Origin of the sequence: Arthrobacter sp. NQ7 (assembly GCF_029581595.2) — a bacterium.
GTDB classification, from domain to species: domain Bacteria; phylum Actinomycetota; class Actinomycetes; order Actinomycetales; family Micrococcaceae; genus Arthrobacter; species Arthrobacter phenanthrenivorans_B.
This window is the reverse complement of sequence record NZ_JARFXU020000017.1, coordinates 58,835-101,138: the sequence shown is the minus strand read 5'-3', so window position 1 is coordinate 101,138 and position 42,304 is coordinate 58,835. Positions and strand designations below refer to the sequence as shown.

33 protein-coding genes and 1 pseudogene are annotated in these 42,304 nt (G+C 65.4%); 18 read left to right on the top strand and 16 right to left on the bottom strand.

Annotated elements, in window-relative coordinates:
* The 12 genes from PUN71_RS16705 to PUN71_RS16650 form a co-directional block, all read left to right on the top strand.
* A partial coding sequence (locus tag PUN71_RS16705) for a Gfo/Idh/MocA family protein (protein WP_277799327.1) occupies positions 1-756 on the top strand: 756 nt, incomplete at its 5' end.
* Positions 757-758: 2 nt separating this feature from the next.
* Complete coding sequence (locus PUN71_RS16700; RefSeq protein WP_277799326.1) at positions 759-1,775, top strand: LacI family DNA-binding transcriptional regulator; 1,017 nt, start codon at positions 759-761, stop codon at positions 1,773-1,775.
* Between the two features lie 78 nt (positions 1,776-1,853).
* Positions 1,854-2,786 (top strand): NAD(P)-dependent oxidoreductase, encoded by a 933-nt coding sequence (locus tag PUN71_RS16695; RefSeq protein WP_277799325.1) that lies wholly within the window; start codon positions 1,854-1,856, stop codon positions 2,784-2,786.
* On the top strand, positions 2,783-3,835 hold the full coding sequence (locus PUN71_RS16690; protein ID WP_277799324.1) for a Gfo/Idh/MocA family protein: 1,053 nt from the start codon (positions 2,783-2,785) through the stop codon (positions 3,833-3,835). The genes PUN71_RS16695 and PUN71_RS16690 overlap by 4 nt, the downstream gene beginning before the upstream one ends.
* Entirely contained in the window at positions 3,825-4,838 is a 1,014-nt protein-coding gene (gene iolG, locus PUN71_RS16685; protein ID WP_277799323.1) for an inositol 2-dehydrogenase, read from the top strand. The genes PUN71_RS16690 and iolG overlap by 11 nt, the downstream gene beginning before the upstream one ends.
* 2 nt (positions 4,839-4,840) lie before the next feature.
* A complete protein-coding gene (locus PUN71_RS16680) occupies positions 4,841-5,626 on the top strand; it encodes an SDR family oxidoreductase (RefSeq protein ID WP_277799322.1) in 786 nt (261 codons plus the stop codon).
* Complete coding sequence (locus PUN71_RS16675; protein ID WP_277799321.1) at positions 5,623-6,510, top strand: sugar phosphate isomerase/epimerase family protein; 888 nt, start codon at positions 5,623-5,625, stop codon at positions 6,508-6,510. The genes PUN71_RS16680 and PUN71_RS16675 overlap by 4 nt, the downstream gene beginning before the upstream one ends.
* Positions 6,507-7,535, top strand: a complete 1,029-nt coding sequence (locus PUN71_RS16670) for a Gfo/Idh/MocA family protein (protein WP_277799320.1) — start codon at positions 6,507-6,509, stop codon at positions 7,533-7,535. Before PUN71_RS16675 ends, PUN71_RS16670 begins: the two co-directional genes overlap by 4 nt.
* 2 nt (positions 7,536-7,537) lie before the next feature.
* Positions 7,538-9,031 (top strand): CoA-acylating methylmalonate-semialdehyde dehydrogenase, encoded by a 1,494-nt coding sequence (locus PUN71_RS16665; protein WP_277799319.1) that lies wholly within the window; start codon positions 7,538-7,540, stop codon positions 9,029-9,031.
* A 409-nt stretch (positions 9,032-9,440) separates the two neighbouring features.
* A complete protein-coding gene (ppsA, locus tag PUN71_RS16660; protein WP_277799318.1) occupies positions 9,441-11,828 on the top strand; it encodes a phosphoenolpyruvate synthase in 2,388 nt (795 codons plus the stop codon).
* A gap of 83 nt (positions 11,829-11,911) precedes the next feature.
* A complete protein-coding gene (locus PUN71_RS16655; protein WP_277799317.1) occupies positions 11,912-12,109 on the top strand; it encodes a hypothetical protein in 198 nt (65 codons plus the stop codon).
* A gap of 59 nt (positions 12,110-12,168) precedes the next feature.
* Positions 12,169-12,573 carry a tautomerase family protein gene (locus PUN71_RS16650; protein ID WP_277799316.1) on the top strand — a complete coding sequence of 135 codons (405 nt, stop codon included), beginning with the start codon at positions 12,169-12,171 and terminating at the stop codon, positions 12,571-12,573.
* 917 nt (positions 12,574-13,490) lie between these two features.
* Here the strand turns inward: PUN71_RS16650 and PUN71_RS16645 are convergent.
* Both PUN71_RS16645 and PUN71_RS16640 read right to left on the bottom strand, forming a co-directional pair.
* The gene (locus tag PUN71_RS16645; RefSeq protein WP_277799315.1) at positions 13,491-14,099 is read right to left on the bottom strand and encodes a TetR/AcrR family transcriptional regulator; all 609 of its coding nucleotides are present in this window, start codon (positions 14,097-14,099) and stop codon (positions 13,491-13,493) included.
* Positions 14,099-14,565 (bottom strand): annotated as a pseudogene (locus PUN71_RS16640) (nuclear transport factor 2 family protein). The gene PUN71_RS16645 and the pseudogene PUN71_RS16640 overlap by 1 nt, the downstream one beginning before the upstream one ends.
* A gap of 152 nt (positions 14,566-14,717) precedes the next feature.
* On the opposite strand from PUN71_RS16640, the gene metH reads away from it, so the two are divergent.
* Entirely contained in the window at positions 14,718-18,359 is a 3,642-nt protein-coding gene (metH, locus tag PUN71_RS16635) for a methionine synthase (protein WP_277799314.1), read from the top strand.
* Here the strand turns inward: metH and PUN71_RS16630 are convergent.
* The 6 genes from PUN71_RS16630 to PUN71_RS16605 all read right to left on the bottom strand — a co-directional run bounded on the left by PUN71_RS16630 (position 18,349) and on the right by PUN71_RS16605 (position 27,601).
* Entirely contained in the window at positions 18,349-21,228 is a 2,880-nt protein-coding gene (locus PUN71_RS16630) for an ATP-binding cassette domain-containing protein (RefSeq protein WP_277799313.1), read from the bottom strand. The two genes, metH and PUN71_RS16630, sit on opposite strands and share 11 nt — an antisense overlap.
* On the bottom strand, positions 21,225-21,791 hold the full coding sequence (locus PUN71_RS16625) for a hypothetical protein (protein ID WP_277799312.1): 567 nt from the start codon (positions 21,789-21,791) through the stop codon (positions 21,225-21,227). Before PUN71_RS16625 ends, PUN71_RS16630 begins: the two co-directional genes overlap by 4 nt.
* 180 nt (positions 21,792-21,971) lie before the next feature.
* Positions 21,972-23,534, bottom strand: a complete 1,563-nt coding sequence (locus PUN71_RS16620; protein ID WP_277799330.1) for an APC family permease — start codon at positions 23,532-23,534, stop codon at positions 21,972-21,974.
* 147 nt (positions 23,535-23,681) lie between these two features.
* Positions 23,682-25,337 carry a GMC family oxidoreductase gene (locus PUN71_RS16615; protein ID WP_277799311.1) on the bottom strand — a complete coding sequence of 552 codons (1,656 nt, stop codon included), beginning with the start codon at positions 25,335-25,337 and terminating at the stop codon, positions 23,682-23,684.
* Positions 25,338-26,876, bottom strand: coding sequence for an aldehyde dehydrogenase family protein (locus tag PUN71_RS16610; RefSeq protein ID WP_277799310.1), 1,539 nt, complete (start codon positions 26,874-26,876; stop codon positions 25,338-25,340).
* Between the two features lie 116 nt (positions 26,877-26,992).
* Entirely contained in the window at positions 26,993-27,601 is a 609-nt protein-coding gene (locus PUN71_RS16605; protein ID WP_277799309.1) for a TetR/AcrR family transcriptional regulator, read from the bottom strand.
* 146 nt (positions 27,602-27,747) lie between these two features.
* On the opposite strand from PUN71_RS16605, the gene PUN71_RS16600 reads away from it, so the two are divergent.
* The gene (locus PUN71_RS16600) at positions 27,748-27,936 is read left to right on the top strand and encodes a hypothetical protein (protein WP_277799308.1); all 189 of its coding nucleotides are present in this window, start codon (positions 27,748-27,750) and stop codon (positions 27,934-27,936) included.
* Between the two features lie 73 nt (positions 27,937-28,009).
* Here PUN71_RS16600 and PUN71_RS16595 read toward each other — a convergent pair whose 3' ends face one another.
* A complete protein-coding gene (locus PUN71_RS16595; RefSeq protein ID WP_277799307.1) occupies positions 28,010-28,987 on the bottom strand; it encodes an ABC transporter substrate-binding protein in 978 nt (325 codons plus the stop codon).
* 312 nt (positions 28,988-29,299) lie between these two features.
* On the opposite strand from PUN71_RS16595, the gene PUN71_RS16590 reads away from it, so the two are divergent.
* On the top strand, positions 29,300-31,345 hold the full coding sequence (locus tag PUN71_RS16590) for a PxKF domain-containing protein (RefSeq protein WP_277799306.1): 2,046 nt from the start codon (positions 29,300-29,302) through the stop codon (positions 31,343-31,345).
* Between the two features lie 96 nt (positions 31,346-31,441).
* Here PUN71_RS16590 and PUN71_RS16585 read toward each other — a convergent pair whose 3' ends face one another.
* Together PUN71_RS16585 and PUN71_RS16580 are read right to left on the bottom strand one after the other, a co-directional pair.
* Entirely contained in the window at positions 31,442-32,140 is a 699-nt protein-coding gene (locus PUN71_RS16585) for a type 1 glutamine amidotransferase domain-containing protein (RefSeq protein ID WP_277799305.1), read from the bottom strand.
* Between the two features lie 37 nt (positions 32,141-32,177).
* Positions 32,178-33,050 carry an aldo/keto reductase gene (locus PUN71_RS16580; RefSeq protein WP_277799304.1) on the bottom strand — a complete coding sequence of 291 codons (873 nt, stop codon included), beginning with the start codon at positions 33,048-33,050 and terminating at the stop codon, positions 32,178-32,180.
* Between the two features lie 138 nt (positions 33,051-33,188).
* Here PUN71_RS16580 and PUN71_RS16575 point away from each other — a divergent pair, with 138 nt between their 5' ends.
* Positions 33,189-34,181, top strand: a complete 993-nt coding sequence (locus tag PUN71_RS16575) for an LLM class flavin-dependent oxidoreductase (RefSeq protein WP_277799303.1) — start codon at positions 33,189-33,191, stop codon at positions 34,179-34,181.
* A 2-nt stretch (positions 34,182-34,183) separates the two neighbouring features.
* Positions 34,184-35,647: an MFS transporter gene (locus PUN71_RS16570; RefSeq protein WP_277799302.1), complete on the top strand. Its 1,464-nt coding sequence runs from the start codon at positions 34,184-34,186 to the stop codon at positions 35,645-35,647.
* Positions 35,648-35,711: 64 nt separating this feature from the next.
* Here the strand turns inward: PUN71_RS16570 and PUN71_RS16565 are convergent, their stop codons facing one another.
* The 5 genes from PUN71_RS16565 to PUN71_RS16545 form a co-directional block, all read right to left on the bottom strand.
* The gene (locus PUN71_RS16565) at positions 35,712-36,812 is read right to left on the bottom strand and encodes a D-TA family PLP-dependent enzyme (protein WP_277799301.1); all 1,101 of its coding nucleotides are present in this window, start codon (positions 36,810-36,812) and stop codon (positions 35,712-35,714) included.
* A 27-nt stretch (positions 36,813-36,839) separates the two neighbouring features.
* A complete protein-coding gene (locus PUN71_RS16560; protein ID WP_277799300.1) occupies positions 36,840-37,973 on the bottom strand; it encodes an FAD-dependent oxidoreductase in 1,134 nt (377 codons plus the stop codon).
* Between the two features lie 58 nt (positions 37,974-38,031).
* Entirely contained in the window at positions 38,032-38,958 is a 927-nt protein-coding gene (locus PUN71_RS16555) for an AEC family transporter (RefSeq protein WP_277799299.1), read from the bottom strand.
* A 69-nt stretch (positions 38,959-39,027) separates the two neighbouring features.
* Complete coding sequence (gene panD, locus PUN71_RS16550; RefSeq protein ID WP_205622296.1) at positions 39,028-39,453, bottom strand: aspartate 1-decarboxylase; 426 nt, start codon at positions 39,451-39,453, stop codon at positions 39,028-39,030.
* 162 nt (positions 39,454-39,615) lie between these two features.
* On the bottom strand, positions 39,616-40,530 hold the full coding sequence (locus PUN71_RS16545; RefSeq protein WP_043455026.1) for a LysR substrate-binding domain-containing protein: 915 nt from the start codon (positions 40,528-40,530) through the stop codon (positions 39,616-39,618).
* 156 nt (positions 40,531-40,686) lie between these two features.
* On the opposite strand from PUN71_RS16545, the gene PUN71_RS16540 reads away from it, so the two are divergent.
* A complete protein-coding gene (locus PUN71_RS16540) occupies positions 40,687-42,150 on the top strand; it encodes an amino acid permease (RefSeq protein ID WP_277799298.1) in 1,464 nt (487 codons plus the stop codon).
* Positions 42,151-42,304: the final 154 nt, after the last annotated feature.

Genomic DNA, 42,304 nt, shown 5'->3' with positions numbered 1-42,304 from the left:
GGGCGACTGGGCCGGATCACCAACGTCCGGGCCGTATTTTTCTCGGGCTACGCCTCCGAGCCCAACGGTGCGCTTTCATGGCGCTTCAACCGCAAACTCGCCGGCACGGGTGTCCTCGCGGATTTGTTCAGCCACGCAACGGACTTGTGCCAGTATGTAGTTGGACCGATCGCCGAGGTCACCGCGTTGACCAGCACGGTCTACACCCAGCGGCCCAAGCTGGCGATGGGCTCGGCCACACACTTCGCAGTGATCGAAAACGGAGAAATGGGAGAGGTTGAGAATGAGGACTACGCCGCAGCGCTGGTCCGTTTCGGCCCCTCAGCCCGCGGCGCAGGAGCTGTCGGCACCATCGAATCCTCGCGGGTCGCTGTGGGTCCTGAGTGCGGTTACCAGATCGAGGTCTATGGCACCGAAGGTTCCCTCAAGTGGGACTTCGAACGCATGAACGAGCTCAAGGTATGCCTGGGCCGCAGCAACGACGAACAGGGCTACACGACCGTCAACGCCAGCCCCCGCTACGGCGACTACGCGCACTTCCAGCCGGGTCCGGGCAACAGCATGGGTTTTGACGACCTCAAGGTGATCGAGGCCAAGAAGTTCCTGGTTGCCGTTACCGGCGGTGTCCAGGAGAACTCGAACATCCACGACGCGGCGTCTGCGGCAGCGATTGTCAGCGCTGCCGAAGCCTCCGCACAGTCCGGGCAGTGGCAGAAACTCGAAGATATCACCGGCACGACCGCGGCACGGGTGTAGTCATGACAACCGCATCCGACCGGCGGCCAACGATCAGGGACGTGGCCGAACGTGCCGGCGTATCCAAGTCCCTGGTCTCACTCGTGCTACGGGATTCCCCCCGAGTCAGCGCTGAACGCCGTCAGCGGGTGCTGGAAGTCGTGGAAGAGATGGGCTTTGAGCTCAACCTGGCCGCGCGTTCACTGGCCACGCGAAGCAGCGGAACCATCGGTGTGCTGGTCAGCGACCTGCACAACCCCTGGGCTTTCGATGTTGTCGACGCCGCCCGGCCGGTCCTGGAAGACGCCGGTCACACCGTACTGTTCAGTGCGGTGACGGCGTCGGCGGGTGGGGTTGATCTGTCCATCCTCCAGGCGTTCCGCGACCTGCGGGTCGCGGGGCTCCTGGTGATCGGGACCGTTCCGGACAAGTCACCGTTCAGCCGCGTCGTGGCAGGGGAATCCGTCGTGTTCGCCGGCGGCGGCCCGGACTACATCGATACCGCCGATGTAGTCCGCAGTGATGACGCCCAAGGTATCTTCATGGTTGTCGAACACCTGGTGGAACAGGGCCACGAGCGCATCGCCCACCTGGGCGGCCTGGGCGGATCCGTCGGTGAAGCCCGTGCCGAGGGTTACAGGGCGGCCATGGAAGCCCACGGTCTGGGACGCAACATCCAGATTGTCGGGGCCGACTTTTCCCAGGAATCTGGATACGTGGCCGCCCAACGGGCCCTCGGGGACTCGGGCCGGACACGCCCCACAGCCCTGGCCTGCATCAACGACCTTGCAGCTCTGGGCGCCATGACCGCAGCAGACGAGCGCGGCATTGAGATTGCGGTCACCGGTTACGACAACATCTCCATCGGGTCCATGCCCAGACTGGGCCTGACAACGGTGGATCCGAACAGCTCCACCATCGGCGTAGCGGGTGCCAAGACCCTGCTCCAGCGCATTCACGGGCAGGACGACGACGGTTTCGTGCACCAGCCAATCGCACCGGAACTGGTCATACGCAAGTCCAGCTTGCTCGGCCTCTGACAAAACCACACTAAAAGTACTTCACCCGCATGCCCCAACGGCAGAGCGGAGTGCACCCCCACATCTTCAAGGATGACGATGGCTCTCACAATCACACCCCAAACAATCGTTGCCCTCGGCAGCGTCGAGACCGGACTGGTCGAACCTCTCCTGGCCCCGCACCAGCAGATGATTCACAACCCCACAGAGGACGACCTCGCCCGCGCCGACGCCGCAATCGTCCGGGCCGCCTACCGCGTGGACAAGGAACTCCTGGACCGCATGCCGGCCCTGAAGGTCATCGCCCGTACTGGGGTCGGCACCGACCTCGTTGATGTTGCTGAGGCCAGCCGCAGGAAGATTCCCGTGGTCATCACCCCCGGCAGCAACACCGCCTCCGTAGCCGAAGGCGTGTTCGCCCACCTTCTGGCCCTGGTCAAGCGGCTCTCCACGCTGAAGGCCTTGGTCAAGGACCACGCCTGGGAGAGCCGGTCCTCCATCCCCGTGGGAGACCTTGACGGATTCACCCTGGGCATCATCGGCTATGGCCGGATTGGACGGCGGGTAGCGCACATCGCAGAGGCCTTCGACCTGAACGTCCTGGCTTTCGACCCTTACGCTGAAGTCCCAACCGGCATCCGCTGTGAAACCGTGGAAGAACTGCTCGGCAAGAGCGACTTCGTCACTCTCCACGTTCCGCTGACGCCCGAAAACCAGAACCTTATCGACGCCAAGCGCATCGCTCTGATGCGGCAGGGATCAATCCTGGTTAACTGCAGCCGCGGGGGTCTGGTGGACCTGGACGCGGCGCACGACGCCCTGCTCTCGGGGCAACTGGGCGGGCTTGGCCTTGACGTCTTCGACCCGGAACCGCCGACCCACCATGCCGTCTTTGACCAGGAAAACGTCGTCCTGACCCCGCACCTGATGGGCTTCACCCGCCAGGGCATGGTCAACACGGTCCGCGACGCCGCCAGGGGCGCTCTCGAGGTGCTGGCCGGACGCACCCCCGCGGCGGTGGCAGCGCCATGACCGTCCGCATCGGCATCATCGGAGCCGGAGTCATGGGCGCGGACCACGCACGGACCCTGCACGAAAGTGTCTCCGGAGCGACGGTCACGGCAATCGCTGACCCGCTCATCGAACGAGCGCAGGCGGTCGCGGCAGCAACCGGGGCCACGTGCTTCGGTTCGGCAGAGGAGCTGATCGCATCCTCCTTCGTCGACGCCGTTCTGATCGCCTCGCACGACAGCGCCCACGCAGACCAGGTCATCAGCTGCCTCGAACACCGCAAGCCGGTCCTGTGCGAAAAGCCCCTGGCACCGTCGATTGATGAATGCCAGGGCCTGGTAGACCGTCAACGGGCCCTGGGCCGGACCGTCCCACTGATCTCCGTCGGCTTCATGCGCCGTTTCCACCCCGCCTATCAAGACCTCAAAGCCCGCGTCGAGGAAGGCACCATCGGCCAGCCCTTGATGATCCTCAGCTCCCACCGGAATGTTCGGTCCTACCCGGCTGCGACGTCAGCGTCGACTATCACCAACTCGGCGATCCATGAGATTGACATCACCGCTTGGCTGCTCGATTCCGCCATCGAATCTGTCAGCTGGCACGCCCCCAAAAGCACCACCCAGGACCCGGGCAAACAGGACCCCCAGATCCTCCACCTGCGCACAACTGACGGTGCCCTGACCGTCGTGGACGTCTTCCTCAACGCCAGGTACGGGTATGACGTGCGGTGTGAAGTCGTGGGGGAGTGGGGCACAGCAGAACTTGCCCGCCCCCAGCAGACGGTCATCAATGGACAAATGACCGCATCGACCCAGTATGCCGATGACTGGCGGCCTGTCTTCGCAGAGGCCTACCGGCGCCAGTCACAGGCATGGGTCGATTCGCTTATCGCTGGCCGCCGGTCGCCTCTGGCGACCGCGGAAGACGCACTCCAGGCGATCCGCGTAGCCGAGGCACTCGTTGCTTCCATGGAAAGCGGCGGCGCCATCATCTCCATCAACCAAAACCACACGGCAGCCGCCATGTCTGCCGCTGAACACAAGGAAAGGACCGTCACCAATGTGCGCTGACCGGCCACTCAAGGTTGCACTGTTCGGATCCGGCCGTATCGGACAGGTCCACGCCCGCAATATCGCAGCTCACCCCGACCTGGAGCTCGCCTGGATCGCTGACCCTTTCATTGAAGGGGCGAAGAAACTGGCTGCCGGCACTGGTGCCAAGGCCGTGCAAACAGCCGACGAGGTCTTCGAAAACAGCGACCTGGACCTGGTGATCATCGGATCACCGACTCCCACCCACGTGGACCTGATTACCAGGGCCATGGAAAATGGCGTCGCTGCCCTGTGCGAAAAGCCCATCGATCTGGACATCGACCGGGTCCTTGCCTGCCGCGACAAGATCGCCGGCACTTCAGTTCCGTTGATGCTGGGCTTCAACCGGAGGTTCGATCCGAACTTCGCTTCCATTCGCGCCCGCGTTGAAGGCGGAGAGATCGGTCGGTTGGAGCAGCTGACCATCATCAGCCGCGACCCGGCTCCGGCACCGGTGGATTACATCAAGAGCTCCGGCGGCATCTTCCGGGACATGAGCATTCACGACCTGGACATGGCCCGGTTCTTTGTCCCGGACATCATCGAAGTATCCGCCACCGGAGCCAACGTCTTCTGCGACTACATTGAAGAAGCAGGGGACTTCGACTCGGTCGTTATCAGCCTGCGCGGCGCCGGCGGCGAATTGATCACCATCACCAACTCCCGGCACAGCGCCTATGGATACGACCAGCGGCTGGAGGCCTTCGGCAGCGAGGGGCTGCTGAGCGCTGGCAACGTTGCCCCCACCACCGTGCGCAAGTACACCGCGGCAGGCACCGAAGAATCGGACGCCTACCTGCCGTTCTTCCTCGAACGCTACGTCGATGCCTACCGCAACGAACTGGACAGCCTCGTCCAGGCGGTCCGCGGCGGAACCAGCTGCAGCCCGAACTTTGATGACGGCCTGCAGGCCCTCGTCCTGGCCAATGCGGCCGAAGAATCTGCACGGTCGGGACGTGCCGTAAAGGTAGGGGAGCAGTAGTTATGAACGCTCCTCTGCTTGAAAACAAAGTCGTCCTAATCAGCGGCGGCACCCAGGGCCTGGGAGCAGGCATTGCCCGGCGGGCTGCTGCAGAAGGCGCAGCAGGAATCACCGTGACCGGTCGCAATGCCGAGGCCGGCGAAAAGATCGCAGCGGAACTGGGGGAATCCGGAACCCCGGCCCGCTTCATCAGGACCGACTTGGCGGACGTCGAACAGGCCAGGGCTTCCGTGCTGGAAACCATCTCCGCATTCGGAAGAATCGACTGCGCCGTTAACGCCGCAGGTCTGACCACCCGCGGAACCATGCTCGACACGACGCCAGAGTTGTTCGACGCCCACATTGCGATCAACCTCAAGTCGCCGTTCTTCATCATGTCAGAAACCATCAAGCACCTGCGTGAACGGGGTGCGCCGGGGAACATCGTCAACGTCATCTCGATTGCAGAACTGGGCGGACAGCCGTACCTGGCACCCTATGTAGCGGCAAAGGCCGGGCTGGCCGGCGCAACACGCAACGCCGCCCACGCCCACCGCTGGGACAAGATCCGGATCAACGGCCTGGACATCGGATGGACCGCCACCGACGGTGAAGCCGAAACGCAGCGGAAGTTTCACGGTGCAGGCGAGTACTGGCTGGAGAAAGCCAACGCGTCCGTGCCCATGGGCAAGCTCGGTCAGGTCGACGAGATTGCCGAGTTTGTAGTTTTCCTCCTCTCCGACAGGAGCGGAGTAGTCACCGGCTCAGTCATCGACTGGGACCAAAACGTACTTGGAGGATCAGATTGAGCATCATCACCAGCCGCCTTGCCGCCGCCCCGATCTCCTGGGGTGTGTGCGAAGTCCCCGGATGGGGCTACCAGCTGGACGCCGACAAAGTACTGTCCGAAATGACGGCGCTGGGCATCACTGCCACCGAATTCGGTCCCGCCGGCTTCCTTCCCGAGCAGCCGGCCGAGCGTGCAGAAGTTCTTAAGCGGCACAACCTTCAGGCGATCGGCGGCTTCTTCCCGATCCTGCTGCACGATCCCGCCAAGGACCCCCTCGCAGCAGTGTCAGCCGAACTTGACGCTTACGAGGCTGCGGGAGCAACCGTCATGGTGCTGGCAGCAGAGACTGGAGTCGACGGCTACGACCAGCGGCACGAACTCGACGCTGAAGGATGGGAACTGTTCGGACGCAACCTGGACGTCATCGTTAAGGCCGCAGCGGACAAAGGCATCCAGGCCGTCGTCCACCCCCACGTCGGCACCATGATCGAGACAACATCCGATGTCAATCGGGTCCTGAACGACACCCAGGCAAACCTCTGCCTCGACACCGGCCACCTCCTGATCGGCGGGACAGACCCTGGCCAGCTCGTCCGGGACTACGCAGCACGCGTCGGCCATACCCACCTCAAGGACGTCCGCAAGGCCGTCGCCAGCCGTGTCCAGGCAGGGGAAATCTCCTACACCGATGCGGTGAAGACCGGCATGTACGTTCCCCTGGGGCAGGGCGATGTCGGCATCGACAACATCGTCAAGAGCCTCCTCGACGGCGGTTACGCCGGCTGGTTCACCATGGAGCAGGACACTATCCTCGAAACCGAACCCGCCGGGGACGGGCCGGTGGCCGATGTCCGCCAGTCGGTGGCGTTCCTGCGGGCGCTGGAAGCGGAGCTCACGCCATGAGCGCTGTCCGCTGGGGCATACTCACCACCGCAAGGATCGCCCAGGACAGGTTCCTGCCTGCCATGCGGAAGGCCCGCAACGCAGATGCATCAGCCATCAGCAGCCACAACGGCAAGGCGGCCGAGGTCGCTGAGCGGTTTGGCATACCAGCCGCGTACACCTCCCATGAGGAGCTGCTCGCCGACCCCAATATCGAGGCTGTCTACCTACCCTTCCCCAACGGGCTGCATGCCGAATGGATCATCGCCGCTGCCGAAGCAGGCAAGGATGTCCTCTGCGAAAAGCCCCTGGTCGGAAGCCTGGAGGATTACACCCGCGCCGTCGATGCATGTGAGCGGAACAATGTCACGCTGATGGAAGCGTTCATGTACCGGTTCCACCCCCAGCACCAAAAGGTCCGCGAGTTCATTGATGCGGGGCGCATCGGGCAGATCGTATCCCTGCACGCACGGTTCCACTTCGTCATGAACCGCACCCCTGGTGAGGTCCGCCTCCAAACGGGGCTTGAAGGCGGAGCCATCAACGACGTCGGATGCTACGCCATCGACATCATGAACATGGTCATGGGTCGGGCCCCCAGCACCGTCTACGCCAAGGGAGCCAGCCCGGCAGATCCCGTGGAAACCACCGTCGCGGGCATCCTCGACTACGACGGCGTCATCGGCACCTTTGACTGCGGCTTCGAGGGGCCCCGCACGCACACCCTGCAGATCATTGGAACCGAGGGCCACATCACGTTGGACCGTGCCTTTGACCCCGACCCGGGCGAAACGGCACGTGTCACTATCTCATTCCGCGACGGACGCTCGGAAATCTTCGACATCGTCGAAGACCAGTTCAAGGTCGAAATCGAAAGATTCAGCACCTGGGTGCGGAATTCCGGCCACGACGTAGTCCACCGCGAACTCACCGAACAAAACCTTGCCGTCAGGCTGGCTGCGCACGAATCACTCGCCTCCGGCCTGCCCGCCCTCGTCCGGGCAGTACAGCCCATCGAACACCACCGTTTACTACAGGAGCAGTAACAATGACCGTCATTAACCACTTCATCCGCGGGCAAGAGGCCGCCGGCACCGGCACCGCGACCAAGCCCGTCTACAACCCGGCTACCGGCGCCATCAGCGCTGAACTCCGTCTCGCCAGCCGCGAAGACCTGGACGCCACCGTCGCCATCGCCAAAGAAGCCGCGGCCACCTGGGGGGACATCTCCCTGGCTAAGCGCACGGCCGTCCTGTTCAAATTCCGTGAACTTGTTGCCGCCCACGTCGACGAACTCGCGCAACTGATCACCGCCGAGCATGGCAAGGTCCTCTCCGACGCCAAGGGCGAGATCGGCCGTGGCCTGGAAGTCATCGAATACGCCTGCGGCATCCCCACCCTGCTCAAGGGCGATTACTCGGACCAGGTCTCGACCGGCATCGACGTTTTCTCCTTCCGCGAACCGATCGGCGTCGTGGCCGGGATCACGCCGTTCAACTTCCCCGTCATGGTGCCGCTGTGGATGGCACCGATGGCCATCGCCACCGGCAACGCGTTCATCCTCAAGCCCTCCCACCGGGTGCCGTCCGCAGCCATGCTGCTCGCCGACCTCTTCAAGCAGGCCGGCCTGCCCGACGGCGTCTTCCAGGTGCTGCATGGCGACCGCGAAGTAGTCTCCGGTCTGCTCACCCACCCCGACATTGATGGAATCTCGTTCGTCGGCTCCACCCCGGTCGCCAAGCACATCAACGAAGTCGCAACTGCACACGGCAAGCGTGTCCAGGCCCTCGGCGGGGCAAAGAACCACGCCATCGTGATGCCTGATGCCGACCTCGACAACGCCGCCGACCACCTCGCCGCCGCAGCCTTCGGTTCCGCCGGACAGCGCTGCATGGCGATCTCCGTGGCCGTCGCCGTCGGCGACGCCGCCGACCTGCTCGTCAAGAAGGTTGAAGAGCGGGCACTCGACGTGCGGGTCAAGAACGGCACCGAACCTGATGCCGACATGGGACCCGTCATCAGCTCCGAGTCCAAGAACTTCATCGTCAAGACGATCACCGAAGCAGAGCAGGCAGGCGCTGCAATGGTCGTCGACGGCCGCGACCTTGTCGTGCCCGGTCATGAAGAAGGCTTCTGGGTCGGCCCCACCGTGCTTGACCACGTCAAGACCGAAATGAGCGCCTACCAGGAGGAAATCTTCGGACCGGTGCTCGTTGTTGTCCGCGTTCAGGACCTGGAAGAGGGCATCAAGCTGATCAATGCCAACCCCTACGGCAACGGAACTGCGATCTTCACCTCCTCGGGTGCCGCGGCCCGCAAGTTCCAGCGGTCGGTAGACGTTGGCATGATCGGCATCAACGTGCCCCTGCCCGTCCCGGTCGCCTACTACTCGTTCGGCGGGTGGAAAGCATCGCTGTTCGGTGACAAGCACATCTATGGACCCGAAGGTGTCTCCTTCTACACCCGCGGCAAGGTCATCACCTCCCGCTGGCCCGAAGCGAGCCACGCCTCCGGCGCCTCCTACAACTTCCCCTCCAACTAGGCACAACTGAGGTCGGCCGGGCCCGCTAAGGGGGCCTGGTCGACCTCCGTTTTTACGGCGACCATGTACAAGCTGACAACCGGTTTCCTACAGCGCCGGTCTCCCGAGGCTTTGAGAGGGACCGTTCCCGGCACCATGAAATCGTCTCTCATGCACCGGAAGGTATACACAAAGTGGTCGTGCAGAGTCACGTTGGACCGTTCCATTGACTAATGGAGCGGCCTCGGCTTACTGTTGGACCGTTCCACTGGAGGCGTCAGGTGATCGGGCTCGCCAAACACCCCCGCCACAGGGACTCCTCGACGAGAGGCCTTTCGCACGGGGATGTTGTCGGAACACCAAGGAACAAGGCCTGTAGCTACAGGCACCAGAGAGATTAGGGCCTACACCCCTGCAAGGGAGCAGAACTATGACGAATGAGATCCTGTGGTTTTCAGAGATCACCCTCAACGACCTCGACAGCGTCGGCGGCAAGAACGCATCGCTGGGAGAGATGGTGAATAACCTCGCGTCCTCTGGCGTCTGTGTTCCCGACGGCTTTGCAACGACCGCCGACGCTTACCGGAGGTTTCTCAAAGGCTCCGGGCTGGAGAAACGTATAGCGGACCGCCTTGCAGGCCTGGACGTTGAAGAGGTGACGGCGTTGGCGGCAGCAGGAAAAGCAATCCGCCAAATGATCTGTGAGACACCGTTCCCGGCGGACCTGGAAAACGCCATACGTGGCGCCTACGATTCCCTTCTCGAGAAGCACGCCGCCTACGAGGGCTTGTCATGGGCTGTCCGTTCCAGCGCGACAGCCGAAGACCTTCCCGACGCCTCGTTCGCCGGGCAGCAGGAAACCTTCCTGAACGTCAGTGGCATCGAGAACATTCTTAAGGCCATCAAGGATGTCTTCGCATCCCTGTTCAATGACCGTGCCATCGCATACCGCGTGCACCACCAGTTCCAACACGCAGAGGTCGCCATCTCCGCCGGCGTTCAGCGAATGGTGCGTTCCGATGTGGGAGCCTCAGGCGTCATGTTCACCATGGACACCGAGACCGGCTTCAGTGACGCTGTGCTCATCACGTCCTCTTACGGCCTGGGCGAAGCAGTGGTCCAAGGTGCAGTGAACCCGGATGAGTTCTACGTTTACAAGCCTGCACTGCGCGCCAGGCGGCCCGCCATTCTCAAGCGCGGACTGGGGGAGAAGGCGCTAAAGATGGTGTATACCGACCAGTCCAACGACGGCCAAACCATCAACCTGGCACCCGTCTGTTCCGAGCAGCAAAACCGATTCAGCATCAGCGATGCTGACGTTGAACGCCTTGCCGTCTTTGCCATGGCAATTGAGACCCACTACGGAAGGCCCATGGACATCGAATGGGGCAAGGACGGCATCGATGGGCAGCTCTACATCCTGCAGGCCCGGCCAGAGACGGTGGAATCCCGAAAGTCTTCAGGACGTTTGAGCCGATACCGCCTCAACGAGTCCGGACCTGTCCTCTGCGAGGGTCGCGCCATCGGGCAGAGAATCGGTTCGGGCCCTGTCCGCATACTCAAGACGCTCGATCAAATGGAGCAGTTCAAACCGGGTGAGGTACTAGTCGCCGACATGACGGACCCCGACTGGGAACCGATCATGAAACGCGCCAGCGCGATCGTGACCAACCGAGGCGGACGCACCTGCCATGCAGCGATCATCGCCCGAGAACTCGGAATACCCGCCGTCGTTGGCACAGGCGACGCCACCACAGCGCTGCAGGACGGCGTGGACGTCACTGTTTCCTGCGCGCAGGGAGAAGCCGGCTTCATCTACCAGGGCCTGCTCGAATTCGCAGTGGAAGAAACCGAGCTGACCCGGATGCCTGAGCTCCCGGTCAAGGTGATGATGAATGTCGGAACACCTGAACAGGCATTCAGTTTTGCTGCGCTACCTAACCACGGGGTCGGTCTTGCCCGTCTTGAGTTCATCATCAACCGCCAAATCGGTATCCACCCGAAGGCCCTGCTCAGCGTTGAAGAGCAGCCTGAATCTGTCCAACGGGAAATCCTCAAGCGCACGAGTGCCTACGACACCCCCAAAGACTTCTACGTTAAGCGCCTTGCAGAGGGTATAGCGACAATTGCCGCAGCCTTTGCCCCAGCTCCCGTCATCGTGCGCATGTCAGACTTCAAGTCCAACGAGTACGCCAACCTGATTGGTGGACCCGCCTTCGAGCCGCACGAGGAAAACCCCATGCTTGGCTTCCGAGGAGCCTCCAGGTACCTCGCGCCCTCTTTCCGGGACTGCTTCGACCTCGAATGCGAAGCCCTGAAGTACGTCCGCGACGAAATGGGCCTAAGGAACGTCAAGCTGATGGTGCCGTTTGTTCGTACCCTGACCGAAGCAGAAGGCGTCATCGGGCTGCTTGTCGAGAATGGACTGCGGCGCGGGGAAAACGGACTGGAAATCATCATGATGTGCGAACTGCCAGCCAATGCACTTCTGGCCCATGACTTCCTGGACCACTTTGACGGGTTCTCCATCGGCTCCAACGACATGACGCAACTGACGCTCGGACTGGACCGCGATTCAGCAATCATCGCCGGCAGCTTTGACGAACGCGATGACGCGGTGAAGCGCTTGCTGACGATGGCCATAACCGCGTGCAAGGAACGCGGCAAGTACGTGGGGATCTGCGGTCAGGGGCCCAGCGACCACAGCGACTTCGCTGAATGGCTCGTCTCCGAGGGCATCGACTCCGTATCCCTGAACCCGGACACTGTCGTGGATACCTGGATCCGGTTGGCGCAAAGCATTCCTGCTTCGGCATAGCCATCCCCGTTCCTGGGCCCTCAGAGACAGCCTTTCCCATCTTCTTCCGCCCGGATAACCACTCACCTCAGAGGAGAGCCGGAATGAGCCACGATTTACCCAACGCCATCACCCAGAAAATCTGGGACCCCACTTCAGTCGAACAAACCCTTAATGCTTTGGTTCAACAGATTTCCGCCCAAGCTGGGGTTCGGAAATCTGATGTTCGGGTCACCCTCAGCGGACCCCGAACCTTCACCATCTTCCACAAGGAGCCCGAGCAAGGAACCGGAAACAGCTGAGCGAAAAGAGGCGTAAAGCCTTAGCCAAAGGTCAGTTCAAGACATGAAAGTGAGACGACATGCCCCTTGTTCGAATCGACGTCAATGAAGGACGCACGAAGGAGGAATTGCAGAACCTAAGCAAAGGCATCCATGATGCCGTCCTGGACGAATACGGCATTCCCGAACGCGATTACTTCCACATCCTTACCGAACATCCAGCAGGCCAGATCTTTGCCCAGGATGCGGGGCTGGGCTTCGAACGTACAAGCGATGTCGTCATGATCCAGATATTCACACAGGGTGGACGAAGTCGAGAAGCTAAACAAGCACTTTTTGCTGCTGTAGCCGCGAAGCTAGGCCAACTCGGCGTCGGCGGCGAAAACGTCTTCATCGGATACGTCGAAAACACCCCGGAAGACTGGTCCTTCGGGTTCGGCCGCGCACAGTATGTAACAGGGGAACTCGACGTACCCAAAAAATAACCTCTCACGAAGCAGCAGATCCGATAGCCGTTCAGTACCCACAACCTGCGAAGGGCACAGGGCACCCGTTTGAATCGGCCAAAAAATACACCCAGCACCCTGACCACCACGACACCCCAAGGCATAAATTGTCTACCAACGTGCTCGGCGCAGACTTTGTGGTGACAACACCCCAAGAACGCGATTATGAACTTTCCAGAGCCCTTACAACTGCAAGATTTAAGGCAGACATGAGCAGGACGCTCGGCGTTCTGGTCACCAGGCACGACTTCTCGCGATTCTCGGTCTCACTCACGTCCCCGGTTCCATACGGCGCCATTCACGAACGCGATTATGCAAGGCGGCAGCCCGAACTTTAGCGACGCTTCCCCCGGGACGGAAGGGCCGATAATGAAGATTCTGTCGAGCTGGGGGAGTGGGCCAGACGCCTTCGGTCTACAGCTACCAAGCTGCATTTCTGTGCGCCGACAATTGGTCGCACATGCGCCCGCGGCTCTCATTGGGGGCGCGGTCCCGGTCTGGCGCAGTATGATCGCGGCGATCTCGTCTCAGGTGAATAGACAGCAGATTCCAGGGAGCTCGGTGTGAAGATGGTGCAGCCAGGGTGTCTCACGCCTGATGCCGCAAGCGCAGACAGAACGTTTCGGAAGACCGCGAAGTGAAAGTTGGACTACTTTAGACACGCGATCGCACCTCTGATCGCGAGTCGTGGGCTCCATTCCGCGGGTAATTTGTATCAAATCGAACATATGCACTGATATCCGCACTTTAACTTTGCAGGAGCAAACCCGGCCCTAGCGCCGGCTACCTGAATAGCGGACACGATTCAACGGCCAAACCACCAACGATGCATTAGCCGCTGCATTTTGGTCGTGTAGGTTCCTTGTCACTGTGCTTCTCGAACATAGCAATGCTAGCTACCAGCCGGCGGCTGATAACTGACGAAGGAACGTTGGCACGTACCCCAGCGCCGCGAGCAACCGCTCATTCACGCGGGCCACAATCCCTGAGAACACGGCATCGTCGTCGAGGGCTCGCGTCATAATCAGTCCGCCTTGGATCGCTGCCACGGCGTCCACGGCAAGGCCTGCGGCATCGGGCTTGGCAACCCCGCCCCGCTCCAGCGTTTCTGCGAGGACGCCCACCCAGTCGGCGAAGTATGCGTGGACCTCCGCGGCGAAGGTTTCCTGTTCTTCCCCCAGGGTCATCGCGGCGAACAGGCAGACCCGCTCCCGGGAAGCGAAGTACTCCTCCACAACGCGGGACATTGCCGTCACCGCTTGGGCGGGATCCGCGGCCGTGCGAAGCGGTTCGAATACCTGCCCGTCGAACCACGCCCGCACCTGCATCAGGACCGCGCGTGCCATGTCCGCTTTCCCGTCGGGGAAGAAGTGGTAAAGGCTGCCCCGCCCAATACCGGTCTCCTGTTGGATCACGGACAGTGAGCCGCTTTCGAAGCCCCGCCGGCGGAAGACGCCGGCGAGGGCAAGGACTGCGTCTGAGCGGTCAAGAACAGTCCGGGGCATCAGAGTCCGAGTTCGGTCAGGCCCGGGTGGTCCGACGGGCGCGCGCCGGGGGCGTCCCAGAAGAACTTGCGCTCGGACTCATCAATCGGGACGTCGTTGATGCTCGCGTGGCGGTGGGTCATGAGCCCATTATCGTCGAAGCGCCTGTTCTCATTCCCGTATGCGCGGAACCACTGGCCGGCGGCATCGTGGTACTCGTACGCGAAGCGCACCGCGATCACGTCCCCCGTGTAGCCCAGAGCTCCTTGATCAGGCGGTAATCCAGTTCCCGCTCCCATTTGCCGCTGAGAAATTCCATGATCGCGGGGCGGCCCGAGAGGAACACTGCGCGGTTGCGCCACCAGCTGTCCTCGCTGTAGGCGAGGGAAATGCGTTCAGGGTCGCGCGTGTTCCAGCCATCTTCGGCACTGCGCACCTTGAGGATGGCGGAGGCTTCATCGAACGGAGGAAGGGGCGGTCGTGTCATGGAAGGGTCCTTTCAATGAAAGAGTGTACCGATCGGTTAACTCTGTACTTAAAAGTACAGAATTCTGATGGCGCCCGTCAACACCTTCCGCCTCAGCCGTAGCATCCGGACATACAGCGCAATGCAGGCGCCCCCGCCCGTAACCTGTTTAAATGCCTCGTTTCGCACTGGACATCGAGTCCGTCCCCCGTCCTGCCCGTTCGCAGGAACTCCTGGACGCCGTGAACCACCGGGTGGTCATCGCCGACGGCGCCATGGGCACCATGCTCCAGGGCCGGGACCTTCAGCTGGACACGGACTTCCAGAACCTCGAGGGCTGCAACGAGATCCTCAACGACACCCGCCCGGACGTCATCGCGGACATCCATGACGCCTACTTCGCCACCGGCATCGACGCGGTGGAGACCAACACCTTCGGCGCCAACTGGTCCAACCTCTCCGACTACGGCATCGACGACCGCATCGAAGAACTGGCAAGAAAAGGCGCCAAGATCGCCCGCGAACGCGCCGAAGCGGCAGAAGCAACAGACGGCCGGATGCGCTGGGTCCTCGGCTCCATGGGCCCGGGCACCAAGCTCCCCAGCCTGGGCCACACCAGCTACGACTACCTCAAGCAGACTTTCGCCCTGCAGGCCGAGGGCCTCATCGACGGCGGCGCGGACGCGTTCCTTATCGAAACCAGCCAGGACCTCCTGCAGACCAAGGCTGCGGTCAACGGCTGCAAGCAGGCCATCGTCTCCAAGGGCGTCCGGCTCCCCATCTTCGTTGAGGTGACGGTCGAGACCACCGGCACCATGCTCATGGGCTCCGAAATCGGCGCCGCGCTCACCGCGCTGGAACCACTCGGCGTCGACGCCATCGGCCTGAACTGCGCCACCGGCCCGGACGAGATGAGCGAGCACCTGCGCCACCTCTCCAAGCAGTCCTCCGTCGCCATCGCCTGCATGCCCAACGCCGGCCTGCCCGTCCTCGGCGCCAACGGCGCGCACTACCCGCTCTCACCCGCGGAACTCGCCACGGCGCACGAACAGTTCGTCCGCGAATTCGGACTGGGCCTGGTGGGCGGCTGCTGCGGTACGACGCCGGAACACATGGCCGCCGTCGTCGAACGTCTTGCCCCCTTCCGCAGCAAAGCCGTGCCCACCAACACCGGAAAGCCGGCAAGAATCCCGGAAGAGCGCGAAGCCGGCGTCGCCTCCCTGTACCAGCACGTGAACTTCGACCAGGAATCCGCCTACCTGGCCATCGGCGAACGCACCAACGCCAACGGCTCCAAAGCCTTCCGCCAGGCCATGCTGGAGGAGCGCTGGGACGACTGCGTGGACATCGCCCGTGACCAGATCCGCGTCGGCGCCCACCTGCTGGACGTCTGCGTCGACTACGTGGGCCGCGACGGCGTCGCCGACATCAAGGAGGTGGTGAGCCGCTTCGCCTCCGCCTCCACCCTCCCGCTGGTCATCGACTCCACCGAACCGCCCGTCCTGCAGGCCGGCCTGGAACTCATCGGCGGCCGCCCGGTGGTCAACTCCGTCAACTACGAGGACGGCGACGGCCCCAACAGCCGCTTCGCCCGCATCATGCCGCTGGTCAAGGAACACGGCACCGCCGTGATCGCCCTGACCATTAACGAAGAGGGCCAGGCCCGCACCACCGAAGGCAAGGTCGCCATCGCCTGCCGCCTGGTGGACGCCCTGGTGGGCGAATGGGGCATGCGCGTCGAGGACATCATCGTCGACTGCCTCACCTTCCCCGTCGCCACCGGCCAGGAGGAAACCCGCCGCGACGGCATCGAAACCATCGAGGCCATCCGCCAGATCACCACGAAATACCCGGGCATCAACACCACGCTCGGCGTCTCCAACGTCTCCTTCGGCCTGAACCCGGCCGCGCGCATCGTGCTCAACTCCGTGTTCCTGCACGAGGCCGTACAGGCGGGTCTGACCAGCGGCATCATCGATGCCGCCAAGATCGTACCGCTCGCCTCCCTCCCGGAGGACCAGCGCAAGGTGGCCCTGGACCTGGTCTGGGACCGCCGCGAATACGACGCCGACGGCAATACCACCTACGACCCCCTCGCCAGCATGCTGGACATGTTCGCCGGCGTCGACACCGCAGCCCTGAAGGACCAGCGCGCCGCCGAACTCGCCGCCCTGCCCACGGGCGCACGCCTGGAACGCCGCATCATCGACGGCGAAGGCAAGGGCCTCGAGGAGGACCTGGACCTGGCCCGCAGCGAGGGCATGGCCCCGCTCGGCATCATCAACGACCACCTGCTCGAGGGCATGAAGGTGGTGGGCGAACGGTTCGGCGCCGGCGAAATGCAGCTGCCGTTCGTGCTGCAGTCCGCCGAGGTGATGAAAAACGCCGTCGCCCTGCTCGAGCCGCACATGGAAAAGTCGGACTCCTCCGGCAAGGGCACCATGGTGATCGCCACGGTCCGCGGCGACGTGCACGACATCGGCAAGAACCTGGTGGACATCATCCTCACCAACAACGGCTACAAAGTGGTGAACATCGGCATCAAGCAGGGCATCGCCGAGATCATCGCCGCCGCTGAGGAACACAACGCGGACGTGATCGGCATGTCCGGGCTGCTGGTGAAGTCCACCGTGGTCATGAAGGAAAACCTCGCCGAGCTGCAGTCCCGCGGTCTGGCCAAGAAGTGGCCGGTCATCCTGGGCGGCGCAGCCCTGACCCGTGCCTACGTGGAGCAGGACCTGGCGGAGCAGTTCGACGGCGTGGTCCGCTACGCCAAGGACGCCTTCGAGGGACTCTCCCTCATGGAGCCGCTGGTGCGCGTGGCCCGCGGCGAATCACCGGACGACGTCGGCCTGCCGCCGCTGAAGAAGCGCATCCACAAGGGCGGTGCAAAGTTCACGATCACCGAGCCGGAGGCCATGCCCGGCCGGTCCGACGTCGCCACCGACAACCCCGTGCCCGTGCCGCCGTTCTGGGGCACCCGGATCGTCCGCGGCGTCTCGCTCCACGACTACTCCGCGTTCCTCGATGAGCGCGCCACCTTCATGGGCCAGTGGGGCCTCAAGCCCGGCCGCGGCGAGGACGGCGCCTCCTACGAGGAACTCGTGGAACGCGAAGGCCGCCCGCGCCTGCGCTACTGGCTGGACCGCATCCTCGGCGAAGGCATGCTGGACGCCTCCGTGGCGTACGGCTACTTCCCGGTGGTCTCCGAGGGCGAACAGGTGGTGGTGCTGCACCACGGCGAGGATTTCGACGGCGTCCTGGGCCAGGCGGGCCTGCTCGCCCCGGACGGTGGTTCAGGCGGACCGATCGGCGCCGACCGCCTGCGGTTCGATTTCCCGCGCCAGCGGCGTGACCGTCACCTGTGCCTGGCTGACTTCGTGAAGTCCCGCGGGTCCGGGCAGATCGACGTGCTCCCCGTGCAGCTGGTCACCGCCGGCTCCAAGATCGAGGAATTCACCTCCAAGATGTTCGCGGCCAACCAGTACCGCGACTACTACGAGCTCAACGGCCTGGTCATGCAGCTCACCGAGGCCCTGGCCGAGTTCTGGCACGCCCGGGTCCGCAAGGAGCTGGGCTTCGCGTCCGAGGAGCCCAAGGACACGGCAGGGTACTTCAAGCTCGACTACCGCGGTGCCCGGTTCTCGCTGGGCTACCCCGCGTGCCCGGACATGGAGGACCGCCGCAAGGTGACCGAGCTGCTGAAGCCGGAGCGCATGGGCGTGATCCTGAGCGACGAGCTGATGCTGCACCCCGAACAGTCCACGGACGCGTTCGTGTTCCACCACCCGGAGGCGAAGTACTTCAAGGTGTGAGCTGGCGCCGCTTCTTCGACGGGGAGGGGGCCGCGGTTGGGCGGGCCTTCGCGGCCTGCCCGCCGGGCCCTGCAACGCCCCCGGACACCGGCTTCACCCGCCGCAGCGAAACAAGGACCGCCCGGCCCACCACGGCGATGCCGATCACCGTGGTGACGGCGCGCAGGGTGTCCCAGCCCGCCGTCGACGTCAGCAGCGAGTACAGCAGGAAGCTGCTGAGGTTGGTGGCCAGCGGCGCGCCCGGAACGTAGGAGATGCCGGTGCCGCCGCCCACCGCGAAGGGCCAGAACCACAGGTTCAGCAGCAGCCCGAACACGTACGACGACACCACCCCGTACGCCGCCAGCATCCACAGTTCCGCTTTGCCGCGCACCCTGCGGGGGAGCAGCCCTGCCCCCGCACCTACCCACGCGCAGGCGAAGATCTGGAACGGTGTCCACGGCCCGATCCCGCCCCACAGCGCGCTGGACACGGCGATGGTGGCCGCGCCCAGCAGCAGGCCAAACCGGGCACCGAACGCGCGGCCGGCAAGGATCAGCAAGATGAACACTGCTTCCACGCCGCCGACGCCGGTGCTCGCCACCCGCACGGCGGACCCGACGGCCGCCAGCACTCCGAGCAGCGCCACGGTATGTGCGGAGCGGACGGACCCGTCCAGCGAAAGCACGACGGCGACCGCGGCCACGGGGGCGATGGCCAGGGCAATGTAGGGGGTTGCGGCGGCAGCGTCCTGGGGGAGTGCCGCGGCGAGCAGGGGCCAGCAAAAGGCAGCGAGGGCCAGCAGGTTGGCAGCCGCCAGCACTGTGAGTTCGACGGCCCGCGGCATCCGCAGGCGGCGGTGCGGCCGTTTCGCAGCGGGACGATCAGGCAGTGGGTCGGACCAGGCGGCGAGTGGTTGTGCCGCGGAAAGGGCGGGTTCTACCGGGTCGACTGCCGCGGATGAGGGCGCAACGCCGTCCCGCATCGGCAGGATCCGGGCACCCAGGCCGTGGGCGAAGTCGAGGTCGTGGGTGGCGACCAGGACGGCCGTGCCGTCCTCCGCCGCCGCGCGCAGTGCCGACGAGACGGCCGCCCGGGCCGCAGGATCCAGCCCGCGGGTGGGCTCATCGATCAGGAGGACCGGCGGCGTGTCCATGGTCTGCAGGGCGATGGCAAGGATCCGGCGCTCGCCGGCGGACAGGTCCCTGGGGTGTTCGCCGCCGTGGGGCATCCCGGCATCTCCGCGCAGGAGGGCCAGGCGTGCTGCGGCGGAACCGGGCTCGATCCGTCCGCGCCTAACCCGTGCCAGGCGCCGCTCGGCCGCGCGGAGCTCTCCGGCGACGGTGTCCCTGGTGAAGAGGTCGTCGGAGGCGTCCGGCACCAAGGCCACCCGGCCGCCGTCGGCCGTCTTTCCGCTGCCCGTCTTTGCGCTGCCAACCTTGCTGCCGCCCGCTTCACCGCCAGTCCCCTCGCCCAGGGCCAGCGCCACCAGCAGCGACGACTTACCGGCCCCGTTCGGCCCCACCAGCGCCACGATCTCGCCCCGGCGCAGGGCCAGGGAAGCCTCGCGGACCACCGGCGTGCCGCCGCGGTGCACCGAAAGGTTCGCGGCCGCCAGCACAGGCTCGGCGTCCGCGGACGCCCGCGCAGGACTGTCATACGAAGGAGCAGGCGCGGCCGGTGCCTCGCCGCGCACCAGGGCATCGCCCTCGAGGGTCCACCAGGAATCGGCCACGGGAACCAGCGCCGCCGCCCGGTGTTCCGCCACGATCACGCAGACATCCGCCTGGTGGGCCAGGGCGTCGAGCACGCCGATGACGCGGGCCCGTGCGGTGGCGTCCAGGTCGGCCAGCGGCTCGTCCACCAGGAGGAGCCTGGGGTGGTCCACGACGGCGGCGGCGATGGCCACGAGCGTGGCCTCACCGGCGGAGAGGGTGCTGACGTTCCGGTCCAGCAGCGCGGTGATGCCGGTGCGTTCGGCAACCTCCTGCACCCGTACCTTTGCATCGGCGAAGTGAATCCCGCGCAGCTCAAGGGCCAGGGCGATGTCGTCCCCGACCCGGGTGGTGGCGAACGCGGCCCGGGGGTTCTGGAGGACTACGCCCACTACACTGGCCGTTTCACGCGGGGGAGCGGACGCACGGTCCAGCCCGCCCACCCGCACCGTCCCGGAAAGATTTCCGCCGTCAACATGGGACAGCAGGCCGGCGATGCCGCGCAGGATGGTGGACTTGCCGGAGCCGGTGGGCCCGGTGATGACCGTGATGGAGCCGCCGGACGGCGCAAACTTGTCCACCTTGATGCAGGCGTCGCCAATCCGGAACTGTGCGTCGCGCACCCCAAGCGGCAGGCCGCCGTCGTTCCCCTTCTGCTGTGCTGCCCGGCTCCCAAAGCCGCGCAACTCCAGGGCCGCGGCAACCCGGGAGGCATGCTCGAGGGTGCGCTCCAGAACGGGAACCAGGGCGCGGGGGCCAAAGCGTTCACCCCGGAGCCGGAACGCCAGGCGGACGGACGCGACGGCATCGGAGAGTGCCGGCAGCGCCGCCCAAGCCACCACCAGCATCCGGGCCACGCCCTGCAGCGGGCCGCCGCGGGCCAGCCGGACGAAGCCGCGGGACACATCCACCCAGGCGTTAAGCAGCCCGAAGCCGAGGATGGTCGCGGCGATGGGCAGGGCGGACAGCACGGCCGCCCCCAGTCCGGGTCCGGTGACCGGCCCCAGGAACACCACGTGCGCGTAGGGGGCGGGGAGCCGCAGCGGCGGCAGGTCGAGCAGGAGGGGGCTGCCGGTGCCCGCGCCGTTGAAGAGGACGCGGTAGATGACCCGCGCCGCAACGAACACAGCGGCGAGGACTGCCGCTGCGCGCAACGGCGCGGGCCGGAAGGTCATGCCGCGGGGGCTGCCGGCTCGTTGTCCACGGTGTAGAGCAGTTCAAGGCTCTCACCGGGGCTGAGCTTGAGGCTGTCCAGGCCTTCCTGCGCGTAGGCCCACGTGCCGGCGGCGGGCTTCACCCAGAGGGCCCAATAAGAGACCGTGTTTTTGTCATCGCACGCTTCGCGGGTCGTGCCGCCCTTGTGCTTGATGTCGAAGTCCGCGGCGGGCACGCCATTGACGCGGCACGCGAAGCCCGTGGGGTATTTGGCAGTGCCCTCGGTCTTGATCTTGGCTTCCTCCAGCACCTTGGACGCCACGGTGGGTCCGTCCACGGACACGCAGGCGGAGGTATCGGCAGCGGACTGCTTCAGGGCGCCCGAATCGACGATGACCTTCACACCCGCGCACGGACCGGCGGCGGTGGAAGAGGCGCTGGCCGAAGCTGATGCGGAGGAGGCAGAGCCGGAGGCAGCGGGGCTGGACTGGGTGGCGGCCGGGCTGGAACAGCCGGCGAGGGCAAGCAGGAGAACGGCGGCGAGGGGGCCCGCGGCGGCGGGACGGATCTTAGTCAAAGTCACCTGTCAAGGGTAGGGCGCTGGCGCTCCGGATCCGCCAGGGCTTTCCTTGTATGACGCCGGAGCTCAACATGGCTGGCCCCGGGACGCAGAAAAGGCCGACGTCGGCACTCGCGTGAGTGCCGACGTCGGCCCGTTCCTTTGAAATGCGCTGCTGCAGCGGACCCTGCTGCAGCAGCAGCCCTATTGCACCTGCACGTCCACCAGCTGGTGATCCCCCGGAGCCTCAGCCGTGGCACGCGAGGACGGGTGGGCGGCCACGGCGGCGGCATGCTCGGCCAGCACACCGGTCTGGTGGCGGATCTTCAGCCGGTACAGCAGCGCCCCGCCGGCGGTGACGGCGGCAACGAACAGGACGCCGCCCCACTGCAGGTACCACTCGAACGGCGGCACCGAGTTGTAGATCTCCGGCCGGGGCCAGATCAGGTTTACCGTCATGGCCCCGCCCCACACCACGGCAAGGATGTTCACCGGGAGGCCCCACTTGCCCATCGAGAACCCGGGCTCGGAACCGTCGTCCGCCAGCGGCCACTTCTTCAGGAAGCGTTTGCGCAGCAGCGGGACCGTGACCAGGAGGTAGGACAGGTAGATCAGCACGATGCTGATGCTGGACAGGATGGTGAAGATGGCCGGCTGCATCACGTTGACCAGCAGCGGGATGACGGCCATGATGCCGATGACGATCGCCGCCACGGTGGGGGTCCGGCGCACCGGGTCCACCTTGCCCAGCTGGCGGCTGAACGGCAGGTTGTTGTCGCGGGCCATGGCGAACATCATCCGGATCGCTGCCGCGTGGACCGCCAGGGTGCAGACCACCACGGCCACCACGATGCAGGCCAGGAAGGCCTTGCCGAAGGGCCCGCCCAGGACGGAGAGCACGATATGCTGCAGCCCGCCGTCGGCAGCCCCCACCTGGGGATCGCTCAGGTCCGGGGCCGCCAGGATGCCGAACAGCAGGATCAACCCGCCCAGCAGGAACGATGCCGTGACGGCGCGCAGGATAGCCTTGGGCGCGGTGCGCTTGGGGTCCTTGGTCTCCTCGCCCAGCGAGCTGGCTGTATCGAACCCGTACATGACGTAGCCGGAGGCCATGGCGCCGATGAGGAATACGCCAAAGAAACCAAGATCGTTGCCCTCGCCGAAGCCGTTGGTCTGGAAGAAGACCTCCGGGCCGCGCACCACGTGCCAGCCGAGGGCGAGGATCAGCAGCACGGCCGCGATCAGCTCCACGAAGACCCCGATGCTGTTGATCCGGGTCATCAGCTTCACGCCGAACGCGTTGATCAGGGTGGAGATGGTGATCATGATCGTGGCCAGCACCACGCCGTTCATGGCGAAGTCGTAGGGGCCGGTGCCGTCACCGACGAACTGGAAGCCGGACCAGAGCTGCGGCAGGGTGATCTGCAGGGCCAGCGCCACCGAGCCCAGCGCCATGATGGAGGAGAGCAGCAGCAGCCAGCCGGCCAGCCAGGACGAGGTTCCGGAGGCCAGCCGCTTGGCCCAGTTGTAGACGGAGCCGGCGACGGGGTAGCGTCCGGCCAATTCGGCGAAACAGAGGGCCACCATCAGCTGGCCGACGAACACGATGGGCCAGGACCAGGCGTACGCCGGGCCGGCCATGGAAAAACCGAAGTAGAACAGTTGAAAAACACCGGTGAGGATGGAGATGTAGCTGACACCCGCGGCGAAGCTGGCAAACTTGCCGATGCTTCGGTCGAGGGTCTGGGTGTAGCCGAATTCGTCCATGCCGCTTGAATCAATACTCTTGCTGGGTTCCAATATGGACTCCTGGGTCAGAAAGCACGATGGGACCGGCCGCCCTGGGGTGCGGCGCAATAACGCTTGCGGAGGGCCGTCGCTGTTGGGGAATGCGGCCCCCTCAAAACCTGCCGCTTAGGCGAGGGACGTGGTGAGCTCCTTTTCTTCCCGGGCGTCTGCGGCGGTGTGGCCCGCGCCGGTGTGGTCTGCCCTGATGAGGTCGGCGCAGCGCTCGCCGATCATCATGACGGTGATGTTGGGGTTGACGGTAACGTGCTCGGGCATGACGGACGCATCGGCCACCCGGAGGCCGGTGACGCCCTTGACCCGGAGCTCCGGATCCAGCGGCGACATGTCGTCGTCGTACGCTCCCATCCGGACGGTGCCTACCGGGTGGTAGACGGTGTTGTGGGTCTTGCGGATGTAGTCCTGCAGTTCCTCATCCGTCTGCGCCTCGATGCCGGGCGAGAGTTCGCGGCCGGTCCATTCCGCCACGGCGGGCTGTGCGGCGATTTCGCGGGCCTTGCGGATGCCGGCCACCATGACGCGCATGTCGTGGCCCTCGGGATCGGTGAAGTAGCGCGGGTCCACCATGGGCTTGTCGCGGAAGTCGCGGCTGCGCAGCCTTACGGTCCCGCGGGAGCGGGCGTGGGTGACGTTGGGGGTGAGGCTGAAGCCGTTTTCGGTGGTGGGGTAGCCGTGCCGCAGGGTGTTCATGTCGAACGGGACGGAACCATAGTGCATCATCAGGTCGGGGCGGTCCAGGCCGTCCTCGGTGGGGGTGAAGATGCCGATTTCCCACCACTGCGTTGAGGTCTGCACCATGGGCTGTTTGGCCTCGAACTGCACCACGCCTTCGGGGTGGTCCTGCAGGTGTTCGCCGACGCCGGGGGAGTCCACCAGGACTTCGATGCCGTGCTGGGCCAGGTGTGCGGCCGGGCCGATCCCGGAGAGCATGAGCAGCTTGGGGGAGTCGATGGCGCCGGTGGACACAATGACTTCCCGGTGCGCGGTGAGCCGGTGGGTGCGGCCGAATGCCGAGTCCACCACGTCCACTCCGGTGCAGCGCTTGTCCGCGTCGAACACCAGCTGGCGGGCGCGTAGCCCGGTCAGCAGGGTGAAGTTGGGGCGGTCCACGATGGGGTGGATGTAGGAGACGGAGCTGGAGGCGCGGGTGCCGTCCGCCCGGCGGTTGATCTGGAAGAAGTTGGCGCCGTTGACCACCGTGGTTCCGGTGTTGAACTTCGCCCGGGGGATGCCTGCCTGTTCACAGGCGTCCAAAAGGGCGACGCCGGCAGGATCCGCCGGGGGCACGTTCATCAGGTGCACGGGGCCGGAGTCGCCGTGGTGCGGTGCGTCCGGGCCGGCGTCCTCGTTGGTTTCCAGCCGCTTGTACAGCGGCCAGGCCGCATCGGCGTTCCAGCCGGCGGCGCCGTACTTGGACTCCCACTCGTCCAGGTCCTCGCGCGGGGCCCAGAAGGCGATGCAGGAGTTGTGGCTGGAACAGCCGCCCATGACCTTGGCGCGGGCGTGGCGCATGAAGGAGTTGCCGTTCTCCTGCGGTTCGATGGGGTAGTCCCAGTCGTAGCCGGATTCCAGCAGTTCCATCCAGCGGTCCAGCTGCAGGATCTCGGGGATATTGCGGTCGTCCGGGCCGGCCTCGACCAGGGCCACGGTGACGTCCGGGTCCTCGCTCAGCCGGGCGGCGACGGCGGCTCCGGCCGACCCGCCGCCAATGACGAGGTAATCGAAGGAGCGCTCGCTGAGCTGCTCGATGTTGTCGACGTGCATCTAGTTCTCCTTGCCGTGGTCAGCGAACCAGCCGGTGACCTGGGGGCTGGTGTTCTGGTAGATGTGCTTGGCTTCCTGGTATTCGGCCAGGCCGGTGGGGCCCAGCTCGCGGCCGACGCCGGACTGGCCGAAGCCGCCCCACTCGGCCTGGGGAAGGTAGGGGTGGTAGTCGTTGATCCAGATGGTGCCGTGCCGCAGCCGGGATGCCACGCGCTGGGCCTTGCCGGCGTCCTGGGTCCAGACGGCGCCGGCGAGCCCGTAGATGGTGTCGTTGGCGGTGGCCACGGCCTCGTCCTCGGTGCGGAACGTTTCCACGGTGACCACGGGGCCGAATGCCTCGTCAACCACCACGGACATGCCCCGCTGCACGCGGTCCAGAATGGTCGGCTGGTAGTAGAACCCGGCGTCGTACTTCTCTCCGGATGGTGCCGCGCCGCCCGTGCGCAGCCGGGCGCCTTCCTCGATGCCGCGCTGGACGTACGCGTGGACCTTGTCCCGGTGCGCGGCGGAGATCAGCGGGCCGGTTTCGGCGGCGTCCTCGAACGGTCCGCCGATGCGGATGCCCTCGGCGCGGCGGACCAGCTCGGCCACGAAGCGTTCGGCAATGGATTCCTCCACCAGCAGGCGGGCACCTGCCGAGCAGACCTGGCCGGAGTGGACGAAGGCGCCGTTGAGGGCGTTGTCCACGGCGGCGTCGAAGTCAGCGTCGGCGAAAATGACGTTGGGGTTTTTGCCGCCCAGTTCCAGCGCCACCTTCTTGACGGTGGCTGCGGCGGCGGCGGCGATCCGCTTGCCGGTTTCCAGGCCGCCGGTGAAGGAGACGAGGTCGACGGCGGGGTGTTCCGAGAGCGGTGCGCCCGCCTCGGCACCGGGTCCGGTGACCAGGTTGGCAACGCCGGCCGGCAGGCCGAGGTCGTGCAGCAGCTGCATGGCCAGGATGCTGGTGGACGGGGTCAGTTCGGAGGGCTTGAGGACAAAGGTGCAGCCGGCGGCCAGTGCGGGGGCGATCTTCCACGCGGCCTGGAGCAGCGGGTAGTTCCACGGGGTGATCAGTCCGCAGACGCCCACGGGTTCGTAGACGATCCTGCTGGCAATGTCCGGGTTCCCGGCGTCGACCACCCGTCCTGCCTGCTGCCCGGCGAGCCTGCCGAAATACTCAAAGCAGGCGGCGACGTCGTCCATGTCGATGCGGCTTTCGATGATCCGCTTTCCGGTATCAAGCGATTCGGCGCGGGCGAACTCTTCCCGGCGTTCGCGCAGGCCGGCTGCGACCTTCAGGAGGAACGTGCCGCGTTCCGGTGCCGGGACTGAGGACCAGCTGCCGGAGTCGAAGGCGCTGCGGGCTGCGGCGATGGCGCGTTCGGCGTCTTCCCGGCCGGCCTCCGACACCAGGGCCACCAGCCCGCCGTCTGCGGGGTTCCTGATTTCGCGTACGGCGCCCGATGCCGCCGACTCCCACGTGCCGTTGATGAAGAGGGAGGAAGCGGTGGCGGTTTCGGCCTTCGGGCTGCCGTCCTGTACTGCTGTGGCGTAAGTCATACCGAGGACAGTAACGCACCTTGAACGAGTGTTCAATACTTTTCTTGAACACTTGTTCAATGCTACGCAGCACTGCCCCCGTTATGCGGCGGGTGCCCTCAGTCCAGGCTGGGTTCCTAGGAGGTTCCGGTGTTGCCCGGAACCGGTGCGAAGGCGATCTCCTCCGTACGGGCGATGCTGCGCTGGGTGGCGGCGCGGTCCACGCCGAGGAGGGCGGTCAACCACATGCCGTTTTGGATGACGACGATATCGGCGGCCCTATCCCTGCATGCTTTCCAAGGGAGCTCAGGAATCGCATTGGACACCAGTGTGGCGAGCCCGTCCAGGTACCGGTCGAAGGCCGCTGCGTTGATCTGGGCGTAATCCTCGTCAGCCCGGGCCAGGGCCCACAGGTGCAGTCGCAGTGACAGGTAGCGGGTGGTCAGCAAATCTGCGCCTGCCACCCGGCGCAGTGCTTGGCGCAGTTGTTCGTCCGGAGCCAGTGCCGGGTCCTGGGCCACCAGCAGGACGTCGTGCTCATCCACCCGGCGCAGGGCGGCCCGGATGAGGGTGGTCTTGTCGTCGTAGTAGTAGTTGACCAGGCCCAGCGCCACGCCCGCTTCCCGGGCCACGGCCCGCATGCTCACGCCCGAAATGCCGTGGCGGGACAGCAGGTCCATCGCCGCCTCGAGAATGCGTGTCTGCCTGTCCATCTGTTCGCCGGAGTTCACGGCACTGGTCCCCATCTGGCCAGACTATTGCCTAAGGGACCGGGAGCGCACTTTCACACCGGAGCCGGCCGGGCCCCACGGCGCAGCTGATAATCTGGAAAAGGCCTCGAGCAGAGTTGGGCTTCCATGCCCCCAGGGATTTAACGTTCGGCCGGAGAAAGATGGAAAGCGCAAGCCTGATAGCCCTCTTTTTTGCCGGAGCCATGGGCCCAGCCAGGAGCGCACAGCCCAACGCCCCGCAAATCATCGAAAAACCCACCCGCCTGTCAGCTGCCGTGCTGGCCGCCAGGAGCCGGACCGCCACCTTCCTGCACCGCCTGGCCTGGGCGGTTGAACCAGACCCCCGCTGACGCAGGAGAGTCCCCGCCCGTGCACACCACCAGATGGTGTGCACGGGCGGGGACTCATTCGTCGGCAGGCCGCCTACTTCTTAGGCAGGCCTGCCGGGTTCAGTTCGGACTTCTGGACTGCCTCGGACGAGAGGCCCCAGCGGTCCAGGATCCTGGCATAGGTGCCGTCCTCGATCAGGTGGTTCAGGGCAGCCTGGGCCGCCGCCGCAAGGCCGTTGCCCTTTTTGGTGGTGAAGGCGATCTGCGCCGTCAAAGGCCAGCCGCCGTTCAGCGTGCCCACCTGCTTGGTCTTTCCGTCCTGCGCCGCCTTGTAAGCGGCAGCCGCGTTCGGGCCGAAGGTCAGGTCCGCACGGCCTGACTGAAGGGCCAGGCCCGAGGCGGAGTCGTCGTCGTAATACTGGAACTCGACCGGCGCCAAACCGTTCTTCCTGTTCTCCTCGTCCCAGCGCACCAGGATGGCTTCCTGGTTGGTGCCGGAGCCCACGATGATCTTCTTGCCGGCCACATCCTTGGCTTCCTTGATGTCGCCGATGCCGGAATCACTCTTGGCGTAGAAGCCCAGCAGGTCATTGCGGTAGGTGGCGAAGTCGAACTTCTCCTTCCGCGCCTCGGTGACGGTCACGTTGGACAGCACGGCCTCGTACTTGGCCGATTCGATGCCCAGCGGCCAGTCGGCCCATGCGACGGGAAGGACCTCCACCTGGAGGCCGAGAGATTCACCCACTGCGTGGGCGATATCCACCTCGCTGCCGATCAGGGTCTTGTTGTCCGTGGCGAACAGGCTCAGCGGCGCCGCGCCGCCGGTGGTCACCACGGTCAGTTTGCCGTCAGCCCTGATGGCTTCCGGGACCAGCGCCGCTGCGGCGGGATCGGTTGAGACTTTGAACCGGTCCTGCTCCGGGGAGAGGTTGAAGGTCTTGCCGGCGGAGTTGGCGGCGGACGACGACGGTGCTGTCGCCGCCGAAGCGCCGGGATCGGAGCAGGCAGCCAGCCCCAGCAGTGCTGAGACGGCAAGGGCCACGACGGCGGCGGGCCTGGTGGTGATGGTCATGGTTCCTCCTTGGAGGGGTGGGGGGTGCGGCGGATTGTGCGCGTTGCTGCAACTATCCGGCAGCCGCCAACGGCGAATCAAAGGGCCCGAAACGCTGGGATACAGGGAGTAACGGCCGTTAACCGGAGGACCGCGGCGGTCATATTCGGGTCCGCGTGGGCCCACGGCGAGGTGCGTCACGGTTCCAGCAGAAAACGAGTACCCGGGTGAAAAAGACAGGTGGTGACTACGCGTGTTCTCCGCCCATGCCGACTCATACGGTGAAGTACGTTGCGGCCCGGGTGGGCCGCAGGCAAATGAGGGAGGCAACACATGAATCACTCGCCAGGCGGGAAAACTACTGCTGGGGGAACAGGCCTGCTCAGGCGAACCAACACCAGGACAGCGGCGGCAGTCGCTGCGGGAAGCCTGCTGCTTGCGGGCGGCGGGGTGGCGTTCGCAGACGACATCTACAACAAACTCGACGCCACCATTGACTCGGTGGCGGAGGTCATGCCACTCAACGTCGGCGGTGCCAGCGGCAGCACCATTCTGGCGGTAGACCCCACCAACGACGATGTCAAAAACGGCTGCAACCTGACCGGGTCAACAACGCTGACCCTTGACCTGGTGTCCAGCAATCCGGCCGTCGCTACGGTTTCACCCTCCAGGGTCACCTTCGACTCCTGTGGCGCCCAGCGGACCCTGACCGTAACGCCCGTGGGTGCTGGTTCGGCCACGGTAAGCGCCAGGCAAGTCAGCAACGACACCGATGGCACTTTCAACCTTGCACCGGCCACGTTCACCGTCAACGTGGCAGCGCCGGCGCCGTCCAACACGGCACCCAAGCTCAATATCACCGGCGTCACCGCTGGCGCCTCGTACACGAAGGGGGCCGTCCCGGCAGCGATCTGCGATGTGACCGACGCCGAGGACGGACACATTACGTTCGGTGCTGATATGGGTGCCATTTCCGGTCCGGATGGGGCCACGGGTGTCGGTTCCCAGACGGCTTCCTGCAGCTACACGGACAAGGGTGGCCTCACCGCAACAAGCTCTGTCACGTACTCGATCACTGACGGATCGGCACCCAGCATCGATTACACCCTGTCACCGGTTGATCCTGACGGCTTGAACGGCTGGTACAAGAGCCCGGTGGCCCTCCACTGGATAGTCACCGAAGCTGACTCGCCCAGCACACTGAAGCTGACCGGCTGCGAGGACCAAACCATTTCCGCCGACCAGGTGGCGACTGACTACAGCTGCTCCGCCACCAGTTCCGGTGGAACGGCCGCTCCTGTAACCGTCAACCTGGGGAAGGACGCCACAGCCCCAACCGTAGCGGCCAACGGCGGGACGGGCACCCGTGGGAGCAACAACTGGTACACCTCCGACGTCGAAGCCTCCTTCACCGGCACCGACGCCACCTCGGGACTGCTGGCAGCAGCCCAGACGGTGACCTCTTCAGGTGAGGGTGCCGCTGTAAAGGTTGATAGCCCAGCGTTCACGGACATTGCGGGCAACACCACCACCGCAGGGGCGGCGTCGCAGATCTTCAAGATCGACAAAACTGCACCTGAGGTTAGCTTTACCGGCGCAACAGGAACCCAGGGCGCTGACGGGTGGTACCGCAGCGACGTCGTTGCCACGTTTACCGGCACCGACCTGGTCTCCGGCCCCGCCACGCCCACGCAAAGTGTCACTTCGTCCGGCCAAGGCGCTGACGTGAAGGTCGAAAGCCCGGCCTTCAGCGACAACGCCGGCAACACTACGCCTGCGGGAGCGGCACGGCAGACCTTCAAGATCGACCTGACACCTCCCACGGTGACCTTCGACTCTGTGGTCGCGGACAGCTACTTTGGCTCCACCGCCGCAAAGCCCACCTGCACCGCCTCCGATGCCCTGTCCGGGGTCAGCGGCAGCTGCGTGGTCTCAGGCTATGACACCAAGACCGGGACGCACACCCTGACGGCCACTGCCACGGACCTTGCAGGCAACAGCACCACGGTGACCCAGTCCTACACGGTGAAGGCCTGGACCCTGAAGGGTTTCTACCAGCCGATCGACATGAACGGGGTGGTGAACACGGTCAAGAATGGCAGCACGGTACCGGCGAAATTCGAGATCTTTGCCGGTGATACCGAGCTGACGGATCCGAGTCTGGCCAAGTTCACTACCCAAAAGGTGACATGCTCGCTCCTGAGCCTGGTGGACGATATCGAAACCACCACCACGGGCAACACGTCGCTGCGGTACGACGCCACTGCAGGCCAGTTCATCTACAACTGGAAGACGCCCGCCACGGCCGGCAGCTGCTACACGCTGACCATGACGGCGAACGACGGGAGCTTCATCAGTGCGAACTTCAAGCTGAAGTAGCGCTTCCGGGCCGGCGCCCAACGACGTGCGCCGCAAGGAGGGGACCAGTTCAGCTGAACTGGTCCCCTCTGTCATTGCCTCAGAAACTGGTGCCGGCTAGCTCAGCGCAGCCAGCACTTCCTTGGCCACGTCCTCGCTCGACTGCGGGTTCTGCCCGGTGATGAGGTTGCCGTCCCGCACCACGTTGGAGGACCATGCCGCGCCGTTCTCCACGACGGCGCCCTTCTCCTTCAGCGCATCCTCCACCAGCCACGGCGTGTTCTCCCCGGTCCCGCCGCCCAGCTCCTCCTCGTTGGTGAAGACCGTCAGGCGCCGGCCCTTGAAAGCGAACCCGCCGTCGTCGTCCGTTGCGCTCAGCAGCCCCGCCGGACCGTGGCAGAACGGCGCAATGATCTTGCCGTCCCTGTTGGCTGCCACCAGGAGGCGGCCAAGGTGGGCGTCCTGGTAGAGGTCGGCCATGGGGCCGTGGCCGCCGGGCATCACCACGGCGTCATAGGCGGCAACGTCGACGTCGGCCAGGACCAGCGGGTGCGACAGCTCGCCGTCGACCTTGGCCAGGTAGTCCTTGAAGCCCTGCGCACGTTCCCCGCCGCCGGCGGACTCGGGCGCCAGGCTCACCTGGTCAACAGTGGGCTTCCGGCCGCCGGGGGTGGCGATGTGGACCGTGTTGCCGGCTTCCGTCAGGGTCTGGTGTGACACCACCAGTTCCTCCGCCCAGTAGCCGGTGGGGTGCTCGCTGCCGTCCTTCATGGTGAGGGAATCGGCGGCCGATACGACCATCAGGATGTTTGCCATGGTGTAGCTCCTGTCCTCGTTCTTGGTTGGCGTGTTTTTACTTGCCGGCCGCTTCAAGCTCGGCGTACGTGTCGTCGTCGAGCGTGATCCCGGCGGCGGCCATGTTCTCTTCAAGGTGCTGCACGGAGCCGGTGCCCGGGATGGGCATCATCACGGGGGAGCGGCGCAGCAGCCAGGCCAGTGCCACCTGGGAGGTGGTGGCGCCCAGGCGCTTGGCGGCTTCGTCCAGCGGGCCGCCCGGCTTGGCCAGGTCGCCCGCGGAAATCGGCGCCCACGGGATGAACCCGATCCCGTTCTCCTCCGCGTAGCGCAGAACGTCCTCGGAACTGCGGTCGGTCAGGTTGTAGCGGTTCTGGACGGTGGACACGGTGAAGTGCTTTCCGGCCGCCTCAAGCTCCGCCACGCTGACCTGTGACAGGCCCAGTGCGCGGACCTTGCCTTCGTCCTGGAGTTCGCGCAGCACACCAAACTGTTCCTCGGCGTCCACCTTGGGGTCGATCCGGTGCAGCTGCAGCAGGTCCAGGGTGTCCACCTTCAGCTTGCGCAGGCTCAGCTCCGTCTGCTGGCGCAGGTATTCCGGCCGGCCCACGGGAATCCACTTGTTGGGGCCCGTGCGCGTGAAGCCCACCTTCGTGGCGATCTTCAGCCCCTCCCGGTACGGGTGCAGGGCCTCGGCGATGATTTCCTCGCTGATGTTGGGGCCATAGGAGTCAGCGGTGTCAATGAAGTCCACGCCGAGTTCGACGGCGCGGCGCAGCACGGCCACGGCGGCCTGGCGGTCTGCGGGCTCACCCCAGACACCGTCACCGACGATGCGCATGGCACCGAAACCGAGCCTGTGCACGGTTCCCAGATCCTTCAGGTCAATCGTTGCGGACAGTTCCAGCTGGTTCGTTGAATCATGGCTCATAGGGGCGGCAACCTCATCAGTGTGCTGAGTATTCCGGAGATCACGAAATAAGCCGGGGACCGCCGTCGTTATGCATCAAGTGCCGCCGTGCTCCGGCCGGCGCCCCTTACGAAACGTTCCTGAAAGGCCGCAACCGACGTGACTCTTCCCCTCTCCATCCTTGACCTGGCAACCATCGGCAAAGGCCAGACGGCGGCGGAGAGCCTGGCGGGCAGCGTGGCCATGGCGCAAAGCGCCGAGAAGCTGGGCTACCGCCGCGTCTGGTACGCCGAGCACCACAACATGTCCTCCATCGCTTCCTCCGCCACCAGCGTGCTGATCGCGCACGTGGCCGCGCACACCGAAAGCATCCGGCTGGGGGCCGGCGGCATCATGCTGCCCAACCATTCCCCGCTGACCATTGCCGAACAGTTCGGCACCCTGGAAACCCTGCACCCGGGCCGGATCGACCTTGGCCTGGGCCGGGCCCCGGGCAGCGACCAGAACACCATGCGCGCCCTGCGCCGCGACCCGATGTCCGCCGACAGCTTCCCGCAGGACGTCCTGGAACTGCAGGGCTACCTGACCGGCCCCACCCGCATCCAAGGCGTCGAGGCCACCCCGGGCAAGGGGACCAACGTGCCGCTGTACATCCTGGGCTCGTCCCTGTTCGGCGCCCGGCTGGCCGCGCAGCTGGGCCTGCCGTACGCCTTCGCCTCACACTTTGCCCCTGCCGCGCTGCAGGACGCCGTGGCCATCTACCGCAGCGAATTCAAGCCCTCCGCCCAGCTGGACGCGCCCCACGTTATTGCGGGCGTCAACGTCATCGCCGCCGATTCCGCGGCAGACGCCCAGGAGATGCTGCAGGCCACCAAGCGCGCCCGCGTCTCACTGTTCTTCGGCGGCGGAACCCGCGAATTCACCGATGACGAGGCGGACATGATCCTCGACTCGCCGCAGGGACGGCACATGGCACAGATGATGACCTACTCGGCCGTGGGCACCCCGGACATGGTCATCGACTACCTGGACAGCTTCGGCAAGCACGCCGACGCCGACGAACTCATCGTGGCGCACCAGAGCCCCGGCACCGCGGCACGGCTGCGCTCCGTCGAACTGCTGGCCGAGGCCGCCGGACTGGTGCGGGTCTGACCATGGCGAACGCAAAAGACGGCGTAGGCTTCCGGTCCGAACGGGGACCAATCCTCATTGCCCTGATGCTGTCCACCGGCCTGGTGGCCATCGACTCGACCATCGTGGCCACGGCCGTCCCGTCGATCGTCCGTGACGTGGGGGGCTTCTCGTCCTTCCCCTGGCTGTTCTCGGCGTACCTGCTGGCGCAGGCAGTGTCCGTGCCCATCTACGGCAAGCTCTCCGACATGGCAGGCCGCAAACCCATCATCCTCACCGGAATCGGGCTGTTCCTGCTGGGTTCCGTGCTGTGCGGGGTGGCGTGGAGCATGCCTTCGCTGATCGCTTTCCGCGCCCTGCAGGGGCTCGGCGCCGGCGCGGTACTGCCGGTGTCCGTCACCATCGCCGGGGACATCTACACCCTGCAGGAGCGGGCCAAGGTCCAGGGCTACCTGGCCAGCGTCTGGGCCGTCTCCTCCGTGGTGGGTCCCAGCCTGGGCGGCATCTTCTCCGCCCTGGGCATCTGGCGCGGCATCTTCCTGGTCAACGTCCCGCTCTGCCTGCTGGCCGGGTGGATGCTGGTCCGCACCCTTCACGAAAACGTGGAACGGGCCACGCACAAGGTGGACTACGCAGGCTCCGTCCTCCTGGCCGGGTCGCTGGGCCTGCTTATCCTCGGCGCCCTGCAGGGCGGCCAAGCGTGGGCCTGGAACTCGTCCATCAGCATTGGCGTCTTTGCTGTCGGGGCCGTGCTGCTCGTTGCATTCCTGCTGGTGGAGCGCCGGGCAGCGGAGCCCATCCTGCCCTCCTGGGTGGTCTCCCGCCGCCTGTTGGCCACCACCGCGCTGGTGTCCTTCGGCGTCGGAGCGATGATGATCGGGCTCACCTCCTACGTTCCCACCTTCCTGGAAGGCGCCCTTTCCTCCTCGCCGCTGGTCGCGGGCCTGGCGCTCGCCGCCCTCACCCTCGGCTGGCCGCTCAGCGCCTCGCAGGCCGGGAAGTTCTACCTGCGGATCGGGTTCAAGTCCACCGCCCTGATCGGCATTGCCGTCGCGGTGGCGGGCCTGCTGATCCTGTCCCTGACGGCCGCTTCTCCCAACGTGGCGCTCATCGCGGTCAGCTGCTTCGTCGTCGGGCTTGGCCTGGGCCTGCTGGCCACCCCCACCCTGATCTCCGCCCAGTCCAGCGTTCCCTGGCACGAACGCGGCGTGGTGACCAGCACCAACATGTTCGCCCGGTCCATCGGCAGCGCCCTGGGCGTGGCCGTGTTCGGTGCCGTGGCCAACTCCATCTATGGCGGCAGCAGCGGCGGCGACGCCGATCCCGCCACTGTGATCAACGCGTCCGGTGCCGTGTTCCTGGCCGCGCTGGTGGCCGGCCTGCTCACGGTGGCAGCGGTGCTGTCCATGCCTGCGGTGAAGGCGGAAGACAGCGACAATTCCGACGCGGAGCCCGTGCCCACCCAGGCGGACGGCAGCTCCAGCTAGGCTGCCGCCGGCGGAGATGTTCCTGCACACAAGCCCTCAGGGCGAATGTGTGTTTTCGTCCCCGCTATTTGTTTTTTCCGCGTGCAGCTACGCGCCAGCGGTCCACGATTTTGCCGCTGGCGACGACAGTGATGTCGTCAACGAGATTCACGGCCACGCAGACGTGGTTCGGTATTACCCGTAACCGCTCTCCGAGAGGCGGGAGCTCTGCATCTGGTGGCCAGACCACGGTCGCGTGATGTTCCGAGAGCGCGGTGATGCGTGCTTCGGGATAGTCGAGCAGCCGTCCAAAGCCGGTGGCCCACGCAGGTCGGTCGCCGCCCAGGATTTTGCTGCCAGAGTCCAGGACGATCCTTCGCGGTATGACGTCGTCGCCCTCATGCCGGCTTACCACTGTTGCGGCGACGGTCAGCGCGATGTCTTCAGGGGCGCATCGTTCCAGTTCCAGTTGCTGGGCATCATTGAAGACATAAACTCCTGGCCGGACCTCGGTGGCTACGGAATCACCGGTGAGAGTGGCGGTGGGAGTTGAACCGCCGCTGCGATGCAGGATTTCAAATCCTGCGTGCGTGAGCAGGTCCGAGGCCTGGCTGAGGGCCATCCGTTCTTCTTCGGTTGCTTTCAGGGGCATCCCGGGGGCGTAGCTGTGGCCCGGGAAGGTGAAGACGCCTCTGACCCTCAGGCCGGCGCGTGCCGCGGCGTGGGCCACGTTAGCGACGGCACCTGGGGCGATTCCGCTTCGGTGATGGCCGCTGTCGATTTCCAGCAGCACGTCGAAGTCGCCGGCTGCGTCATCCAGGCACGCTCCCATGGCTTCGGCGGCCTCCCGTGAATCCAGTCCCACTGAGATCTTTGTGGTGGCAGCAAGCCGGCGCAGGCGTTCGGCTTGACGGGGACCGACCCAGATGGGGTAAGCGATGAAGATGTCGGTAGCTCCGTGTTCTGCAAAGACTTCAGCCTCCCCGAGGGTCGCTACAGTGATGCCGACTGCACCGGCCGCCAGCTGCAGTTGCGCGATTTCGGGCACCTTGTGGGTTTTCACGTGGGGTCGGAGGTTCAAACCTTTCGCGTGGACGGCAGCGGCCATGCGGTCGATGTTCCGCTGGAGCACATCCCGGTCGACCAGGATCTCCGGAGTGTCGACTTCTTCCGGGATTGTCATCATTGGTTCTCTTTCTCTAGGTCAGTGCCCCTAGCGGAACGCCCGGAAGATCGACGGCGCGGGCCTGGTTCCGGTGGCGAGATCGGCAAGGATGCGCCCAATCACCGGCGTGAACTTGAAGCCGTGGCCGGAGAAGCCTGCGCCGATCACCACCGGCCCTATCCGGTCCAGGATGAAGTCCTCGTCCGGGGTGGTGGTGTAGGTGCAGCTGATGGCCTCGAACGTATCGGGGTCCACGCCGGGCAGCCACTGCCTGGCGTAGTCCTGCAGCGCTGAGAGCTGGGTTGGTTCCGGCAGGAAGTCCCGGTGGTCCGGGTCCACCACCGGACCCACGCCGTGCCAGCCGGCCTTGATGCCCTCGCCCGGGGTCTGCATTCCATAGACGGGGGAGTACCAGCCCTGGTAGTCCGGGCCCGGGTAGTGGTTGAAACCGGGCCACACCGCGCCCGGGTCAGCCACCCGGAAATGCGCCGGCTGCTCCTGCGTCACCCGGAGTTTCGGGATCCGGAACTCAGTACCCGTTCCATTCAAAGCTCCGGACAGCAGCTTCTCCGTCCAGCCGCCCGCCGTCACCACGGCCTGGGCCGCGGTGACCACCTCCGTGCCCGCAGCCGATTCAAGCGTCAGCCGCACGCCGTCGTCGAACACCTCGAAGCCCGCCACCTTGGTGTGGTGCCTGATGTCGGCACCCCGGGCCGCGGCAAGCCGCTGGAACGCCGGCAGTGCGGCCTCCGGGTTGAGCTGGCCGCCGTCGGGCATGTGCAGGACCTGCTGGTCGAACCGGATCCCGCGCCAGCGTTCGCCGGCCTCGGCCGGGACCACGAACTCTGCGCGGATGCCGGCAGCCGTGAGCGCCTCGAAGACCTTCGGCAGGTCCCCGCCCGGGCCGTGGGTGACGACGCCGGTACGGGCCAGCAACTGCGTGCCGCTTTCCTGTTCCAGTTCCTCCCACAGCGCCAGCCCCTCGGCCAGCATGGCGACGTAGTCGGGCTGGTGGTAACCGGGGTTCAGGTTGCGGGTTGCGCCGTGGGACGCCCCGATCTTGTGCGCGGGGCCGAACTGCTCCACCAGCGTCACCTCGCGGCCGCGGCGGGACAGCGCCCACGCTGCGGCGGAGCCCATGGCTCCGCCGCCAATCACCACGGTATCCAACACGGTATTCATCAGCCCTCCAGGGTTAGTGCTGCCATCAGGTTCAGTTTTGCCAGCTGCGCCGGCGGCGTCAGGCCAGCAAGAGCGCGACGCCGATCATCGCCGGTACGGCCACCACGGTGGTGATCAGCACGGTGTCCTTGGCCACGGTCAGCCCGGTCTGGTACCTGCTGGCGGCCACGAAGACATTCTGCGCGGTAGGTAGGGCGGAGGTCACCACTACGGCGAACAGCGCGTGGCCGTCCATTCCCAGCGTGAAGCGGGCGAAGACATAGGCCAGTGCCGGCTGGACGGCCAGCTTGAAGCCGCTGGCCAGCAGGGTGTCCGTCCGCCGGCCCGCCGACGCCTGCAGTGGCCTGGTCCCGTTCAGGCTCATGCCGAACGCGATCAGCATGGCGGGGATGGCCGCTCCGCCAATCAGGTGGATAGGCTCCATGACCAGCGCCGGAACCTGGAAGCCGGTGCCGGCCACCAGCAGCCCCAGGCCGGACCCCACGATCATGGGGTTGCGCAGGATCATCAGGAAGAACCCGATCAGGGTGGTGCGGTGCGTACTGGTGCTCGAGTCCAGGATCATCAGGAACATCGGCGTGAAGAACGCCAGTTGGAAGATGAGCAGCGGAGCCACGTAGCTCGCGTCCCCCAGGACATATACCGCAATGGGAATACCCAGGTTCGCGGAGTTTGCCAGGGACGCGGACATGGCTGACATCAGGGACTCGGGGAGTGCCCGCTTCAGCCCGAACCTGGCGATGGTGAAGAAGGTGGCCGCGGTGGTGATGGCAGCCATGGCGGTGACCAGCAGGGGCTCGGCGAACACTTCCTGCAGGCGGGCTTTGCTGAGGGTTTCAAAAAGGAGGGCCGGGCTGGCCACGAAAAACGTGAGGCCGCTGAGCACCGGCCTCGCGTTGTCGCCCAGGATCTTCCGCCGGCCCACGAACCATCCCACGAGGATGATGCACCAGACCACGAAGAAGCCCGCCAGCACCCCTAGCAAGGGTCAGCCTGGTGGCACGGGCGGGCCTTTTGGGCGCGGCGGAGGGAAGGGCCGGGACACACGCTCCGGTTACAGGGTGGCGTTGTTAAGCGCGAAAGGGGGGCGCATCATGCCGGGTGTCAGGCCCTCTGCAGGATCGTTGCCCAGCTGGATGATCCGGTTGTCCTGGTCCACGTGGACCACCCGCGGCTGATAGGCCTTGGCTTCTTCGGTGGTCATCTGCGCGTAGGTGATCAGGATGACGATGTCGTTCTCGTGCATGAGGTGCGCCGCTGCACCGTTGATGCCGATGACACCGGAACCGCGCTCGCCGGCGATGGTGTAGGTCTCAAGCCGTGCGCCGTTGGTGACGTCCACAATGGACACCAGCTCGCCGGGCAGGATGTCGGCGGCTTCAAGCAGGTCGAGGTCGACGGTGACCGAACCTACGTAGTGCAGGTCGGCGTGCGTCACCGTGGCCCGGTGGATTTTGGACTTGAACATTGTTCGATTCATAACGGCTCCAGTCTAGACCTGCGGCTCCTGGGCCGCAGTGACGCAGGAAACACTGCGGTCACGTACTGGCGCGGTGACGGGAGGATTCGGTAGGCAGGGGAAGCACCTGCGCACCAAGTGCTGCCTGGCCGCGCAGTGAAGGACACGGACGACGGCGGCCGCTCACCCGGCGTCGTCCCTTGCCACTGCCGCGGCGGCCGCAGCAAGGGTCTCCCTTGCAGCCAGGATGGCCGGGCGCTGCGCGCTGGAGCGGCGCACCGAGGTGAAGATGGTCCGGTGCGGCTTGCCGGGAAGCTCCAGCAACTGCGCCGTGGTGCCGCGGCCGGTCCACACCAGGTCCGGCATCAGCGCCACCGCGTTGCCGGACTCGATCAGCCGGGCCTGGGCCTGGAGGTCGGCGGTTTCGAACCGGACATCCGGCTCGAAACCGGCACTGCGGCACGCCTGCTCCGCCCAGTGCCTGGACGCCGCACCCCGGGGTTCCATGACCCATGCCAGCTCTGCCGTGTCCTCAATCCCGCGGATGGCCGGCCCGCCCCCAGCCGCCGGGGGAACGGCCAGGCGGATGGCGTCGGTGGTCAGCTTCACCCGGTCCAGCTCGGGGTAGCGGGGGGCGGCGTGCCCGGGATACTGCTCCGCAATCACCAGGTCGAAGTCGCGGGCCCAGGTTTCGTGCAGCGCCGTTTCCGGTTCGCGCTGGATCATCTCGATCCGCACCTCGGGGTAGGTGGCGGCCATCCGGGTCAGCGTGTCCGGCATCAGCGCCAGCGCCGCCGACTGGAACACGGCGATCCGCACGGTGCCGGTCACGGTGGTCAGGGACGCGGCCAGGTCCGCCTCGGCCTGCTCCATCGTTTCCAGCAGCTGTGCCGTGTGGGCCACCAGCACCTCGGCCTGCGGCGTCAGCTGCACCCGGCGCCCCGTCTTCCGGAGCAGTTCCACGCCCACTTCCTTCTCCAGGAGGGCCAGCTGCTGCGATACCGACGACGGGCTGTACTGCAGTGCCTCGGCCACCTCCGCGAGCGTCCCCCGGATGCTTAACTCGCGGAGCAGGCGGAGCCGGCGGACGTCAAGCATGATGGATTCCTAACTGAAACTAACGAATATAGGTTAGAAGTAGTCACTTTATCTAACGCAACCACGCACGCATACTGTTGAAACCGAGTTACCCCCGTCACAGCCAGTTTCCTTGGCGTGCCGCGGCGGGGTCGCACCCCCAAGCAGGAGTTCCGGATGAGCAGTAAAGACATGAGCCAATCGATTATGCGGCGAAAGCCCATCGATGACATTGAAGAAGAGAACAAGCACAGCGGGCTGTTCAAGTCGCTCGGGCTGTGGCAGCTCACCGCCATCGGCGTTGGCGGCATCATCGGCGTCGGCATCTTCTCCCTCGCGGGACTGGTGGCCGCCGGCAGCGAAGGAAACCCGGGAGTGGGGCCCGCGGTACTGATTTCCTTCCTCATCGCGGGCCTCGCCTCAGCGGCGGCGGCCCTGTCCTACGCGGAATTCGCGGGCATGATCCCGCGTGCGGGCTCCGCCTACACCTACGGCTACGTGGCCCTCGGCGAGGTGATCGGCTGGTTCATCGGCTGGGACCTGCTGCTGGAATACATCGCCATCGTGGCCGTGGTGGCCATCGGCATCTCCGGCTACCTTGACGCCTTCCTTGCGGGCATCGGCATCCATATGCCGGCCTGGATGACCTCAACCGTCGACGAAGGCAAGGGCGGGATCGTCAACATCCCCGCCATCCTGGTCTGCCTCCTGGTCACCTGGATCCTCTCCCGCGGCACCAAGGCCTTCGGCAGGTTCGAGCTTGTGGCCGTGGCCATCAAGGTGGTCCTGATCCTCTTCATCATCGGGCTGGGCGTCTTCTACATCGACACCAACAACTACAACCCCTTCATGCCCAGTGGCTTTGGCCCCGTGGTTGCCGGCTCCGCCACCGTGTTCTTCGCCGTGTTCGGCTACGACGCCATGAGTACCGCGGCCGAGGAAGCCAAGGACGGCAAGAAGCACATGCCCAAGGCCATCGTGCTGTCACTCATCATCGCCATGCTGCTCTACGTCGCCGCCACCCTGGTCCTGACCGGCATGCAGAACTACAAGGACATCGACCCCAAGGCGGGCTTCGCCTCAGCGTTCACCTCGGTGGGCCTGCCCGTCATTGCCACCATCATTTCGGTCTTCGCGGTGCTGTCCATCCTCACCGTGATGCTGACCTTCCTGCTCGGTGTCACCCGCGTCTGGTTCTCCATGAGCCGCGACGGCCTGCTCCCCGGCTGGTTCTCCAAGACCGACCGCCACGGGACCCCGCAGCGCGTCACCTGGATCGGCGGCGTGGCCTCCGCCTTCCTGGCCGGCGTCTTCCCCATCAAGGCGGTCGCGGACTTGACGAATATTGGCATCCTTGCCGCGTTCGTCGTCGTCTGCCTGTCCGTGATCATCTTCCGCTACAAGCGGCCGGACGCTCCGCGCACCTTCCGCCTGCCCCTGATGCCGTTCATCCCGGCGTTCGGCGTCCTGGCGTCTGCCTTCCTGATGCTGCAGCTGCACTGGGAAACCTGGCTGCGGTTCGTCGTGTGGCTCATCATCGGCCTGGTCATCTACTTCGGCTACGGCCGCAAGCACTCGCTGATGAACCCGAACAGTCCACGCCACCAGGAGCTTGCAGAGCTGCACCGCCCGCTCTCCTGACCTCTCCCCGGACGCCCCATCACCTTCTGCCCGCTTTCTCCCAACGCGCCATCAGGTAGTGCGGCGTCCTGCTGAACCCTCCCCCACATTCCGTGGGGGAGGGTTCGTTGCTTTCGGCTGGAGGTGGTGGGGCGTTGGCGGTTTGGGGGCGGGA

What these genes read in the sequence shown, in the direction of transcription:
- PUN71_RS16590 (WP_277799306.1), top strand. Translation starts at nt 29,300, where the DNA reads ATGAATCACTCGCCAGGCGGGAAAACTACTGCTGGGGGAACAGGCCTG.
- PUN71_RS16580 (WP_277799304.1), bottom strand. Translation starts at nt 33,050, where the DNA reads ATGAGCCATGATTCAACGAACCAGCTGGAACTGTCCGCAACGATTGAC.
- PUN71_RS16605 (WP_277799309.1), bottom strand. Translation starts at nt 27,601, where the DNA reads ATGGGGACCAGTGCCGTGAACTCCGGCGAACAGATGGACAGGCAGACA.
- ppsA (WP_277799318.1), top strand. Translation starts at nt 9,441, where the DNA reads ATGACGAATGAGATCCTGTGGTTTTCAGAGATCACCCTCAACGACCTC.
- PUN71_RS16560 (WP_277799300.1), bottom strand. Translation starts at nt 37,973, where the DNA reads ATGAATACCGTGTTGGATACCGTGGTGATTGGCGGCGGAGCCATGGGC.
- PUN71_RS16700 (WP_277799326.1), top strand. Translation starts at nt 759, where the DNA reads ATGACAACCGCATCCGACCGGCGGCCAACGATCAGGGACGTGGCCGAA.
- PUN71_RS16600 (WP_277799308.1), top strand. Translation starts at nt 27,748, where the DNA reads ATGGAAAGCGCAAGCCTGATAGCCCTCTTTTTTGCCGGAGCCATGGGC.
- PUN71_RS16595 (WP_277799307.1), bottom strand. Translation starts at nt 28,987, where the DNA reads ATGACCATCACCACCAGGCCCGCCGCCGTCGTGGCCCTTGCCGTCTCA.
- iolG (WP_277799323.1), top strand. Translation starts at nt 3,825, where the DNA reads ATGTGCGCTGACCGGCCACTCAAGGTTGCACTGTTCGGATCCGGCCGT.
- PUN71_RS16565 (WP_277799301.1), bottom strand. Translation starts at nt 36,812, where the DNA reads ATGATGACAATCCCGGAAGAAGTCGACACTCCGGAGATCCTGGTCGAC.
- PUN71_RS16670 (WP_277799320.1), top strand. Translation starts at nt 6,507, where the DNA reads ATGAGCGCTGTCCGCTGGGGCATACTCACCACCGCAAGGATCGCCCAG.
- PUN71_RS16615 (WP_277799311.1), bottom strand. Translation starts at nt 25,337, where the DNA reads ATGCACGTCGACAACATCGAGCAGCTCAGCGAGCGCTCCTTCGATTAC.
- PUN71_RS16540 (WP_277799298.1), top strand. Translation starts at nt 40,687, where the DNA reads ATGAGCAGTAAAGACATGAGCCAATCGATTATGCGGCGAAAGCCCATC.
- PUN71_RS16610 (WP_277799310.1), bottom strand. Translation starts at nt 26,876, where the DNA reads ATGACTTACGCCACAGCAGTACAGGACGGCAGCCCGAAGGCCGAAACC.
- PUN71_RS16650 (WP_277799316.1), top strand. Translation starts at nt 12,169, where the DNA reads ATGCCCCTTGTTCGAATCGACGTCAATGAAGGACGCACGAAGGAGGAA.
- panD (WP_205622296.1), bottom strand. Translation starts at nt 39,453, where the DNA reads ATGAATCGAACAATGTTCAAGTCCAAAATCCACCGGGCCACGGTGACG.
- PUN71_RS16655 (WP_277799317.1), top strand. Translation starts at nt 11,912, where the DNA reads ATGAGCCACGATTTACCCAACGCCATCACCCAGAAAATCTGGGACCCC.
- PUN71_RS16630 (WP_277799313.1), bottom strand. Translation starts at nt 21,228, where the DNA reads ATGACCTTCCGGCCCGCGCCGTTGCGCGCAGCGGCAGTCCTCGCCGCT.
- PUN71_RS16690 (WP_277799324.1), top strand. Translation starts at nt 2,783, where the DNA reads ATGACCGTCCGCATCGGCATCATCGGAGCCGGAGTCATGGGCGCGGAC.
- metH (WP_277799314.1), top strand. Translation starts at nt 14,718, where the DNA reads ATGCCTCGTTTCGCACTGGACATCGAGTCCGTCCCCCGTCCTGCCCGT.
- PUN71_RS16665 (WP_277799319.1), top strand. Translation starts at nt 7,538, where the DNA reads ATGACCGTCATTAACCACTTCATCCGCGGGCAAGAGGCCGCCGGCACC.
- PUN71_RS16645 (WP_277799315.1), bottom strand. Translation starts at nt 14,099, where the DNA reads ATGCCCCGGACTGTTCTTGACCGCTCAGACGCAGTCCTTGCCCTCGCC.
- PUN71_RS16545 (WP_043455026.1), bottom strand. Translation starts at nt 40,530, where the DNA reads ATGCTTGACGTCCGCCGGCTCCGCCTGCTCCGCGAGTTAAGCATCCGG.
- PUN71_RS16680 (WP_277799322.1), top strand. Translation starts at nt 4,841, where the DNA reads ATGAACGCTCCTCTGCTTGAAAACAAAGTCGTCCTAATCAGCGGCGGC.
- PUN71_RS16620 (WP_277799330.1), bottom strand. Translation starts at nt 23,534, where the DNA reads ATGGACGAATTCGGCTACACCCAGACCCTCGACCGAAGCATCGGCAAG.
- PUN71_RS16585 (WP_277799305.1), bottom strand. Translation starts at nt 32,140, where the DNA reads ATGGCAAACATCCTGATGGTCGTATCGGCCGCCGATTCCCTCACCATG.
- PUN71_RS16695 (WP_277799325.1), top strand. Translation starts at nt 1,854, where the DNA reads ATGGCTCTCACAATCACACCCCAAACAATCGTTGCCCTCGGCAGCGTC.
- PUN71_RS16570 (WP_277799302.1), top strand. Translation starts at nt 34,184, where the DNA reads ATGGCGAACGCAAAAGACGGCGTAGGCTTCCGGTCCGAACGGGGACCA.